Source organism: Serratia sp. TMDUHS_CL (genome assembly GCF_037137105.1).
GTDB classification, from domain to species: domain Bacteria; phylum Pseudomonadota; class Gammaproteobacteria; order Enterobacterales; family Enterobacteriaceae; genus Serratia; species Serratia nevei.
In genome coordinates, this window is record NZ_JBBBDV010000012.1 from 1 (window position 1) to 57671 (window position 57671).

At 59.6% G+C, this 57671-nt stretch carries 46 protein-coding genes and 1 pseudogene; 13 read left to right on the forward strand and 34 right to left on the reverse strand.

Features of this window, described 5'->3' with window-relative positions; genetic code table 11:
• Positions 1-118 precede the first annotated feature (118 nt).
• Positions 119-682: a D-glycero-beta-D-manno-heptose 1,7-bisphosphate 7-phosphatase gene (gmhB, locus tag WCL58_RS19620; RefSeq protein WP_038874480.1), complete on the reverse strand. Its 564-nt coding sequence runs from the start codon at positions 680-682 to the stop codon at positions 119-121.
• 188 nt (positions 683-870) lie between these two features.
• Here gmhB and metN point away from each other — a divergent pair, with 188 nt between their 5' ends.
• The 6 genes from metN to proS all read left to right on the forward strand — a co-directional run bounded on the left by metN (position 871) and on the right by proS (position 6465).
• Positions 871-1902, forward strand: a complete 1032-nt coding sequence (metN, locus tag WCL58_RS19625; protein WP_004932012.1) for a methionine ABC transporter ATP-binding protein MetN — start codon at positions 871-873, stop codon at positions 1900-1902.
• Entirely contained in the window at positions 1895-2548 is a 654-nt protein-coding gene (locus WCL58_RS19630) for a methionine ABC transporter permease MetI (protein WP_004932010.1), read from the forward strand. The genes metN and WCL58_RS19630 overlap by 8 nt, the downstream gene beginning before the upstream one ends.
• 39 nt (positions 2549-2587) lie before the next feature.
• Positions 2588-3403, forward strand: a complete 816-nt coding sequence (locus tag WCL58_RS19635) for a MetQ/NlpA family lipoprotein (protein ID WP_041036453.1) — start codon at positions 2588-2590, stop codon at positions 3401-3403.
• Positions 3404-3517: 114 nt separating this feature from the next.
• Positions 3518-3922 carry an Rcs stress response system protein RcsF gene (rcsF, locus tag WCL58_RS19640; RefSeq protein ID WP_033649823.1) on the forward strand — a complete coding sequence of 135 codons (405 nt, stop codon included), beginning with the start codon at positions 3518-3520 and terminating at the stop codon, positions 3920-3922.
• The gene (gene tsaA / locus WCL58_RS19645; RefSeq protein WP_033649822.1) at positions 3919-4626 is read left to right on the forward strand and encodes a tRNA (N6-threonylcarbamoyladenosine(37)-N6)-methyltransferase TrmO; all 708 of its coding nucleotides are present in this window, start codon (positions 3919-3921) and stop codon (positions 4624-4626) included. The genes rcsF and tsaA overlap by 4 nt, the downstream gene beginning before the upstream one ends.
• 120 nt (positions 4627-4746) lie before the next feature.
• Positions 4747-6465: a proline--tRNA ligase gene (gene proS / locus WCL58_RS19650; RefSeq protein WP_041036458.1), complete on the forward strand. Its 1719-nt coding sequence runs from the start codon at positions 4747-4749 to the stop codon at positions 6463-6465.
• 60 nt (positions 6466-6525) lie between these two features.
• On the opposite strand, the gene nlpE is transcribed toward proS, so the two are convergent.
• Genes nlpE through WCL58_RS19665 form a run of 3 tightly spaced genes read right to left on the reverse strand, consistent with a single transcriptional unit; the run spans position 6526 to position 8204 of the window.
• Complete coding sequence (gene nlpE / locus WCL58_RS19655; protein ID WP_187322708.1) at positions 6526-7209, reverse strand: envelope stress response activation lipoprotein NlpE; 684 nt, start codon at positions 7207-7209, stop codon at positions 6526-6528.
• Positions 7210-7238: 29 nt separating this feature from the next.
• The gene (gene arfB / locus WCL58_RS19660) at positions 7239-7652 is read right to left on the reverse strand and encodes an alternative ribosome rescue aminoacyl-tRNA hydrolase ArfB (RefSeq protein WP_336851509.1); all 414 of its coding nucleotides are present in this window, start codon (positions 7650-7652) and stop codon (positions 7239-7241) included.
• Positions 7653-7655: 3 nt separating this feature from the next.
• The gene (locus WCL58_RS19665) at positions 7656-8204 is read right to left on the reverse strand and encodes a YaeQ family protein (RefSeq protein ID WP_033649819.1); all 549 of its coding nucleotides are present in this window, start codon (positions 8202-8204) and stop codon (positions 7656-7658) included.
• Positions 8205-8417: 213 nt separating this feature from the next.
• Between WCL58_RS19665 and WCL58_RS19670 the strand changes: the two genes are divergently transcribed.
• Complete coding sequence (locus WCL58_RS19670) at positions 8418-8618, forward strand: YaeP family protein (protein ID WP_004931993.1); 201 nt, start codon at positions 8418-8420, stop codon at positions 8616-8618.
• Positions 8605-8868 carry a Rho-binding antiterminator gene (gene rof / locus WCL58_RS19675; RefSeq protein ID WP_004931991.1) on the forward strand — a complete coding sequence of 88 codons (264 nt, stop codon included), beginning with the start codon at positions 8605-8607 and terminating at the stop codon, positions 8866-8868. The genes WCL58_RS19670 and rof overlap by 14 nt, the downstream gene beginning before the upstream one ends.
• Positions 8869-8918: 50 nt before the next feature.
• Here the strand turns inward: rof and WCL58_RS19680 are convergent, their stop codons facing one another.
• The 25 genes and pseudogenes from WCL58_RS19680 to rpsB all read right to left on the reverse strand — a co-directional run bounded on the left by WCL58_RS19680 (position 8919) and on the right by rpsB (position 40197).
• On the reverse strand, positions 8919-9233 hold the full coding sequence (locus WCL58_RS19680) for a c-type cytochrome (protein WP_084827234.1): 315 nt from the start codon (positions 9231-9233) through the stop codon (positions 8919-8921).
• Positions 9233-10564 (reverse strand): tRNA lysidine(34) synthetase TilS, encoded by a 1332-nt coding sequence (gene tilS, locus WCL58_RS19685; RefSeq protein WP_033649817.1) that lies wholly within the window; start codon positions 10562-10564, stop codon positions 9233-9235. Before tilS ends, WCL58_RS19680 begins: the two co-directional genes overlap by 1 nt.
• Before the next feature lie 56 nt (positions 10565-10620).
• Positions 10621-12072: pseudogene (gene dtpD / locus WCL58_RS19690) on the reverse strand (dipeptide permease DtpD).
• Between the two features lie 68 nt (positions 12073-12140).
• Positions 12141-14279 (reverse strand): lysine decarboxylase CadA, encoded by a 2139-nt coding sequence (gene cadA, locus WCL58_RS19695; RefSeq protein ID WP_033649815.1) that lies wholly within the window; start codon positions 14277-14279, stop codon positions 12141-12143.
• Positions 14280-14374: 95 nt separating this feature from the next.
• The gene (gene cadB, locus WCL58_RS19700) at positions 14375-15718 is read right to left on the reverse strand and encodes a cadaverine/lysine antiporter (protein ID WP_033649814.1); all 1344 of its coding nucleotides are present in this window, start codon (positions 15716-15718) and stop codon (positions 14375-14377) included.
• Positions 15719-16087: 369 nt separating this feature from the next.
• Positions 16088-17641 (reverse strand): lysine decarboxylation/transport transcriptional activator CadC, encoded by a 1554-nt coding sequence (gene cadC, locus WCL58_RS19705; RefSeq protein ID WP_060429307.1) that lies wholly within the window; start codon positions 17639-17641, stop codon positions 16088-16090.
• Between the two features lie 88 nt (positions 17642-17729).
• Positions 17730-18119 (reverse strand): VOC family protein, encoded by a 390-nt coding sequence (locus WCL58_RS19710; protein WP_060388405.1) that lies wholly within the window; start codon positions 18117-18119, stop codon positions 17730-17732.
• Positions 18120-18224: 105 nt separating this feature from the next.
• The gene (locus WCL58_RS19715) at positions 18225-20369 is read right to left on the reverse strand and encodes a lysine decarboxylase LdcC (protein ID WP_089186407.1); all 2145 of its coding nucleotides are present in this window, start codon (positions 20367-20369) and stop codon (positions 18225-18227) included.
• A gap of 110 nt (positions 20370-20479) precedes the next feature.
• Complete coding sequence (gene accA / locus WCL58_RS19720) at positions 20480-21439, reverse strand: acetyl-CoA carboxylase carboxyl transferase subunit alpha (RefSeq protein WP_019455765.1); 960 nt, start codon at positions 21437-21439, stop codon at positions 20480-20482.
• A gap of 12 nt (positions 21440-21451) precedes the next feature.
• Complete coding sequence (dnaE, locus tag WCL58_RS19725; RefSeq protein WP_019455764.1) at positions 21452-24940, reverse strand: DNA polymerase III subunit alpha; 3489 nt, start codon at positions 24938-24940, stop codon at positions 21452-21454.
• A gap of 82 nt (positions 24941-25022) precedes the next feature.
• A complete protein-coding gene (rnhB, locus tag WCL58_RS19730) occupies positions 25023-25616 on the reverse strand; it encodes a ribonuclease HII (RefSeq protein ID WP_033654126.1) in 594 nt (197 codons plus the stop codon).
• Positions 25613-26761: a lipid-A-disaccharide synthase gene (gene lpxB / locus WCL58_RS19735; RefSeq protein ID WP_033635734.1), complete on the reverse strand. Its 1149-nt coding sequence runs from the start codon at positions 26759-26761 to the stop codon at positions 25613-25615. The genes rnhB and lpxB overlap by 4 nt, the downstream gene beginning before the upstream one ends.
• A gap of 3 nt (positions 26762-26764) precedes the next feature.
• Complete coding sequence (gene lpxA, locus WCL58_RS19740; protein ID WP_047729988.1) at positions 26765-27553, reverse strand: acyl-ACP--UDP-N-acetylglucosamine O-acyltransferase; 789 nt, start codon at positions 27551-27553, stop codon at positions 26765-26767.
• 3 nt (positions 27554-27556) lie between these two features.
• A complete protein-coding gene (gene fabZ / locus WCL58_RS19745) occupies positions 27557-28012 on the reverse strand; it encodes a 3-hydroxyacyl-ACP dehydratase FabZ (protein ID WP_004931962.1) in 456 nt (151 codons plus the stop codon).
• A 160-nt stretch (positions 28013-28172) separates the two neighbouring features.
• Positions 28173-29195: a UDP-3-O-(3-hydroxymyristoyl)glucosamine N-acyltransferase gene (lpxD, locus tag WCL58_RS19750; protein WP_048234602.1), complete on the reverse strand. Its 1023-nt coding sequence runs from the start codon at positions 29193-29195 to the stop codon at positions 28173-28175.
• 3 nt (positions 29196-29198) lie between these two features.
• Positions 29199-29696, reverse strand: a complete 498-nt coding sequence (gene skp / locus WCL58_RS19755; RefSeq protein ID WP_004931958.1) for a molecular chaperone Skp — start codon at positions 29694-29696, stop codon at positions 29199-29201.
• 156 nt (positions 29697-29852) lie between these two features.
• Positions 29853-32279 (reverse strand): outer membrane protein assembly factor BamA, encoded by a 2427-nt coding sequence (gene bamA / locus WCL58_RS19760; RefSeq protein ID WP_060441357.1) that lies wholly within the window; start codon positions 32277-32279, stop codon positions 29853-29855.
• Between the two features lie 35 nt (positions 32280-32314).
• Complete coding sequence (gene rseP, locus WCL58_RS19765) at positions 32315-33670, reverse strand: sigma E protease regulator RseP (protein ID WP_060423133.1); 1356 nt, start codon at positions 33668-33670, stop codon at positions 32315-32317.
• Positions 33671-33697: 27 nt separating this feature from the next.
• Complete coding sequence (cdsA, locus tag WCL58_RS19770) at positions 33698-34540, reverse strand: phosphatidate cytidylyltransferase (RefSeq protein WP_047729987.1); 843 nt, start codon at positions 34538-34540, stop codon at positions 33698-33700.
• A 9-nt stretch (positions 34541-34549) separates the two neighbouring features.
• Positions 34550-35308, reverse strand: a complete 759-nt coding sequence (gene ispU / locus WCL58_RS19775) for a (2E,6E)-farnesyl-diphosphate-specific ditrans,polycis-undecaprenyl-diphosphate synthase (RefSeq protein WP_049198255.1) — start codon at positions 35306-35308, stop codon at positions 34550-34552.
• Positions 35309-35585: 277 nt separating this feature from the next.
• Entirely contained in the window at positions 35586-36782 is a 1197-nt protein-coding gene (ispC, locus tag WCL58_RS19780) for a 1-deoxy-D-xylulose-5-phosphate reductoisomerase (protein ID WP_060423065.1), read from the reverse strand.
• 157 nt (positions 36783-36939) lie between these two features.
• Complete coding sequence (gene frr / locus WCL58_RS19785; RefSeq protein WP_004931943.1) at positions 36940-37497, reverse strand: ribosome recycling factor; 558 nt, start codon at positions 37495-37497, stop codon at positions 36940-36942.
• 119 nt (positions 37498-37616) lie between these two features.
• The gene (gene pyrH, locus WCL58_RS19790) at positions 37617-38342 is read right to left on the reverse strand and encodes a UMP kinase (protein WP_004931940.1); all 726 of its coding nucleotides are present in this window, start codon (positions 38340-38342) and stop codon (positions 37617-37619) included.
• Between the two features lie 148 nt (positions 38343-38490).
• Positions 38491-39342, reverse strand: coding sequence for a translation elongation factor Ts (gene tsf / locus WCL58_RS19795; RefSeq protein ID WP_033635739.1), 852 nt, complete (start codon positions 39340-39342; stop codon positions 38491-38493).
• 129 nt (positions 39343-39471) lie between these two features.
• Entirely contained in the window at positions 39472-40197 is a 726-nt protein-coding gene (gene rpsB, locus WCL58_RS19800) for a 30S ribosomal protein S2 (protein ID WP_016929891.1), read from the reverse strand.
• A 345-nt stretch (positions 40198-40542) separates the two neighbouring features.
• On the opposite strand from rpsB, the gene map reads away from it, so the two are divergent.
• The 4 genes from map (at position 40543) to WCL58_RS19820 (ending at position 45460) form a co-directional block, all read left to right on the forward strand.
• A complete protein-coding gene (gene map / locus WCL58_RS19805) occupies positions 40543-41337 on the forward strand; it encodes a type I methionyl aminopeptidase (protein ID WP_004931936.1) in 795 nt (264 codons plus the stop codon).
• 73 nt (positions 41338-41410) lie between these two features.
• Complete coding sequence (gene glnD, locus WCL58_RS19810) at positions 41411-44074, forward strand: bifunctional uridylyltransferase/uridylyl-removing protein GlnD (protein ID WP_047730854.1); 2664 nt, start codon at positions 41411-41413, stop codon at positions 44072-44074.
• A gap of 42 nt (positions 44075-44116) precedes the next feature.
• On the forward strand, positions 44117-44941 hold the full coding sequence (dapD, locus tag WCL58_RS19815; protein WP_004931932.1) for a 2,3,4,5-tetrahydropyridine-2,6-dicarboxylate N-succinyltransferase: 825 nt from the start codon (positions 44117-44119) through the stop codon (positions 44939-44941).
• Between the two features lie 129 nt (positions 44942-45070).
• Positions 45071-45460, forward strand: a complete 390-nt coding sequence (locus tag WCL58_RS19820) for a DUF3461 family protein (protein WP_004931929.1) — start codon at positions 45071-45073, stop codon at positions 45458-45460.
• 57 nt (positions 45461-45517) lie between these two features.
• Here WCL58_RS19820 and WCL58_RS19825 read toward each other — a convergent pair whose 3' ends face one another.
• The 5 genes from WCL58_RS19825 to WCL58_RS19845 form a co-directional block, all read right to left on the reverse strand.
• On the reverse strand, positions 45518-45970 hold the full coding sequence (locus tag WCL58_RS19825; RefSeq protein WP_033654121.1) for a flavodoxin: 453 nt from the start codon (positions 45968-45970) through the stop codon (positions 45518-45520).
• A 33-nt stretch (positions 45971-46003) separates the two neighbouring features.
• Positions 46004-46774: a tRNA pseudouridine(65) synthase TruC gene (gene truC, locus WCL58_RS19830; RefSeq protein WP_336851510.1), complete on the reverse strand. Its 771-nt coding sequence runs from the start codon at positions 46772-46774 to the stop codon at positions 46004-46006.
• A 60-nt stretch (positions 46775-46834) separates the two neighbouring features.
• Entirely contained in the window at positions 46835-49183 is a 2349-nt protein-coding gene (gene pbpC / locus WCL58_RS19835; protein ID WP_336851511.1) for a penicillin-binding protein 1C, read from the reverse strand.
• Between the two features lie 49 nt (positions 49184-49232).
• Positions 49233-55208, reverse strand: a complete 5976-nt coding sequence (locus WCL58_RS19840; RefSeq protein ID WP_336851512.1) for an alpha-2-macroglobulin — start codon at positions 55206-55208, stop codon at positions 49233-49235.
• A 146-nt stretch (positions 55209-55354) separates the two neighbouring features.
• Positions 55355-55681, reverse strand: coding sequence for a YqcC family protein (locus WCL58_RS19845; protein ID WP_033638567.1), 327 nt, complete (start codon positions 55679-55681; stop codon positions 55355-55357).
• A 178-nt stretch (positions 55682-55859) separates the two neighbouring features.
• Here WCL58_RS19845 and WCL58_RS19850 point away from each other — a divergent pair, with 178 nt between their 5' ends.
• The gene (locus tag WCL58_RS19850; protein ID WP_087763679.1) at positions 55860-57098 is read left to right on the forward strand and encodes an MFS transporter; all 1239 of its coding nucleotides are present in this window, start codon (positions 55860-55862) and stop codon (positions 57096-57098) included.
• The last annotated feature ends 573 nt before the right edge of the window (positions 57099-57671 follow it).

The following is a 57671-nucleotide window of genomic DNA, read 5'->3' on the forward strand; positions in this document are numbered from 1 at the left end:
CGTGAAGTGAATCACTTGCGCCGTGTCGATGGAGGCGCATTATAGGGAGCCGGTTCAGAATGACAAGCGATAATATGCATTTTTTATCTGACCGCTCACTATTCATTCGTAACGCCTATTAAACCCGCTTTTTGATGGCTGCCGGCAGGTCCGCCAGGCTATTTAGCACCCAATCGGCCAGCTGTTCGCCCTGCTCGGTCACCGGCTTGCCGGTGCGCACCAATACCTTGGTACCAACGCCGGCCGCGATCGCCGCCTGCATATCTTCCGGTTTATCGCCCACCATATAAGAAGCGGCCATATCGATGTTCAATTCCTGCTGCGCTTGCAGCAGCATGCCCGGCTGCGGTTTACGGCAGTCACACACCTGACGATACTCTTCTATTACTGCCTCCGGATGGTGCGGGCAGAAATAGATGCCGTCGAAGTCGACGTCGCGATCGGCCAGCGACCAGTCCATCCACTCGGTCAGGTACATAAACTGGTCTTCGCTGAACTTGCCGCGCGCAATGCCGGACTGGTTGGTCACCATCACCAACGCGAATCCCATCTTTTTGAGTTCGCGACAGGCGTCAATCACGCCGTCAATAAAGTGGAAGTTGTCGATTTCATGGACATAGCCATGGTCAACGTTAATCGTACCGTCACGATCGAGAAAAATTGCTGGAACGCTTTGTGTCACCGCTTTGCTCCTGAGGGCCTGTATACGCTGACAGTATCGCATGTTTTACCCCGCACTGAGAACGCCGGAGAACGTCGTTGGCCGTTGACTTGGACGTCTAGACGCCTTAACATCTGATCCATACCTTGGTTCCACGCCGAGGTTTACTTTTATCTAGCCACGGGCAACCACGCTAAAATAAGAAGAATATGATTAAACTTTCTAACATCACTAAAGTGTTCCAGCAGGGTTCGCGCACTATTACCGCGCTCTCTGACGTGACCCTTCACGTCCCTGCCGGGCAAATCTATGGCGTTATCGGGTCTTCCGGTGCCGGCAAAAGCACGCTGATCCGCTGCGCCAACATGCTGGAGCGCCCAACGTCCGGCCAGGTCCTGGTCGATGGTCAGGATCTGACTTCGCTGTCTGAAAGCGAACTGACGCGCGCCCGTCGCCAAATCGGCATGATCTTCCAGCACTTCAACCTGCTCTCTTCCCGCACGGTGTTCGGCAACGTGGCGCTGCCGCTGGAGCTGGACAATACGCCGCGCGCCGAGATCAAAAAGCGCGTGACCGAACTGCTGGAGCTGGTCGGCCTGGCGGACAAGCACGACGCCTACCCGGCCAACCTGTCCGGCGGCCAGAAACAGCGCGTGGCGATCGCCCGTGCGCTGGCCAGCAATCCCAAAGTGCTGCTGTGCGACGAAGCCACCAGCGCGTTGGATCCGGCCACCACCCGTTCCATCCTGGAACTGCTGAAAGACATCAACCGCCGTCTGGGCCTGACCATTCTGCTCATCACCCACGAAATGGACGTGGTGAAACGCATCTGCGACCAGGTCGCGGTCATCAGCCAGGGGCAACTGATCGAAAAAGACAGCGTCAGCGAAGTGTTCTCACACCCGAAAACCCCGCTGGCCCAACAGTTCATTCAGTCCACGCTGCATCTGGATATCCCGGACGACTACGCCGCACGCCTGTCGCCGGAACGTCAGGGCGACCGCCAGCCGCTGCTGCGCCTGGAATTCACCGGCCAGTCGGTCGATGCGCCGCTGCTGTCTGAAGCCGCTCGCCGCTTCAACGTGAACAACAACATTATCAGCGCCCAGATGGATTATGCCGGCGGCGTGAAATTCGGCGTGATGCTGGCGGAGCTGCACGGCAGCGACGAAGACGCGCTGGCGACGATTAAGTTCCTGCAAGAAAATCAGGTAAAAGTAGAGGTTCTGGGTTATGTCTGAGGCAATGATGTGGTTGATGGCGCGTGGCGTGTGGGAAACCGTCATGATGACCTTTGTCTCCGGCTTCTTCGGTTTCGTGCTCGGCCTGCCGGTCGGCGTGCTGCTGTATGTCACCCGCCCGGGGCAAATCATCGCCAACAACTCGCTGTATAAAATCCTGTCCGGGCTGGTGAACATCTTCCGTTCCATCCCGTTCATTATCCTGCTGGTTTGGATGATTCCGTTTACCCGCATGATCGTCGGCACCTCTATCGGTCTGCAGGCGGCCATCGTGCCGTTGACCGTTGGCGCCGCACCGTTCATCGCGCGCATGGTGGAAAACGCCCTGCTGGAGATCCCGTCCGGTCTGGTGGAAGCGGCGCGCGCCATGGGTGCCACGCCGATGCAGATCATCAAGAAAGTGTTGCTGCCGGAAGCCCTGCCGGGCCTGGTCAACGCCGCAACCATCACGCTGATCACCCTGGTGGGCTACTCCGCCATGGGCGGCGCGGTCGGCGCCGGTGGTCTGGGCCAAATCGGTTACCAATACGGTTATATCGGTTATAACGCCACAGTGATGAATACCGTATTAGTATTACTGGTAGTTTTGGTTTATCTGATCCAGTTCTGCGGCGATCGCATCGTCAAAGCCGTTACCCATAAATAGTTTCACAGCATGTTAATGCGAGTCTAATGAGGAAGGGATATGTCGTTAAAATTTAAATCCATCGCGGCAATTGGCGCACTGATCGGTACTCTGGCTCTGGCGGGCTGTGGCCAGGATGAAAAGAATCCAAACCACATCAAGGTCGGTGTGATCGTCGGCGCTGAGCAGCAAGTAGCTGAAGTCGCTCAGAAAGTGGCGAAAGAGAAATACGGTCTGGACGTTGAGCTGGTGACCTTCAACGACTACGTGTTGCCTAACGAAGCGCTGAGCAAAGGCGATATCGATCTGAACGCCTTCCAGCACAAGCCATACCTGGATCAGCAAATCAAAGATCGCGGTTACAAGCTGGTGCCGGTCGGCAGCACCTTTGTTTACCCGATTGCCGGTTACTCCAAGAAAATCAAATCGCTGGACGAACTGAAAGACGGCTCTCAGATCGCACTGCCTAACGATCCGACCAACCTGGGCCGTTCGCTGCTGCTGCTGCAGAAAGTCGGCCTGATCAAACTGAAAGACGGCGTTGGCCTGCTGCCGACCGTGCTGGACGTGACCGAGAACCCGAAAAACCTGAAGCTGGTTGAGCTGGAAGCGCCTCAGCTGCCACGTTCCCTGGATGATCAGCAGATCGCGCTGGCGGTAATCAACACCACTTACGCCAGCCAGATCGGCCTGACGCCGGCGAAAGACGGTCTGTTCGTGGAAGACAAAGACTCGCCTTACGTCAACCTGCTGGTTGCGCGCGAAGATAACAAAGATGCGGAAAACGTGAAGAAATTCGTGCAGGCCTATCAGTCTGACGAAGTCGACGCCGCCGCCAACAAAATCTTCAACGGCGGTGCGGTGAAAGGCTGGTAAGCGCTTATTCGCCAATTTTATTCCTATAATTGCAAGACGGGCCAAGGCCCGTCTTGTTATTTCCGCCATAGATTGCTTCAATAGCGCCACTTTCATTAAGGCAGAGGAATCTCAATGCGTGTTTTACCTCTCTGTTTGTTAGCGCTCGCGCTGGCCGGATGTTCATCGCAACGTATCGCGCCGTCCTCAACAAACAGCACCAGCAAGCCGACCACCACCAGCCCGGCCAAGACCACGCCGGCCGCCCGCCCTGCTCCGGTAAAACTGTACAAAAGTGCAGAAGAGCTCGTGGGTAAACCGTTCCGCGATCTGGGTGAAGTGTCCGGCGAATCGTGCCAAACCACCGTACAAGACTCCCCACCGAATCTGGCCACCGCCCGTAAGCGCATGCAAATCCGCGCGTCTTACATGAAGGCCAACGCCGTGCTGCTGCACGACTGCCAGATTGTCAGCGGCGTCGCCGGTTGTTACCAGCAGGCCGTCTGCCAGGGCTCGGCGCTTAACGTCTCGTCCAAATGACCGAATTCGTTTTCGAGCAGATCGGCGTGATCCGCTCGCCGTATAAAGAAAAATTCGCCGTTCCCCGCCAGCCGGGGCTGGTCGAAGACGGTGGCGGCGAACTGCTGCTGCTGCCGCCCTACAACCAGGCGGAGGCGGTACGCGGCCTCAGCGATTTCAGCCATCTGTGGGTGATGTTCATTTTCCATCAAACCCTGGAAGGCGGCTGGCGGCCGACGGTGCGCCCGCCGCGTTTAGGCGGCAATGCCCGCATGGGCGTGTTCGCCACCCGCTCCACCTTCCGCCCCAACCCGCTCGGCATGTCCCTGATCGAACTGAAAGGCGTGCGGGTAAAAAACGGCGACGTGGTGCTGGAGCTGGGCAGCCTCGATCTGGTCGACGGCACCCCGGTGGTGGACATCAAGCCTTATCTGCCGTTCGCCGAGAGCCAGCCGCAGGCCCGCGCCGGCTTTGCCCAGGCCGCGCCCGCCGGCGACATGCCGGTGCGCTTCGCGCCGCAGGCCGAGCAGCAGCTGCAGCAACATCAGGCGCGTTACCCGCAATTAAGGCGTTTTATCAGCCAGGTGCTGGCGCAAGACCCCCGTCCCGCCTATCGTAAAGGAGAGGACGTCGAACGGGATTACGCCGTCTGGCTGCTGGATTTCAACGTGCGCTGGCGCGTCGTGGACGGTCATACCGAAGTGTTGGCGCTCGACCCGCGTTAAAATTCCGCCGCCTCTCTTTTGGCGACCCGCTCGCGCTGGTAAACTAAACCACTTTTGTCACTTTTGGCCGCCACTCTGGCAGCCCGATGCAATTTGCAGTTCTAACGGAACCAAAACACCATGCGTACTAGCCAATATCTGCTCTCCACTCTGAAGGAGACACCTGCCGACGCCGAAGTGATCAGCCACCAGCTGATGCTGCGCGCCGGGATGATCCGCAAGCTGGCCTCCGGTCTTTACACCTGGCTGCCGACCGGCCTGCGCGTTCTGAAAAAGGTTGAAAACATCGTTCGCGAAGAAATGAACAATGCTAATGCGATCGAAGTGTCTATGCCGGTGGTTCAGCCTGCCGACCTGTGGCAGGAAAGCGGCCGTTGGGAGCAATACGGCCCCGAGCTGCTGCGCTTTGTCGACCGCGGCGACCGTCCGTTCGTGCTGGGCCCGACGCACGAAGAAGTGATCACCGATCTGATCCGCAACGAGATCAGCTCGTACAAACAGCTGCCGCTGAACTTCTTCCAGATCCAGACCAAGTTCCGCGATGAAGTGCGCCCGCGTTTCGGCGTGATGCGTTCCCGTGAGTTCCTGATGAAGGATGCCTACTCCTTCCATACCTCACAGGAGTCTCTGCAGGAGACTTACGACGCGATGTACGAAGCGTACAGCAAAATCTTCAGCCGCATGGGCCTGGATTTCCGCCCGGTGCAGGCCGATACCGGCTCGATCGGCGGCAGCGCCTCGCACGAATTCCAGGTGCTGGCAGACAGCGGTGAAGACGATATCGTATTCTCCACCGGTTCCGACTTCGCCGCCAACATCGAGCTGGCGGAAGCGGTCGCGCCGGCGGCTCCACGCGCGGCGGCCGGCGAAGAATTGCGACTGGTGGATACGCCAAACGCCAAAACCATCGTTGAGCTGGTCGAGCAGTTCCAGTTACCGGTGGAAAAAACCGTGAAGACGCTGATGGTGCGCGCCACCGAAGAGAGCGGCCACAAGCTGGTTGCCCTGCTGGTGCGCGGCGATCACGAGCTGAACGAAATCAAGGCCGAGAAGCTGGCGCAGGTTGCCGCGCCGCTGACCTTCGCCACCGAAGAAGAAATTCGCGCCATCGTCGGCGCCGGCCCGGGTTCACTCGGCCCGGTCAACCTGCCGATGCCGGTGGTTGCTGACCGCAGCGTAGCGGCGATGAGCGACTTTGGCGCCGGTGCCAACGTTGACGGCAAACACTACTTCGGCATCAACTGGGAGCGCGACTTGCCGCTGCCACAGGTGGCCGATATCCGTAACGTGGTGGAAGGCGACGCCAGCCCGGACGGTCAGGGCACGCTGCTGATCAAACGCGGCATCGAAGTGGGCCATATCTTCCAGCTCGGCACCAAGTACTCGGAAGCGATGAAAGCGACCGTGCAGGGCGAAGACGGCCGTAACCAGGTGCTGACCATGGGCTGCTACGGCATCGGGGTCACGCGCGTCGTGGCCGCCGCCATCGAGCAGAACCATGACGAACGCGGCATCATCTGGCCGGACGCCATCGCGCCGTTCCAGGTAGCGATCCTGCCGATGAACATGCACAAGTCGTTCCGCGTGCAGGCGCTGGCCGAAGAGCTGTACAACACCCTGCGCTCCCACGGCATCGACGTGATCCTCGATGACCGCAAAGAGCGTCCGGGCGTGATGTTCGCGGATATGGAGCTGATCGGCGTGCCGCACTCTATCGTTATCGGTGACCGCAACCTCGACAACGAAGAGATCGAGTACAAGAACCGCCGCGTCGGCGAGAAGCAAATGATCAAAACCGGCGAAATCGTTGATTTCCTGCTGGGCCAGATCAAACGCTAAGCGACGAACGCCAGAAAATAAAAAACCCGCTCAGGCGGGTTTTTATATATCCGAAATTGCTTATTTGCTGCTGCAGTTCTTGCTGCGGTCGAACGCGATTTTACCGTCCGGCACCAGCGCCTTTTCGGTCAGACCTTCCTCCATCGACGGCTGCACGCTGAAGTGCGCGCTGAACGTCAGGAATACCGGCTCGCCGGCGGCCTTATATGCTTTGGCGTAACCTTGCTCCAGCGCGATGTTGTTGTCCACCGGGAAGGTTTTGCCGGTAGCGCAGTCCTTGAAGACGGCCGCGTCCGCCATATAGGTGTAGCTGCCTTTCAACGTCATCGGCGTTTTAGGCAACGGCTTCTCAACCGGATCCAGGCGGTAATTCAGCTTGGACTCGATCGGCACGCCGCTGCGATCCAGCATTTCCAGGCTCTTGCCCACCGGGCGGAAGTAGCGTTTTTCGCCGTTGCTGTCGGTCAGCACCAGTTTATCCGCCGTGCGCGCCCATTTACCGTAATCGGCAAAGGTCTGATCGCCGTCTTTGGTGCCGCGATAGGTTTCCTGCAGCACGAAGGTGCCGTCCTCATCCAGGAACAGCGCCGTATCCAGACCGCCGCAATCGGCGCAAGGCAACACCCCTTGATAGCTCTGCGGCATCGGCTGCAGCGGTTGTTCCTTCGGTTGATAATGATTGTTGCATCCCAACAACGAGAGTGCGCCTGCCGCGAGGAACAGGGCTACCGTAATTTTTTTCACAGTTATTCTCCTACTGTGTTCATGTATTCCTAAGTGCGAACCTTGCCACGCAGCGCCTTGGTGGCGCCTTTACGCGCCTTGCCTTCCAGGCGACGCAGTTTGGCCCCTTTCGTGGGCTTGGTCGCCTTGCGCGTTTTTTCCACCACCATCGCCTGCCGAATCAGCTCGGCCAGCCTGGCCAACGCCGCTTCGCGATTCAATTCCTGGCTGCGATACTCTTGCGCCTTGATAATCACCACGCCATCAGCGGTAATAAGATGATGATTCAGCGCCAGCAGCCGTTCCTTATAATACTCTGGCAGGCTGGATGCCCGGATGTCAAAGCGCAAATGGATCGCCGTTGAGGTTTTGTTCACGTGCTGGCCGCCCGCGCCCTGCGCGCGGATCGCCGTCAATTCCAGCTCATTATCCGGTATGGCTACGTTTCTTGACAGTTCAAGCACCGGTCACACCTGTGCCTGCTGCCACTCGGCAAACTGGATTTCCAGACTATTCTGAGCATCGGACAGCCAAATAGTTCCCTCTTGCAACGTCGCCTGCAGCGTCATGGTGCGGCTGGCCAATGCCGTCAGGCGCGCCAGCTGTTCGTCGTCGAGAAAACGCACGCTCAGGTTCTTGTGGCCGGCCACCTTGCCCTGCATTCCCTGCCACCATACGTGCGCGGCGCGCTCGCCGTAAGCGTACAGCACCACGCGCGGCGACTGGTTGCAGGCCTTGCGAATGCGCTTCTCGTCGGGCAATCCCATCTCGATCCACATTTCCAGCCCATTGTGGTCGTTGCGCTGCCAGATCTCCGGCTCGTCGTCGGCGCTCAGCCCTTTGGTGAACACCAGCCGTTCGTCGGCATGGCAGATCCAGGCCAGCAGGCGCAGCATCATGCGCTGCTCGTTTTCGGACGGGTGTTGCGCCAGCGTCAGCGTGGCGTCGTGGTAGAAGTGACGATCCATATCAGCAATATTGACCGCGGCTTTATAAATGGTTGCTTTCAGCGCCATGGGTGACCTCGTTATTATCCGGCGACAGTGTACTTGATCAGGGCCAAACCCCGCCAGCGCGGCCAGGCCGCGGCAGTGCGAAAGGCGTGCCAGGGTGCTGATAACTCCATAACAGCTGTGCTATAGTCGTCTAGGATAGGATAAAACTCCGAGAGCCTGCGCCTCATCGCGAGAGCGGTCTTGATGATGCAGAGGTTCTTAAGGGAGGAAACTGTGCAACAATACTGTGAGTTAGTACGCCGTACTTACGCCGAGATTGGCAGTGGAGATCTTGGCTACGTGCCTGATGCGCTGGCTTGTGCGTTAAAGGCATTGGACGATGTCGCAGCGAACGACGCGCTACCGTCCTCCGTTAGGGAACAGGCGGCCTTTGCCGCCGCTAACTTATTGGTGAGCGACTATGTTGATGAATGATGAGTACCAACCCATCAATTGCGATGACTACGACAACCTGGAACTCGCCTGTCAGCATAAACTTATTCTGAAGCTGGAGTTACGCGACGGAGAAGTGATCGAGGCCAAGGCGATCGACCTGCTGCAAAAGAAACGCGTTGAGTATCTGACCATCGAACAGAACGGCCAACAGCGCGACCTGCGCCTTGACCATATCAGCAGTTTCAGTCATCCGGAAATCGGTACCGTGGTCGTCAGTCTGTCGGACTGAGCAGCGGTAACCCCATCCCAACAGGGCAGCCCAACGGCTGCCCTCGTCATTTAAGGCTTCAGGCTGGCGTAAAAGGCCGCCAGATCGGCGATATCGTCATCCGACAGCCCCGACACATAGGCCTTCATCACCTCAGCCTGGCCGCCGTTGCGCTCCCCTTTCTTATACGCCTGCAGCGCGTGCTGCAGGTACATGGCGTTCTGCCCGGCCAGATTCGGGTACATCGGCACCGTCACCTTGCCCTGCGCGCCGTGGCACGCCGCGCAGGCGGCGGCTTTCGCCTGGCCGGCGGCCGCATCCCCCGCCGCCAACGCCGGCAGGCTGAACAGGCCGGTGGCCAACAGCATGATCCCCACAAACTTCATCATTGCTCCTCGCTATTATGATTTTTTTCCCAGCGCAGCCGCCACGGGCGTTCGCCTTCCGGCACCTGCCCCGCTTCACAGACGAATACGCCCAGCGCGGCGATCAGCTGCTCATCATAATAAATCAACGGGATGCGTTCACGCTGCCAGGGCGGAATACCCAGCTCCTGCCACAGTTTTTTTATCGGCCGCGAATGGGCGCGCCCCACGATGCGCACCACACCCTGCACGCCGCCGAACCGAACGCTGACCTGTTGCGATGGCTGCGGTGCGCGCAGCACCAGCTCGCCCTCACCGGGAATCAACTGCCCCAGCCCGTCCGGCAATGTCAGCGGCTGGTCAGGCTGCCAGGGCAGATGCACATCGCGCAGCGCCGCCAGCGGCGGCAACAGGTGCAACCGGCCGCGGAAACGGCGAATCTGATAGGCGCCGAGCTGCAGCTGCGGTTCGGCATCCTCCCGGCTGAGCGCCACCTCTTCCCACAGGCGCTGAAGCTGCTCACGCGCCGGCATAGTGACGTTAAACAATGCGATCCAGCGCCGCAGCAAGGCGAAGCGCCGCACCGGCGAACAGTCTGTCAGGCCGTCAATCGCCAATGAGCGATCCGCCGCCAACAGGCTTTGCAGCGGTTCCGCCAGCAGTTCGTCCAGCAGTTGCTCCTGCTCGGCGCACAGGCCGGCGCTGCGCGACACCGCCGAGGCGAAGTGCGGCCAGCGTTGATTGAGCTGCGGCAGCACCTGCAACCGCAGGAAATTGCGATCGAAGCGCGTGTCCTGATTGCTGTCGTCATCGATCCAGGTTAAGGCGTGGCGTTGCGCGTAGCTTTCCAGCGTCTGACGCGAACAGCCCAACAGCGGCCGCAACAGCAGGTGCTCGCCCAACGCCGCGCGCGCCGCCATCGCCGACAGCCCCGCCGGCCCGCTGCCGCGCTTGAGCGCCAACAGGAAGGTTTCGCTTTGATCGTCAAGGTGTTGAGCGGTGAGCAGCGCTTCGCCCTCCGTCAGCGCGGCGCTGAAGGCGGCATAGCGCGCTGCACGCGCCGCCGCTTCGATACCGCCCTGGCGGGCGTCCACCTGCACGTGCGTCACCGTCAGCGGGATCTGCCAGTCGGCACAGCGGCTGCGGCAATGCTCAACCCAGCGGTCGGCAAAGGCGCTCAGGCCGTGATGCACGTGCAGCGCACGCAGCTGCAGCGCCGGACGCTGGCGGCGCAAGGCCGCCAGCACATGCAGCAGTACGCTGGAATCCAGGCCGCCGCTGAACGCCACCAGCAGCCGCTGCTGCGCGCCCAACTGGTCTGCCACCCGCGTCGTTAATTGATCAGTATTCATCGGTAGGCTTTGTCACTTCTACATAGCTGCACGTTAACCCCGCCTACCGTCATCAATCAAGCATTAACCGTCCGGGCCTGGCGCCGCGTCAGCAACCACCAGCCGCCCAGCACCGCGATCACCGCCAGCGCGCATCCGGCCGCTCCCCAGCCGATCTGAGCGAAAATGCGGCCATACGCCTGCATCACCGCTCCCTCGATATGATCCTCGGCGGTCTGATTGGCGATAATGCCCGCCAGGTAGTTGGCGATCGAGCCGGTCGCCAGCATATAGATACCGGTCAGCACGCCGGTGGCGCCGGGTATATTCAGCCGGGTGATCTGCGCCATCGCCACCGGATCGATAAACAGTTCGGCGAAGCCCATCACCGCCAGGCCGGCGATCATCAGCCCCATCGATCCCGGCCCATGCAACCGCGTATTGAGCGCCATCAGCGTAAAGCCGACGCCGATCAACAGCAGACCGAAGGCGAACTTGCACCAGATGCGCAGCGTGCGATCGCCCGTACCGTCGCCGCCCGCCAGCCATGCCAGCGCCACGCCGCCCAGCATCACCGCGCAGGCGTTAACCGACTGGAACAGCGCGGTCGGCACCGTCCAGCCGAACCAGCGCCGATCGACGAAGTGATCGATAAACAGGCTGATGGAGCTGCCGCCCTGCTGGGCGAAAGCCCAGAACAACGTGCCCAGCAGCATCAGCACAACGATCTGCAACAGCCCCCGGCGCTGGCCGGCGTCCGCACGCAGCATAATGCGCGCCACCAGCACCACCGCCGCCACGCATACCAGCCCGAGCAAATAGCCGGCCCAGTCGTGCACAAACAGCAGCGTGAAGAACAGCGGCGATGCCAGCAGCGCCGCCAACAGTCAACCCCAGTGCGGCAAACCCAGGCTTTTGGCGCGCATCAGCGGTGCATTCACGCCGCGGGTATGGCGGAAGTGGCGCCCGCCGAGCAGGAAGATCGCCAGGCCGGCGAACATGCCGATCCCGGCCAACGCAAAGCCAACGTGCCAGCCATAGCGCTCGGCCGCCAACCCGCAGGCGATCGGCGCCAAAATGGAACCGACGTTGCCGGCGGCGTACAGCAGCGAGAAGCCCCCTTCGCGGCGCGAGTCCTGCGCCGGATACAGCTCGCCCAGCAGGCAGCTGATATTAGATTTGAACAGGCCGTAGCCGCAGATGATGATGGCCAGCGCCAGATAGAGCGACTGGGCGGAGACCGCACTCAGGCCGAGCACGATATGCCCCAGCGTCATCAGCGCCGAGCCGGCAATCACCGCGACGCGATTGCCCAGCAGGCGGTCGGCGAGCCAGCCGCCCAAAATAGGAGTGACATAAACTAACGAAGCGTAAGCGCTGTAAAGATCGATGGCGTGGCTGTCGGTATAGCCGAGTTGGTGGGTCAGATAGAGAATCAGTAACGCACGCATGCCGTAAAAGCTGAAATATTCCCAAATTTGTATGGCTACGACATAGTAGATTGCGCGCGGCTGTGAGGGTGTTTTCATGGAGGTCTCCCATCAGTCGGTGAACGACAAAGGGGAAGCGCGAGCGCCTCCCCTGTTATTGGCTGCGGTTATTTCGCCTTCAGCACTTTCACCCGATAACGTCCGTCCGCCTGACGATAGGCGCCGTGAATGTCGGTTTCAAAGCCCGGATAATGCGCGCCGATTTCGCACAGCATCTGCAGGAACTCCAGCACCGGCCGGCTCTCCTCGGTCAGCATTTCGCCCGGCATCACCAGCGGCACGCCCGGTGGGTATGGGAGGATCATATTGGCATTGACCTTGCCGACCATCTCTTCCAGATAGACTTCTTCCACTTCGCCGTGCAGCTCTTTCTGGAACGCCTGGTACGGGTTCATCACCATGGTTGGCAGCACTTCGAACGCGCGATACATCAGGTCCGGCAGGTTGTGTTGCTCCACCAGGCGGTGAATGTTCTGCGCCAGATCCTGAATGCGCATGTTTTCATAGAAATCAGGCGCTTCCTGATACAGCGAAGGCAGCATGTTTTTCACCCGCAGGTTCAGATCGAACGAGCGTTTGAAGTCGGTCATCGCGCGCAGCAGGCTGAGCGCCTTGGTTTTGTCGATGCCGATGCTGAACAGGAACAGCAGGTTGTACGGCCCGGTTTTCTCGACGATGATGCCGCGTTCGTCGAGGTATTTCGCCACGATGCTGGCCGGGATACCGAACGGCTGCATCTCGCCCTCCTTGCTCATCCCCGGCGTCAGAATGGTGACCTTGATCGGGTCGAGATACATGTGTTCGTTATCGATGTTCTTGAAGCCGTGCCAGGCGCTGTCGGAGCGCAGCGGCCAGCATTCCGGCTCATCGATATGCTCCGGCTGCCAGACGTCGAAGAACCAGCCGTCGGATTCGACTTTCAGGCGTTTGATCTCTTTGCGGAACTTGATCGCGCGTTCGATAGAGCCGTTGATCAGGCGCTTGCCGGCGTTGCCTTTCATCATCGCCGCGGCGGTTTCGGTCGACGCCACGATGCCATAGTGCGGCGAAGTGGTGGTGTGCATCATGTAGGCTTCGTTAAAGGTCTCTTCGTTGATGTCACCCTTCACGTGAATCATCGAAGCCTGCGAGAAGGCCGCCAGCAGCTTGTGGGTAGACTGGGTTTCATAGATCACCTTGCCCTCCACACGGCCGCCGCTCATGCCGCACTTGCCTTTATAGATCGGGTGGAAGTTGGTGTAAGGCACCCAGGCGGAATCGAAGTGGATAGACTTCACGTCCAGGGTGTTCTTGATAAAGTCGGTGTTGTACAGCAGGCCGTCATAGGTGGAGTTGGTGATCACCGCGTGCACCGGCCAGGTGGCGTTCGGGGTCTCCTTCACGCGTTTGGCGATGGTGGCGCGCTGGAACTCGCTCTGCGGAATACCGCCGAGGATGCCATAGGCGTTGCGGGTCGGGCGGAAGTAGATCGGCGTGATGTCGCTCATCATCATCAGGTGAGTCAGCGACTTGTGGCAGTTACGGTCAATCAGTACCGTGCTGCCCGCCGGCGCCGAATACATGCCGACGATCTTGTTGGCGGTAGAGGTGCCATTGGTGACCATGTAGCTGCGTTCGGCGTTGAATACGCGGGAAATGTACTCTTCCGCCTCTTTGTGCGGGCCGGAGTGATCCAGCAACGATCCCAGTTCGGACACCGAAATCGAGATATCCGACTTCATGGTGTTCGGGCCAAAGAAATCGTAGAAGATACTGCCCACCGGACTTTTCTGGAACGCGGTACCGCCCATGTGGCCCGGCGTACAGAAGGTGTATTTGCCTTCGCGCACGTATTTGAACAGCGCCTTGGTCAACGGCGGCAGGATGGTGTCGATATACTCGTCGGTATTCTGTTTGATCTTGGCGGCGATGTCGGTCGCCGCGCCGAGCGCATATTCGAAGAAGCGCACCTGCATGCGCAGATCGTTCAGGCTGACGTCCAGCGTCGAATAGGTGTTGGCGAACGCGTACAGCGGCATGTACTCGTTCAGCTGGCTGATCTCTTCGCACAGCTCCAGGTTGTATTTGTCCCAGTCGAAGATCACCCCGCACAGACGGGCGTTGTTCTCGATCAGTTTCAGCAGGTCTTCGCGATCGTTAGGGTAAACGATGCGGAAATCCAGACTTTCCAGCGCCTGATGCAGTTCACGGATAGGCTCTTCTTTGAAGTAGACACCCATGTGATTCATGATGGCGATAACGTTCATATGCATTTCTCCTGGCAAAGCAAGCCCCTTCCCGTCGCGGCTGACAGGTCGGAAAGAAAGGGGCTGGGTAAATTCAGTCGGTCAGCGGACGCGAATCAGTGCGCTTTGGCCGTGGTGTTTTCATCGACCGCCGCTGCGTTGGCAGCCTGGCGGGTATTCATTTTCCGGGCGTAGAACATCAGGATAATCAGGCTGATGATAAAGGTGCCGGACAGTTCGAATGAGTTGGCGCCCATCAGTGCGATGAAGCAGAAGCCGCAGCCGCACACCGAAGCGATCAGGCTCAGCAGGTTGCGCACGTTGACCCCTTCGAAGCGGATCAGGTCTACGCAGGAGTAGAAGTAAGGCAGCATGGTCAGCAGCACCGCGATGCCGGTCAGTTCGCCGAACAGGTCGGACGCTTTGCCACCGGCGGAGCTCATCAGGGTGATCAGCACCATCAGCGCGGTCATTTTGCAACCGGCCAGCAGCAGGCCTTTCTTCGGAATGCCGTTTTTATCCAGCTCGCCGTACACTTTCGGGAAGTTGCCGTCGTTGGCGGCACGGACCCCGGCCTGGCCAACCAGCATCATCCACGAACCCAGAGACGTCAGGCAGGCGAAGGCGGTGAAGGCGGAAACCATCGGTGCGGCCCAGTTGCCCATAATCGCCGAGGCGCTGATGGCGAACGGCGCGCCGCTGGCGGCCATTTCAGACGCCGGGAACATACCGCTGATCACCTGGGTGGCAGCGATGTAGATAATGCCCGCCAGGCCGGTGCCGAGCATGGTTGCCAGCGGCACGGTGCGTTTCGGGTTTTTCACCATGCCGGTGCTGACCGCTGCGGATTCCACGCCGATAAACGCCCACAGGCACAGCAGGATACTTTTGATGACCGCATGGCTGTCGGTGGTGCCGGAGGTATTCCAGTTAGCCTGATAGGTGGCGGCGTCAAACCAGTGCCAGCCGACGGTGGCAGTCACGATCACCGGGATCAGCACCAGCACCAGGCCCAGGGTGGTCAAACGACTGACCCAGGTTCCGCCCAGCATGTTGACGAAGGTGAAGATCCACACGATAGCGATACAGGCGATGCCGGCAGGTACCGGGTTGTTCAGCGCCGGGAAGAAGGTGGAGAGATAAGAAACGGCGGTAATGCCGATGGCCAGGTTACCGATCCAGTTGGCATGGTAATAAAGCACGCCGGTCTGGAAACCGAAGGCCGGGGAAATTTCACCCGCGTAGGCGATAGGGCCGCCCTGCTGCGGGTTTTTGGTGGCGAGGCGGGCATACACATAGGCCAGCGACATCGCCCCGATAATCGAGATCACCCATCCCCAGATGGCGATAGATCCGAGACTCGCCAGGTTGGCGGGCAATAAGGCAATCCCGCTCCCCATCATATTACCGGCGACGACGCCGGTGCAGGCAATAAGCCCTATTTTCTTGGGTGAAGCCATGGTCAGTTTCTCCTGATTTACGTTTCTTATAAGCCACACCCATAAATAAAAGATTTTAATGAGCCGGCTTGATAGTCAGGATGCTAACCATCGGGGGGAATAAAGTCCTAAAGATAAAGTGAGATTACGCTCATGATCATACAAATGATAACCTGAGGTTTTTCATTAACACATCAAGATAAAAAGATAAGCTAAAGAAAAGATAAACATCATTTAAAAACAACAACATGACAAGGTTAATGACGCATAACAAACGGCAAAAAAGAAATAATATCGCGCAGCAAAATAATACATTCACGCAACATGCCTTCACCAATAAATAACGCCGCCATGATTCCCGGAGAATAATGGCGGCGTGATATCGGTTAATTATTGGCGCTGATAGTTATTTAAATAAGGCACCACGTTGGTCAATGACGTTTGGAATACGCCATTGGTGATCCAATGCAATGTGTCTTCGCCGGGGCGAAGATTGAATGCGGTAATATAAGAATCCGCCGCCAAATGGTTCTGCCCCTGCATTTCATACACCTTGCCCAGCAGCACATAATTCAGCCACGACATTTGCAATTCAATCCCCAGATCGATCGCCCGATGCGCCTCGTCAATGCGCCCCTGCGTCAATGCATCTACCGCCAGAACTTGCTGCATGATTGGCGTGTTTTTCAATTCGGGGATCGTCGCCAGATGGCTGATATCGGCGCGCAATTGCGCCAGGGCCTGGCTGTCGAACGGTTGATAAGAATTACGCAGCAGATCCACCAGCGCCTTTTCGGCCAGCAGGTAATGGAAGTTCGGCGCGCTTTTAATCAGCTCGCTCAGCTGGGCGCTGGCGCGGGTCAACGAATCGGCGTCGCCGTGGATCAGCAACTGGTGCGCCTGGTAGAAACGCTGCAGCAACGGCCCGTTGTCGGGCAGCAGCTGCGCCAGGCGCTGCTCCAGCTGTGGCGGCCAGGGCTGCTTCAGCGCAGCGGACAGGCTGGAGAGGAAGTCGGTCTGGATCTTCAGCTGGTTATCGGCGGTAATAAAGTAACGCTTGTCCAGCATGACTGAGCTGTCGGCGTTATCCACCAGCCGCACGGACAGGAAACACTGCTGGGCGCGGTAGTGGCGCTGATTGACGAACTCGATATACAGCGACTTGCCCGAGTTGCTGGGGCCGGAATAGTTGTAGTTGGTCTGGTCGTGTACCAGGAAGGTCGAGTAGGTGTTCAGCGAATCGGTGATCAGCTCGCTGACGCCCACCACATAAGAGAGCTGCGGCATCCAGTTGCTGCAGCTCTCGCCGCCCTGGATGCGAATATCGATATCGCGCGGGTTTAGCAGCACCGGCATGGTGGATACCGGCACGCGCTGCGACAGCGTGGCGATGCCGACAAACGCCACGCAGACGCTGAGCGCCGCCAGAAACGCCAACCACACCCAGAAGGTCGAGCGGCGATAAAAACGCGGCTTCTTTTCGCCGGGCGCGGCAGGCGGTGCGCTTGTCCGGCGCGGCGGCACATACGGCGTCTCGTCTTCCTCGCTGCCGTCTTCCGGCTCATGCATGATCACCGCGATCTGCGGCGCCTGTGCGGGAGCGGGTTGCGTCTCCCCTTCTTCACACCAGATCACCGACGTCGCCAGCTTATACCCGCGCTTGGGCACGGTGATAATGTATTCCGGGCTGTCGCTGTCACCGTCTTTCAGGTATTTGCGCAGCTCTGAAATACATTGGGTCACCACATGGTTGGTGACGATATTGCGCTTCCAGACGTTGTCGATCAGCTCGTCGCGGCTCAGCACCACGTCGGGATGCCGGGCGAAATAGCACAGCATGTCGATCAGGCGCGGTTCCAGCGTTTTTTGGCGTCCGTCGCGGCTGATGGTGTTGTCGGCAGGGGTAACCAGCCACTCCCCGACGCGAAAAGCAGGCTCTTGCATGGCGGAAATAACTCTGTAGGCATGTAGGGCAAGGGCGCGATCATAGCATAACCGCCCCGGCTGTGGCCGCCGGGAGGCGATTAAGCCGTTAACTCTCGTATAATTCTAACGGTAAACCATCGGGATCGCTGAAAAAGGTAAAACGGGATTGGGTATAAGGATCGACGCGTACCGGTTCGCAGGCGACGCCGGCCGCCTGCAGATGGGCGATGGCCTGGCCAATGTCGTCAACGCTGAACGCCAGATGGCGCAGGCCGCAGGCCTCCGGGCGGCTGACGCGGGCCGGCGGCGAAGGGAAAGAAAACAGCTCGATAGTGTATTGCCCGTTGAGCGCCAGATCGGCTTTCCAGGAGCCGCGCTCCTCGCGGTAGACTTCGCTCAGCAGGGTAAATCCGAGAATGTCGCAGTAAAAATGCTTACTGGCGGCGTAGTCCGCGCCAATGATCGCGATATGGTGTACCTGACGTAACGCCAGCATGGCGGCCTCTCCTGTTCGGTCTGATGAGGCAAGGTATCCGGCGGCGGCGATGCCGTCAATGAGAACGCCCGGCATATCTTTCCAAACCGCCGGGCGTGTAATGCATTACGGCAGCGGGGCTTTCAACACCTTGACCAGATAGCGTCCGTCCTCCGTCAGTTTGGCGCCGTGGATGTCGGTTTCAAAACCGGGGTAACGTTCGCCGATCGAGCACAGCATCAGCAGAAAGTCGAGCACTGCCCGGCTCTCTTCGGTGATCATTTCCCCCGGCATCACCAGCGGCACGCCCGGCGGATACGGCAGGATCATATTGGCCGCCACCTTGCCCACCAGCTGATCCAACTCACAGGTTTCCACGTTGCCGCGCACCTGCTCCTGGAACATCTGGTGCGGCGTCAGCTTCATTTCCGGCAGCACGTCGAACGCCCGCTGCATCAGGCGCGGCAGATCGTGTTGGCAGATCAGGCGATGAATGCCGGCGGCCAGATCCTGAATGCGCATGTTGCGGTAGAAATCCGGATCCTCGGCGTACAGATCCGGCAGCATGTTCTTCACCCGCAGGTTGAGATCGTAGGCGCGTTTGAAATCGGTCAGGCCGCGCAGCAGGCTCATCGCCTTGGTTTTATCGATGCCGATACTGAACAGGAACAGCAGGTTATACGGCCCGGTCTTCTCCACCACGATACCCCGCTCGTCGAGGTACTTCGCCACCAGCGCCGCCGGGATCCCCTCCTCCTCCAGCGTACCCAGCTCGTTCATGCCCGGCGTCAGGATCGTCACCTTGATCGGATCGAGGTACATGTGATCGCGATCGGTCTGGCCAAAACCGTGCCAGTTGTCGTCCGGATCCAATGGCCAGCATTGCGCCTCATCGATCTCTTCCGGCTGCCAAATGTCGAAGAACCAACTGTCGCTCTCCTCGCGCAGCCGCTGCACTTCACGGCGAAAATGCAGCGCACGCTCCACCGAACGGTTGATCAAGCGGCGCCCCGGGTTGCCGCGCAGCATGGCGGCGGCGGTCTCCATCGATGCCACGATGCCATAGTGCGGCGAGGTGGTGGTATGCATCATGTAGGCTTCGTTGAAGGTGCTCTCGTCGTAGTCGCCCTTGATATGAATCATCGAGGCCTGCGAGAAGGCTGCCAACAGCTTGTGCGTCGACTGGGTTTCGTAGAAAACCTTACCGGGCACCCGCTCGCCGCTCATGCCGCTTTTGCCGTCGTAAATCGGATGGAAGTTGGTGTAAGGCACCCAGGCGGAGTCGAAGTGGATCGATGGCACTTCCAGCGTCTGCTTGATGTAGTCGGTGTTGTACAGCAGGCCGTCATAGGTGGAATTGGTGATCACCGCGTGCACCGGCCAGGTGGCGTTCTCGGTCTCCTGCACCCGGGCGGCGATGCTTTCGCGGGTAAACTCGCGCTGCGGAATGCCGCCGAGGATGCCGTAGGCGTTGCGCAGCGGGCGCAGATAGATCGGCACGATATCGCTCATCATCAGCAGGTGACACAGCGATTTGTGGCAGTTGCGGTCGATCAGCACCGTGCTGCCGGCCGGCGCCGAATACATGCCGACGATCTTGTTGGCGGTGGAGGTGCCGTTGGTGACCAGATAGCTCTGCTCGGCGTTGAAGGTGCGCGCGATATACTCTTCGGCCTCCAGGTGCGGCCCGGTGTGATCCAGCAGCGAACCAAGCTCGGTAACCGAAATCGAGATGTCGGCCTTCAGGGTATTGGCGCCGAAGAAATCGTAGAACAGGCAGCCCACCGGGCTTTTTTGAAACGCGGTGCCGGCCATGTGGCCCGGCGTGCAGAAGGTGTACTTCCCTTCGCGCACATAGTTGAATAACGCCTTGGTCAGCGGCGGCGTAATGGTGTCGATGTATTCCGCGGTGTACTGCTGGATGCGCTGCGCGATATCGTCTGCCGCATTCAGGCCATACTCGAAGAAATAGAGCACCATGCGCATTTCATGCAGGCTGACGTCGAAGGTAGAGTGGGTATTGATAAAGGCATACAGCGGCAGGTATTCGTTCAGCTCGTTGATCTCGCTGCACAGCTCCAGGCTGTAGTCGTCCCAGTCGAAGATCACCCCGCAGATGCGGGCGTTGGCTTCGATCAGCTTCAGCAGATCACCGCTGTTTTTGGGGTACACCAGCTGGAATCCCATGGCGGCCAGCGCCGCGTGGAGCTCGCGGATCGGCTCATCTTTGTAGTAGACGCCCGTCGGGCCCATGATGGCGATGATATTCATCGGCAGCTCCTGTCAGTTAACGGCCAAGTCTCTATAACACCACGAAAATCCGGCGGTGTGTAGCCAAAAAAAAACCGCCCGGAGGCGGTTTCTTGCTGCGAGCGCAGAACTCAGCAGTAGCCGTAGTTCATCAGACGCTGGTAGCGACGGTTGAGCAACTCTTCGTCGTTCAGACCGTCCAGATCTTTCAGATCGGCCAGCAGCTGCGCTTTCAGCGCAGCTGCCATCGCCGGCACGTCGCGGTGCGCGGAACCCAGCGGCTCCGGGATCACCGAGTCGATCAGCTTCAGCTCTTTCAGGCGCGGCGCGGTGATGCCCATCGCTTCTGCGGCCAGCGGCGCCTTGTCGGCGCTCTTCCACAGGATGGAAGCACAGCCTTCCGGCGAAATCACCGAGTAGGTGCTGTACTGCAGCATGTTCACCTTATCGCCCACGCCGATCGCCAGCGCGCCGCCGGAGCCGCCTTCGCCGATGACGGTGCAGATGACCGGGATATTCAGACGCGACATCTCACGCAGGTTGCGTGCGATGGCTTCGGACTGGCCGCGCTCTTCCGCGCCCACGCCCGGATAAGCGCCCGGGGTATCGATAAAGGTGATGAGCGGCATCTTGAAGCGGGCGGCCATTTCCATCAGGCGCAGCGCTTTACGGTAGCCTTCCGGCGCCGGCATGCCGAAGTTGCGGCGGATCTTCTCTTTGGTTTCACGGCCTTTCTGGTGCCCGATGATCATCACCGGGCGGCCATCCAGGCGCGCAATACCACCGACGATCGCTTTGTCGTCGGCGTAAGCGCGATCGCCCGCCAACTCTTCGAAGTCGGTAAAGATGTGTTTGATATAATCCAGGGTATAAGGACGGCGCGGGTGGCGTGCCAATTGGGCAATCTGCCAAGCCCCAAGATCGGCAAAAATCTTGCGCGTCAGCTCAACGCTCTTTTCACGCAGGCGCTGAACCTCTTCGTCCAGATTAATATCCAATTTTTCGTCTTGACGGCTGACTGCAGTCAGCGAGTCAATTTTCGCTTCCAGCTCTGCAATCGGCTGTTCAAAATCAAGAAAATTCAGACTCATAGCATTCCTATTTTAGTCAAATTCCAAGTCCACCTGCTCATTGCCTACCAACGTCCGCAAGTCGATTAACAAGCGGTCGGTGGGCGTCACGCGCCAGGTTGCGCCAAAACGCAGCTTGGCTCGCGCATCTTCCCGTTGATAGTAGAGATGCACTGGAATCGTCCCCGATCGATGGGGTTCCAACGACTGACGGAGACGGTTCAAAAGCTGGTCATCAATTTGCCTGTCAGTCAGCGAGATAGCAAGCCCGCGAGCGTATTTTTCCCGGGCTTCACTGATGTCCATTACCTCGCGGGCCATCATTTTAAGCCCGCCGCTAAAGTCATCAAAGCTGACCTGTCCACTGGCGATAAGGATACGGTCTTTTTCCAACAAATGCTGGTATTTTTCTAACGCTTCGGTGAATAACATCACTTCCAGGCGGCCCGAACGGTCATCCAATGTACAGATACCGATGCGGTTGCCGCGCTTGGTCACCATCACCCGCGCGGCGACCACCAGCCCGACGGCGGTGGTCATTTTGCCCCGATCCGTCGGGTGCATGTCTTTCAAACGCTGGCCACCGGCGTAACGTTCGATCTCCTTCAGGTACTGGGTGATCGGGTGGCCGGTCAGGTACAGCCCCAGCGTCTCCCGTTCACCGTCCAGCACCACCTGCTCCGGCCAGGGGGCGATATTGGCGTAGGACTGCTCCACCTGCTCCGGCGCCTCCGCCAGCACGCCGAACATATCTACCTGGCCGATAGCTTCGGCTTTCGCATGCTGATCCGCCGCTTTCAACGCGTCGCCGAGCGAATTCATCAGCGCGGCGCGGTGCGGCCCGAGGCGATCGAACGCGCCGGACATGATCAGCTTTTCCAGAATGCGGCGGTTCAGTTTCTTGATGTCGGAGCGCGCGCAGAGATCGAACAGGTCTTTGAAGTAACCCTGTTCGCCGCTGTTGCGCGCCTCGATGATGGCCTCGATCGGCCCTTCCCCCACGCCTTTGATGGCGCCGATGCCGTAAACGATCTCGCCGTCGTCGTTGACGTGGAAGTGATACAGGCCACTGTTGATGTCCGGCGGCAGGATCTTCAGCCCCATGCGCCAGCATTCGTCCACCAGCCCCACCACTTTGTCGGTGTTGTCCATATCGGCGGTCATTACCGCCGCCATAAACTCGGCCGGATAGTGCGCCTTCAGCCACAGCGTCTGATACGACACCAGCGCATAGGCGGCGGAGTGCGATTTGTTGAAGCCGTAACCGGCGAATTTCTCCACCAGGTCGAAAATTTTCACCGACAGTTCGCCGTCGATGCCGCGTGATTTCGCGCCGTCTTCAAAGCCGCCGCGCTGCTTGGCCATTTCGACCGGGTTCTTTTTACCCATCGCACGGCGCAGCATGTCCGCGCCGCCCAGGGTATAGCCGGCCAGCACCTGGGCAATCTGCATCACCTGTTCCTGATACAGGATGATGCCGTAGGTCGGTTCCAGCACCGGCTTGAGCGACTCGTGCTGCCACTGGATATCCGGGTAGGAGATCTCTTCGCGGCCGTGCTTGCGGTCGATGAAGTTATCCACCATGCCCGACTGCAGCGGCCCCGGACGGAACAGCGCCACCAGTGCGATCATGTCTTCGAAGCAGTCGGGCTTCAGACGTTTGATCAGATCTTTCATGCCGCGCGATTCAAGCTGGAACACCGCCGTGGTTTCCGAGCGCTGCAGCATGTCGAAGCTTTTCTTGTCGTCGAGCGGAATGGCGGCGATATCGATCGGTTCCAGCCCGGTCTTGGCGCGCCGGGCGTTGATCATCTCCAACGCCCAGTCGATGATGGTCAGGGTACGCAGCCCGAGGAAGTCGAACTTCACCAGCCCGGCGTATTCCACATCGTTCTTGTCGAACTGGGTCACCGGATGGTGCCCTTCGGCGTCGCAGTACAGCGGCGCGAAGTCGGTGATTTTGGTCGGCGCGATCACCACGCCCCCGGCGTGTTTACCGGCGTTACGCGTCACCCCTTCCAGCTTGCGCGCCATGTCGATCAGCGCCTTGACCTCTTCGTCGGCCTCGTAAATTTCCGGCAGCTGCGGTTCGGCGGCGAAGGCTTTTTCCAGCGTCATGCCCGGATCCGGCGGCACCAGCTTGGAGATGCGATCAACGAAGCCGTACGGATGCCCCAGCACGCGGCCCACGTCGCGGATAACCGCTTTCGCCGCCATGGTACCGAAGGTGATGATCTGCGATACCGCTTCGCGGCCGTACATCTCCGCCACGTGCTCAATTACCTGGTCGCGCTTCTCCATGCAGAAATCGACGTCGAAGTCGGGCATCGAGACACGTTCCGGGTTCAGGAAGCGTTCGAACAGCAGGTCGAATTCCAACGGATCGAGGTCGGTGATTTTCAACGCATAGGCCACCAGCGAACCGGCACCGGAGCCGCGCCCCGGCCCCACCGGCACGTTGTTGTCCTTCGACCACTGAATAAACTCCATCACGATCAGGAAGTAGCCGGGGAACCCCATCTGGTTGATCACCTTCAGCTCGACGTCCAGACGCTCGTCGTATTCCGGGCGGCGCTGCGCGCGCACTTCAGGATCGGGGAACAGGAACTCGAGACGCTCTTCCAGCCCCTCTTTCGATTTGAGTACCAGGAAGTCCTCGGTGCTCATGTCGCCGGTCGGGAACTGCGGCAGGAAGTATTCGCCGAGGCGAATGGTGACGTTGCAGCGCTTGGCGATCTCGACGCTGTTCAGCAGCGCTTCGGGGATGTCGGCGAACAGCTCGCACATCTCGTCTTCGCTGCGCATGTATTGCTGCGGGCTGTAGTTGCGCGGCCGCTTGGGATCGTCCAGCGTAAAACCGTCGTGGATGGCGACGCGAATCTCATGGGCGTCGAAGTCGTCTTCCACCAGGAAGCGTACGTCGTTGGTGGCCACCACCGGCAAACCGCGTTCGGTGGCCAGCGCCACCGCCGCATGCAGGTAGTTCTCTTCGTCCGGGCGGCCGGTGCGGATCAGTTCCAGGTAGTAACAGTCCGGGAAGTGCTGCTGGTAGAAGTCCAGACACTGATCCACCTGCGCCTGGTTGCCGCGCAGCAGAAACTTGCCGACGTCGCCCTGACGCGCGCCGGAGAGCAGAATCAGCCCTTCACGATGTTCAATCAGCCAGTCGCGATCGATGGTCGGGCCGGCGGCCCCGTAGCCACGCTGATAGGCGCGGGAAATCAGCAGCGTCAGGTTCTGGTAGCCTTCGTTGTTGCTGGCCAGCACCGTCAGCTGAGCCAGCTCGTCGCCCAGCTCTTCGCTTTGCACATGAAAATCCGCGCCGATGATCGGTTTGATCCCGGCGCCGTGCGCGCTGCCGTAGAACTTCACCAGCCCGCACAGGTTGGTGAAATCGGTGATTGCCAGAGCAGGCATGGCTAACGCGGCGGCTCTTTTCACCAGCGGCGCCGTCTTGGCCAATCCATCAATCATGGAGTAGTCACTGTGGACGCGCAGGTGAATAAAACGAGGTTCGGCCATCTCCAGATACCTGATTGAAGGGGCTCAGCAGGCTGAGCCCGGGTTAATGCTATCGTCGAGCCTGGTCAACCAGGCCCGCAGACTACAGCGCCAGCGCCCTTTTCACCGGCGCGAAGCTGCGGCGGTGATGCTCGGTGGCACCCAGCGCGGCCAGCCGCTCCAGGTGGAGGGCGGTCGGGTAGCCTTTATGCTGCGCGAAACCGTAGTCCGGGAACTCGCTGTCCAGCTCGGCCATTTCACGATCGCGCGTGACCTTTGCCAGAATGGAGGCCGCGCTGATCTCCGCCACGCGGCTGTCGCCCTTCACCACCGCCTGCGAACGCATCGGCAGCTTCGGGCAACGGTTACCGTCGATTAAAACCATGTCCGGCGCGATATGCAACCCGGCCACCGCGCGCTGCATCGCCAGCATGGTGGCGTGCAAAATGTTCAGCTGGTCGATTTCCGCCGGCTCGGCGCGCCCCAGGCTCCAGGAAAGCGCCTTGGCGACGATTTCGTCATACAGCGCCAGGCGGCGTTTTTCACTGAGTTTCTTGGAGTCCGCCAGCCCGACGATCGGCTGCGCCGGATCGAGGATCACGGCGGCGGTAACCACCGCGCCAACCAACGGGCCGCGGCCCACTTCGTCCACACCGGCAATCAGCGTGGCAGCGGGATAGATAAAGGGTTCAATCATGCTTTCGCCAGCTCCAACACAGCCTGAGCGGCCTGTTCGTCCGCACCGCAACGGATGCTTTGGTGCAAGGTAAGGAAAGTCTGTTTCAGCGCCTCGGTTTGCGGGCTCTCTTCAAGCAGCGGCATCACGGCGGCGGCCAGTTTGTCCGGCACGCAGTCATGCTGCAGCAGCTCGGTGACGATCTCGCGCCCCGCCAGCAGATTCGGCAGCGAAACGTAAGGCGTTTTCACCAGCTTCTGCGCCAACCAGAAAGTGAACGGCTTCATGCGATAGCCCACCACCATCGGGCACTTGGCCAGCATGCACTCCAGCGCCGCCGTGCCGGACGCCAGCAGCGCCGCGTCGCTGGCGATCATCGCCTCGCGCCCCTGGCCGTTCAGCAGGTGTACGGTCAGGTCCGGCGCCACTTCCGCCTTGATGCGCTCAAACTGCTCGCGCCGTTTGGCGTTAACCAGCGGCACCACCACTTCAAGCTCGGGATAACGCGTGCGCAGCAGCTGCGCTGTTTTGAGGAAGTCGGCGCTCAGCATCTCGACTTCGGCGCCGCGGCTGCCCGGCAGCAAGGCCAGGCAGCGCGCCTGCGGATCGATGCCAAGCTGAGCGCGCGCCGCCAGCCGATCGGGTTGCAGCGGCATGGCATCTGCCATGGTATGGCCGATAAACCGGCAAGGCACGTTGAAGCGATCGTAAAACGCTTTTTCGAAAGGGAGAAAGGCCAGCACCAGATCGGTGGCTTTGCCAATTTTGAAAACGCGCTTTTGCCGCCAGGCCCACACGGAAGGGCTGACGTAGTGAATGGTGCGGATGCCGCGCTGCTTGAGGCGGCCTTCCAGCGTGATGTTGAAGTCCGGCGCGTCGATGCCGACAAACACGTCCGGCCGCAGCTCGCCGAAGCGGCGGGTGAGATCCTTACGGATCTTCAACAGGCGTGGCAAGCGCTCAAGCACTTCCACCACGCCCATGACCGCCAGCTCTTCCATTTCGTACCAGGCTTCGCAGCCTTCTGCCTGCATCAGCGGGCCGGCGACGCCAACGAAACGCGCGTCGGGGATCTGCGCCTTGAGCGCGCGGATCAAACCGGCGCCGAGAATGTCACCGGAGGTTTCTCCGGCGACCAATCCGATAGTCAATGGACGATTCGACATAACTCAGCGAATGATGCCGCGGGTGGAACGGGTGAAGAAATCGAGGTACAGCTGCACCACCGGTTGCTCTTTAGCCAGGGCTTCGATTTCCGCTTTCGCTTCATCCAGCGTTTTCTCGCTGCGATACAGGATCTTGTAGGCGTTACGAATCGCCTGCATTTCATCCTTGTCAAAACCGCGACGCTTCAGGCCAATCGCATTGACGCCGAACGGTGTCGCGTGGTTGCCCTGAGCGATGACGAAAGGAGGCACGTCCTGAGCGACGCCGGAACAACCGCCTACCATCACATGCGCACCGATAACGCAGAATTGGTGGATCGCCGTCATGCCGCCGATGATGGCGTGATCGTCGATTTCCACGTGTCCGCCGAGCGTAGCGTTGTTGGCCAGCACACAGAAATTACCGACCACGCAGTCATGCCCGATATGCGTATTGACCATCAGCAGGTTATCGTTGCCCACTTTGGTCAGGCCAGTGCCCTGCGCGGTGCCGCGGTGAATGGTGACGCTTTCGCGGATGCGGTTGCGATCGCCCACTTCAACGCGCGTCGGTTCGCCCGCGTATTTCAGATCCTGATTCACTTCACCGATGGAGGCGAACTGATAAATCTGGTTATCGCAGCCGATCTTGGTAATGCCGTTCACCACCACGTGGGATTTCAGCACCGTGCCGGCGCCGATTTCCACCTGGGAGCCGACGTAGCAGAAAGGGCCGATATGCACGTTGGCGCCGATCACTGCGCCTTCTTCGACTATCGCGCTAGGATGGATAAAGGCGGTTTGGTCAATCACGGATTAAGCCTCCCGGCTGCGGGCACACATCATGGTTGCTTCGCAGACAATTTTACCGTCAACGGTCGCCACGCCTTTGAAGCGAGTCAGGCCGCGGCGAGTTTTCTCGAAGGTGACTTCCATGACCATCTGATCCCCTGGCACCACAGGACGCTTGAAGCGTGCTTCGTCGATACCGGCGAAGTAATACAGCTCGCCCGGCTCCAGTTTGCCGACGCTTTTAAACGCCAGGATACCGGTGGCCTGCGCCATGGCTTCCAGGATCAATACGCCTGGGAAAATCGGTTTGCCAGGGAAGTGGCCCTGGAAAAACGGTTCGTTCACCGATACGTTCTTCACCGCACGCAGATATTTGTGCTCTTCAAACTCGAGGACGCGGTCGACCAGCAAGAACGGGTAACGGTGAGGAAGCAGATCCAAAATTTCTGCAATATCCAGAGTATGAGTGTCAGTAGTCAAAATACTCTTCCTGTCTCTAAAAACTGATGGCATCAACAACACGGCCTGCGCTGACCCCAAAAGGAGATCATCATGCAGGCCGCAAATTAACATCTCTTTGCGCTTTTGGTCTCACGACCAACGCGTTTCGTTTTGTCCCCGCCAGGGCGGGCGGCAATGATTAGTCTTTTCCGACTTTACGTTCGACAGCTTTCAAGCGCTTGCTGATCTCATCGATATTCATCACCAACGCAGCGGTTTTACGCCAAACCTTGTTAGGCTGCAACGGAATGCCCGAAGAGTATACCCCAGGTTCGGTGATTGGTCGCATAACCATTCCCATTCCGGTAACAACAACCTTGTCGGCAATCTCCATGTGACCGTTGATCACGCTGGCACCGCCGATCTGGCAGTAGCGGCCGATTTTCAGGCTGCCGGCCATGATCACGCCGCCGGCGACGGCGGTATTGTCGCCAATCACGACGTTATGTGCAATCTGGCATTGGTTGTCGATGATAACACCATTCCCGATTTGGGTGTTATCCAAAGCGCCGCGGTCAATGGTGGTGCAAGCGCCGATTTCGACGCGATCGCCGATAATCACCGTGCCCAACTGAGGGATTTTGATCCACTCGCCGCGCTCGTTCGCATAGCCGAAACCGTCCGCGCCGATCACGGTGCCGGACTGGATCAGGCAGCGCTGGCCGATTTCAACCGCATGATAAATCGTGACGTTCGCCCACAGACGCGTTCCCGCGCCGATGCGTGCGTGTTTGCCAATGAAGCAGCCCGGGCCGATAACCACGTTATCGCCCAGCACCGCACCCGACTCGATCACCGCGTTCGCCCCAATGGCGACGTTGTGCCCCAGCTGCGCCTCAGGCGAGATCACCGCGCTTGGCGCGATATCCTGCGCCGGTGCCGGCGTGGTGTCCATCAGCTGCGCCATGCGCGCGTAGGTCAGGTAAGGGTTCTTAACCACCAGCGCCGCAGCACGGCAGTGTGGTAAATCCGCTTCGGTAAGCACCACGGCGCTTGCCTGGCAGGAAGACAGCTGCTCTTGATAGCGGCTGTTTGACAAAAACGTGATTTGGCCAGGCTGTGCCGAATGCATAGAAGCAATGCCGGTGATGACGAGATCGCCATCACCGTGCAATTGTGCATCCAACTGCTGCGCTAAATCAGCCAGTCGAATTGAAAGCATGTGTTATTTAACCTGTTTCAGCACGTCAGCAGTGATATCTTTGGAAGAGTCTGCATAGGCAACGGCGTTGGCGTCGATCACCACGTCATAACCGCCTTTGCTGGCAACAGATTTCACAGCGTCCTGGATACGGCTCAGGATCTTGTTACGCTCTTCCATCTGGCGACGACGGTTGTCCTGCTCGAAAGCCTGCGCTTTCTGAGAGAACTGCTCGCGCTGTGCCATCACGTCTTTTTCCAACTTGCTGCGGTCGCTGGCTTTCATGGTAGCGCCGTCACGCTGCAGACGTTGCATTTTGGTCTGCAGGCTACGTTCCATGTTCTGGAGTTCGCTTGCACGGCCTTTAAACTCGTTTTCCAGCTGTTTAGCGACCGCTTCGCGGGCCGGCAGCTGTTGGAAAATGCTGGAGACGTTAACGACAGCGATCTTATCTGCTGCCTGAACGCCAGCTGAAGCAGCCATTGCTAAACCGAGGCCTGCGGCACACAACCACTTTTTCACTATAAACTCCTTACCATCACCCATTTGTGTCATATGACACTGAAGTACACAATTTGCCAGACTTATCCCACCAAACAATGAGAATCATCTCCCTCTGCCGGCGGGCGCCTGGCCATTGCGATTCTTAATAACTGTTATGCCCAGAGGCGAGACCCGTTACCAGGTCTTACCGATGTTAAACTGGAACTGTTCGGACTTGTCGCCTTCGTATTTCTTGATCGGGTTGGCGTAAGAGAACACCAACGGCCCCAGCGGCGACATCCACTGCAGCGCGATACCGGCGGAGGAACGAATATTGCCCGCTTTACTGTAGTCAGGCACGCCGTACATCAGCGTTTCGTCGGTATTCTTCCACTTGGTATCCCACACGGTACCGGCATCGATGAACAGCGACGTCCGCACGGAGTTGGCGTATTTCTCGCTGATGAACGGCGTCGGAGTGATCAGCTCCAGGCTGGCCACCGCCATGGCGTTACCGCCCACCGCGTCATCCGAGCTACAGATGCTTTGACGCGTGGTGGTGCTGCCGGCATTGAACTGGCACTGGTACGAGTTGGAGTTGTAATACACCGCCTTCGGACCGATGGTGTTGGACTGGAAGCCACGCACGGTGCTTGAACCACCGGCATAGAAGTTCTCATAGAACGGCATTTCCTTGCCGCCCAGCCCATCCGCGTAACCCAGACGGCCACGGCCCAACAGCACCCAGGTGCGATCGTCATTGATCGGCACGTACTGAACGCTGTCCAGCGTCACCTTGTAGTATTCGTTGTCCGAGCCCGGAATGGTGACCTTGCCGTTCAACGTGGTGCGGTTACCCGACGTCGGGAAGTAGCCGCGGTCCAGGTTGTTGTAGGTCCAGCCCAGGTTCAGGGTAAAGTCGTCCGTCGAGTAGCTGGCGCGGTCAGTCTTGTTCGCATCCACGCCCATCGAGTCGAGATAACGCCACATGGCGATCTGCGGCTGCATGTTCGACAGACCGTTGTGGACGTAGCCCAGGCCGGTACGCAACGAGTTGTTTTCGTTGATCGGGAAGCCCAGCGTGCCGTCGACACCGTAACTCTTGTTGGTGTAGTCCGACAGATCCGCGTTATCCGCTTTAAAGTCGTTGTAGAACACGCGGCCGCCCAGGCTCACACCGTCAACGGTGAAGTACGGGTTAGTGACCGAGAATTCGGTATAGGTTTGGTAGTCGTTTTTGGTGCCGCTGATGCCGACCGAGTAGCCGGTACCCAACCAGTTGTCCTGCTGCACGCCGGCCTGGAAGCTGACGCCGCTCTCGGTGCCGTAACCGACGCCGAAGTTAAAGGTACCGGTGTTGCGCTCTTTCACCTTGTAGGTCACGTCGACCTGATCGGCGGTGCCCGGCACGCGCTGGGTTTCCACGTCAACCGTTTCGAAGTAGCCCAAGCGGTTCAAGCGTTCTTTGCCCTGCTCGACCTGCTCGTTACCCAGCCAGGCGCCTTCCATCTGGCGCATTTCGCGACGCAGTACGGAATCCTTGCTGGTGTCGTTGCCTTCGAACTTGATGCGACGCACGTAGAAGCGGTTGCCCGCGTCGACGTTGACGTGCAGCTTGACGGTTTTATCCGCGTCGTTGATCTCCGGCTGAGTGCCGACGCGCGGGTAGGCGTAACCATAACGGCCCAACATCGTTTTGATGTTGTCTTCCATTTTGGTCACCTTGCTGCCGTTATACAGCTCGCCCGGTTCGATCTTGGTGATCTGAGCAACTTCCGCCGAGTGGCCGGCCAGGTTGCCGTTCACGACAACATCGGAAAGCTTGTATTGATCGCCTTCGGTGATGTTGATGGTGATGTAGATGCCTTTTTTATCCGGCGTCAGACTCACCTGGGTAGAATCGATGTTGAAGCGGGCATAGCCGCGATCCAGATAGAAGCTGCGCAGGGTTTCGAGATCGCCCGCCAGTTTTTGCTTCTGGTATTTGCGATCGCCGACCAGGTTCCACCACGGCACCTCATCACGCAGCTGGAAGCGCGAGATCAGTTCGTCGTTGGTGAAGGCATGGTTGCCGACGATGTTGATTTGTTGAATCTTGGCGGAGACCCCTTCCGTGAACACCAGCTTCAGGTCGACACGGTTGCGCGGCAGCGGCGTAACCACGGCTTTCACCGAGGCGCTGTATTTACCGACGCTGTAGTAGAAGTCTTCCAGCCCTTTTTCAATGCTGGAGATCGTGGTGCGGTCGAGCGCCTCGCCCACCCGGACGCCGGAGGCTTCCAGGTTCTGCTTAAGCATGTCATCCTTCACCGACTTGTTGCCGGAGAAAGTGATGCTGGCGATGGTAGGACGTTCCTTCACCTGCACGATCAACGTATTACCATCGCGCAGTACGCGCACGTCCTCGAAGTTGCCGGTGGCAAACAAGGCTCGGATGGTATTACTGATGTCATCGTCAGTGACGGTATCGCCGACGCGAACCGGCATGTTGAGTAACGCCGCACCGACGGCGACTCGCTGCAGGCCTTCGAAATGAATATCTTTCACTACGAACCCGTCTGCACCGTATACGGTGGCGCTGCCAAACAGCAGCGACGCTATGAGCAACTTTTTCATCGCCATCGTTGTTATGCGTTCTTCCTAACCTATCCCCGCCCCTAGAGGCGGGAAAAATCATTGAAAAGTGCAAGACCCATCAACAACACCAGCACGATCGAACCTATGCGGTAGCTGTAGTCCTGTACTCGCTCGGAAACCGGCCCACCCTTCAGCTTTTCTATCGCCAGGAAGAGGAGATGCCCACCATCTAACACCGGTAATGGGAACAGGTTGATGATCCCCAGGTTGACGCTAATCAACGCCAGGAACATCAGATAATACACGAACCCGACTCCGGCTGACGCCCCTGCTCCCTGTGCAATCGAGATCGGGCCACTCAGGTTGTTCAGCTTTACATCACCGGTTATTAATTTGCCCAGCATGTTAACCGTCAGCCGCATCAGCTGCCAGGTCTTGTCGCCGGCCTGATACAGCGCCGGGAACGGTCCATACTGGCGAATCGTCTTATACTCGTCCGGCAGCGGCAGCACCTTTGGAATGATGCCTGCAAAACCCACCGATTTGTCTTTTCCCACCGGCTTTGTATCCGGTATCAGCGTCAAAGACAAGGGGGCGCCGTTTCTTTCAATCTCCAAAACCAGCGGTTGCCCCGGGCCATCGTGGATACGCTTCACCAGCGTCTGCCAACGACCCAACGGCTGACCATCGACTTTAACGATCCTGTCCCCCGCTTGTAAACCCGCCTTTTGCGCCGCCGAGTCAGGCTGCACTTCCGCCAACACGGATTCAATCTGCGGGCCGCGCGGCATAATGCCCAGCGCGACAACGGGATCCTGCTTGTCCGGCTCAAAGTTCCACTGGCGCAAATCCAGGGTTTTGGTCACTACCTGCGAAGAGCCGAATGGCGCAACGCCGACTTCGGTTTGTGCATCGCCAATCTTCGCCACCAGCGCCAGACGAACTGACTCCCAATCAGGCGTTTCGATGCCGTCAACCGACTTTAGTTCCATGCCAGACGAAATTTCGGCCTTGGCGGCGATGGATTGCGGCGCGATTTCGCCGATCACCGGGCGGAAACTCGGCACGCCGATGATGAACACCAGCCAGTAGGCAAGGATAGCAAACAGGAAGTTGGCGATGGGGCCGGCGCTGATGATGGCCGCGCGCTGCCAGACGGTTTTGTTGTTGAAGGCCTGATGGCGCATTTCCGGCGCCACCGACTCCACGCGCTCGTCCAGCATCTTCACGTAGCCGCCGAGCGGAATCAAGGCAATGACGTACTCGGTGCCCTGGCGATCGGTGCGGCGCCACAGCGCGCGACCGAAGCCGATGGAGAAACGTTCAACGCGCACGCCGCAACGGCGGGCAACCCAAAAGTGTCCGAACTCGTGCACGGTTATCAAGATACCGAGCGCAATCAGAAACGCCACCAGGTTCCAAAGCACGCTGACCATCATCCCTCACTTTCCGTCATCGACGGATTAAAACACCAACAGCATCAGGCAGGCAAACACCGGCACCGCCGCGGTCAGGCTGTCGATACGATCCAGTATGCCGCCATGACCGGGGATCAAATGACCGCTGTCCTTGATGCCCGCTTCGCGTTTGAACATGCTTTCGGTCAAATCGCCCAGTACCGAAGCCAGCGCGGCGAGCACCGAACAGGCCAACAGGGTGGTCGGCACCACATTCAGTGGCGCATAGCGGCCGAACAGCCAGGAGATTACCGCCGACGTCAACAACCCGCCGATCAGCCCTTCCCAGGTTTTGCCCGGTGAGACCTTCGGCGCCAACTTATGCTTGCCGAACAGCTTGCCGAACATGTAGGCGCCGGAATCCGCGCCCCACACCAGCAGCATCACGTACAGCAGCCACCAGGCGCCAGTAAACGGGTTTTGCTCGTAGCCGTACTGGCGCAGCGCCAGCATGCCCCAGAAGAACGGCACGATGGTCAGCAGGCCGAACAGCAGGCGCAGCGGGCGCGAGTTGCGCCAGATAGCGGCCGAGCCGGGGTAGAACAGCACCAGCAGCAGCGCCGCCAGCCACCAGACCAGCGACAGCCACAGCGAGCCGCTCACCTGCGGCACGGATTGATGGTACGCGGGAACGCTGAGCATCATCAGCGCCAGCAGAAAACCGCACAGTATCGCCAGCCAGATGCGCTGCGAACGGGAGGTAAAACCGGCCAGTTGGCCCCACTCCCAGGCTGCTAACATGCACACGACGAGCGTTACCAGAGCAAAGGCCAGCGGCGGCAACAGGAACAGCGCCGCGATAACGATCGGGATTAAAATCAGAGCAGTTATGAGGCGATACTTCAGCAAAAGTTCTCCCTAGGACGCATCGGCGCCGATAGGTGTTGTTCCCCCGAAGCGGCGCTCACGTTGTGCAAATGCATTCAGCGCACCTTCAAAGACAAGTTCATCGAAATCAGGCCAGAGCACATCCGTAAAGTAAAGTTCAGCATAGGCGATTTGCCACAGCAGGAAGTTACTGATGCGATGCTCGCCACCGGTGCGGATAACCAGATCCACCGGCGCCAGGTCGCTCATGCAAACCCGCTCGCTCAATAATTCCTCGCTGATCTGATCCGGGTGCAACTCTCCCACCCGTACCCGTTCGGCCAGCTCCCTTACTCCCTGAATGATATCCCAACGGCCGCCGTAGTTGGCAGCGATATTGAGCGTCAGGCCATCGTTATTTTCCGTCAGCGCTTCAGAGCGGCGGATCCGCTCCTGCAAACGCGAGCTGAACCGGCTGATATCGCCGATCACCCGCAACCTGACGTTATGTTTATGCAGGCTTTTTACTTCACTATCCAGAGCACGGACAAAAAGCTCCATCAGGGCGGAGACTTCCTGCACCGGACGGTTCCAGTTTTCGCTGCTGAAGGCATAAAGCGTGAGCGCATCTAAATGGTGGCTGGCGGCAAAACTGACCGCGCGGCGAACCGATTTCACCCCTGCTTTATGACCGAAGACACGTAACTTGCCCTGACGTTTGGCCCAGCGTCCGTTACCGTCCATGATGATGGCGACATGGCGCGGCCCCGGGGAAGATGGATTAGCCTCTTGTTGGTTTGCGGACGACATAACTCGTACTTATTTCCTCAATAGAAATATAACTGCCTTTCCGGAACATCAGGCCCTTACGCGCAAAAAAAGCCGTGTGCCCGACACGGCTTTCAGCCTGCCCTCGCGATGCCCGGCGCAGCCGGGTCGCCATTGACGCACAGGGCGCCAATCGGGCCATAATTCAACGGTATAACCGCTGACAGGTGGCGCAGACTATACCACCTCAGCGGAGCATGAACAAACGGCCCCGCTGCGGCATACGCGAATTACGAGCAAAATCGGATAATCGCCGTGCTCAACCGCGCAACGCGCGAACGCGCTCCTCGGCGGCGGCGCGCGCCTGGCGGTCAATGTCTAAGACCGCTTCGATGCACGTCGGTTCCTGCAGCGCGAGGCGCTCGACGACCTGCCGGTTGACCGCGGCAATGTCGGTAAAGCGAATCTGCTGCTGCAAAAATGCCGCCACGGCGATTTCATTCGCCGCGTTCAGTGCGGTGGTCGCCGCCTGGCCGGCGTCGAACGCTTCGATCGCCAAATACAGGCAAGGATAGCGCTCGCGCTCCGGTTCGGCGAAGGTCAGCGAACCGATGCGGCAGAAGTCCAGCGCTTCCACGCCGGAGTTTACGCGCTGCGGATACGCCATCGCATGGGCGATCGGCGTGCGCATATCCGGCGTACCCAGCTGCGCCAGCACGCTGCCGTCGGCATAGCGCACCATCGAGTGAATCACCGACTGCGGGTGCAGGATCACTTCCATTTGCTCGGCCGAGGCGTTAAACAGCCAGCGGGCCTCAATGTATTCCAGACCTTTGTTCATCATGGTGGCGGAGTCCACCGAGATCTTGCGGCCCATCGACCAGTTCGGGTGGGCACAGGCTTGATCCGGGGTCATCGCGGCGAACTGCTCCAGCGGCGTGGTGCGGAACGGGCCGCCTGAGCCGGTAAGCACGATGCGCGAAACGCCATGACTGTCCAGGGAAGAGTATCCCAACTGACGCTGAATGCTCTCAGGCAAACTCTGAAAAATCGCATTGTGCTCGCTGTCGAGCGGCAGCAGCTGCGCCTGGCTTTGCCGAACCGCGTCCATAAACAGACGGCCGCAGGTGACCAGCGACTCTTTGTTGGCCAGCAACACCTGCTTGCCTGCGCGGATCGCCGCCAGCGTCGGCAATAGCCCTGCGGCGCCGACGATGGCCGCCGTCACTTGATCGACGTCATCCAACGCCGCCAGTTCGCAGGCCGCTTGTTCCCCGGCTAAGACCTCGGTAGCGACGCCGTTTTCCGCCAGAATGGCGCGCAGCTCGCGAGCGGCGCTTTCCTCAGCCATCGCGGCGAAGGCGGGCCGGAATTCCATGCATTGCTGCGCCATGACCGCGACGTTGCGGCCGGCCACCAGTGCTTTGATCGCAAAACGGTCGGGATTCGCCCTGACCACGGCCAGGGTGCTGGTCCCTACCGAGCCGGTCGAGCCAAGAATGGTCAGTTGCTTCATGAGTTCACTCTGAATAACTGTCTGATGAGATCGGAGGTGCTCCAGTGTGGAACCTTGGACACCGCTTGTCCATGATCTTTCAGTACGATGAAACGGGATCTGCGCCACAAAAAACAAAGCGCCGCCCAGGCGACGCTTTTTTTCTGCGCGATGCTGATTAGAAATCCATCAGCTCTTTTTCTTTCTCTGCCAGCGCGGCATCGACCAGCTTGATGTAAGCGTCGGTCATTTTCTGAATCTCGTCTTGTGAACGACGTTCTTCGTCTTCGCTGATCTCTTTGTCTTTCAGCAGCGCCTTGACCTTGTCGTTAGCGTCGCGACGCACGTTACGCACCGCTACGCGGCCCTGCTCGGCTTCGCCGCGTACGATCTTGATCAGATCCTTACGACGTTCTTCGGTTAGCGGAGGCAGCGGAACGCGAATGTCAGAGCCGGCGGAAGACGGGTTGAGGCCCAGATCGGAGCTCATGATCGCTTTCTCAACGGCCTGGCTCAGGCTGCGGTCGAACACGTTGATTTTCAGCGTGCGGGAGTCTTCCACGGTCACGTTGGCCAGCTGGCGCAGCGGCGTAGCGGCGCCGTAGTATTCCACCATGATGCCGTCCAGAATGCTTGGAGAAGCGCGGCCGGTGCGGATCTTGCTGATTTGGTTTTTGAATGCTTCTACGCTTTTTTCCATGCGTGAATCAGCATCTTTTCTGATTTCATTAGTCACGTTGCAAACCCTTGGAAGCTGGTTACTTGGCAGGCGATACTCAAGTATAGCCCGTAATCGTACTCGGAGAGCGCGCGGCGCCTGGCGTCACGCGCACCGAAAAAGGGGTGTGAACAGCCTTATTTGCTGATCAGCGTACCTTCGTTCTCACCCATCACCACGCGGCGCAGCGCGCCAGGCTTGTTCATGTTGAACACGCGGATCGGCAAGCCGTGATCGCGGGCCAGCGTAAACGCCGCCAGATCCATCACTTTCAGCTCGCGCTCCAGCACGTCCTGATAGGTTAATTGTTCATACAGCGTCGCATCCGGGTTTTTCACCGGATCGGCGGAGTATACGCCATCCACTTTGGTGGCTTTCAGCACCACGTCCGCTTCGATCTCGATACCGCGCAGGCAAGCGGCGGAATCGGTGGTGAAGAACGGGTTGCCGGTACCGGCGGAGAAGATCACCACGCGGTTGTTGCGCAGCAGGCTGATAGCCTCTGCCCAGCTGTAATTGTCACATACGCCGTTCAGCGGGATCGCCGACATCAGGCGGGCGTTCACATAGGCACGGTGCAGTGCATCACGCATAGCCAGGCCGTTCATCACGGTAGCCAGCATTCCCATGTGGTCGCCCACTACGCGGTTCATGCCGGCTTGCGCCAGGCCCGCGCCGCGGAACAGGTTCCCGCCGCCAATAACTACACCGACCTGAATTCCCAGTTCGACCAGCTCTTTCACTTCCTGAGCCATGCGATCCAAAACGCTGGCGTCGATACCAAAACCTTCTGCACCTTGCAGGGCTTCGCCACTCAGTTTAAGCAGAATACGCTGATATACGGGTTTTGCATTGGTTGCCATGGTGTTCTGTCCTAAGAAGCAGTATTAGTATTGGGGATTTCAGCCGATGAAACGCGCCTGAGGTGAGAATCACGCTGCAGGGCCTGCCACCGGTGTAATTCTGGCTGGATAGTATGGAACCGCCAGACGGCGGTTCCATCGACAGTCATTAAGACTGTTTGCTCATCGCGGCAACTTCAGCAGCGAAGTCGGTTTCGACTTTCTCGATGCCTTCGCCCACTTCGAAGCGAATGAAGTTGGTCACGTCAGCGTTGTGCTCTTTCAGCACCTGAGCAACGGATTTGCTCGGATCCATAACGAAAGGCTGACCGGTCAGAGAAACTTCGCCGGTGAATTTCTTCATGCGGCCTTCAACCATTTTCTCTGCGATTTCTTTCGGCTTGCCGGACTGCATGGCGATGTCCAGCTGAACCTGGTACTCTTTTTCTACCACTTCAGCAGACACGTCTTCTGGCTTCACGAACTCTGGCTTGCTTGCCGCAATGTGCATTGCGATTTGCTTAACCAGCTCTTCGTCAGCGCCTTTAGCCGCAACCAGTACGCCGATACGCGCGCCGTGCAGGTAGCTGCCCAGCACTTCGCCTTCCAGGGAAGCAACGCGACGAATGTTGATGTTTTCGCCGATTTTTGCCACCAGCGCTACGCGCTCTTCTTCGAACTGTGCTTTCAGCACGTCAACGTCAGTGATTTTGCCGGCCATAGCGGCATCCAGCACTTTGTCGGCGAACGCCTGGAAACCGGCGTCTTTTGCTACGAAGTCAGTCTGGCAGTTAACTTCCAGAATGATGCCGTAGTTGCCTTCGATCTTGGTTTTGATCACGCCGTCAGCAGCCACGTTGCCTGCTTTTTTAGCGGCTTTGATCGCACCGGACTTACGCATGTTTTCGATTGCCAGTTCGATGTCGCCGTTGGATTCAACCAGCGCCTTCTTGCAATCCATCATGCCAGCGCCGGTACGCTCGCGCAGTTCTTTTACCAGGGCAGCGGTAATATCAGCCATTTATTTTTCCTCGGTTATCTCGCGTGGAGACAGTTCTCATTCAGATAAGCAAAGGGGGCCTTTACAGGCCCCCCTAACCAACATATGTCAATACCTGGTTAATAAGGGCTCAGTGACGAGCTTGCCTTATTATTCAGCTTCTACGAAGCCTTCTTCCGCCTGAACGGCCAGATCTTGAGAACGACCTTCACGCACAGCGGCAGCAACGGCAGTCAGGTACAGGTTTACTGCACGGATTGCGTCGTCGTTACCAGGGATGATGAAGTCAACGCCGTCTGGGTTGGAGTTGGTATCAACGATAGAGAATACCGGGATACCCAGGTTGTTGGCTTCTTTGATCGCGATGTGCTCGTGATCGGCATCGATAACGAACAGTGCGTCTGGCAGACCGCCCATATCTTTGATACCGCCCAGGGAGTTTTCCAGCTTGGCCAGTTCACGAGTGCGCATCAGCGCTTCTTTCTTGGTCAGCTTGTCCAGGGTGCCGTCTTGAGACTGGATTTCCAGATCTTTCAAACGCTTGATGGACTGACGAACGGTTTTCCAGTTAGTCAGCATGCCGCCCAACCAGCGGTGGTTCACGAAGAACTGGTCACAGCTGTTAGCAGCGTCTTTTACCGCTTCGCTTGCTGCGCGCTTGGTACCAACGAACAGGATCTTGCCTTTACGGGAAGAGATCTTGCTCAGTTCAGCCAGAGCGGCGTTGAACATTGGTACAGTCTGCTCCAGGTTGATGATGTGAACCTTGTTACGAGCGCCGAAGATGAAAGGCTTCATCTTCGGGTTCCAGTAACGGGTCTGGTGACCGAAGTGAACACCAGCCTTGAGCATGTCGCGCATGGAAACAGTTGCCATGATTAAACCTCTATAGATTAATTGGGGTTATGCCTCCACGTATCCCATAGCGCCGACCCTGGCGGCGACAAGTCACCTCAGGGCACCCCGGCGGATGTGCCGATACGTGTGTGTTATTTACACAAAATGAGTGCAGTTAAAGTATTTTCGGCCAATTCCTGCCAGGTCACAAGAACCAAGTCGCGGATCGCCGGCGCGCTTTATACCATAAACCCGCTGCAGACACCAACTTTTGTTGCTTTGCGCCGGGCATCGGGAAATGAAATTTGGCAGCCTCCGGCCGGGCTGATACCATAAGTCACTGCTTCTTATTGTCGACGATAACGACACCTGCGGACGAATTTCATGGCAATCTCAATTAAAACACCTGATGACATCCAAAAAATGCGCGTGGCCGGCCGCCTGGCCGCCGAAGTGCTGGAAATCATCGAGCCGCACGTCAAACCTGGCGTGACCACCGGCGAACTGGACCGTATCTGTCACGAGTACATCACCAACGAGCAGCAGGCCATTTCCGCCTGCCTCGGCTACCACGGCTTCCCGAAATCCGTGTGCATCTCGGTGAACGAAGTGGTGTGCCACGGCATCCCGAGCGATGACAAAACGCTGAAGGACGGCGACATCGTCAACATCGACGTGACCGTAATTAAAGACGGTTTCCACGGTGACACCTCGAAGATGTTCATCGTCGGCAAACCGACCATTCTGGGCGAGCGCCTGTGCCGCGTCACTCAGGAAAGCCTGTATCTGGCGCTGAAGATGGTCAAGCCGGGCATCCGCCTGCGCACCCTGGGCAAGGCTATCCAGCAATTCGTCGAGGCCGAGAAGTTCTCCGTGGTGCGCGAGTACTGCGGCCACGGCATCGGCGAAGTGTTCCACGAAGAGCCGCAGGTGCTGCACTATGATGCCGATGACGGCGGCGTGGTCCTGCAGGCGGGCATGGCCTTCACCATCGAACCGATGGTCAACGCCGGTGACTACCGCATCCGCACCATGAAAGACGGCTGGACGGTAAAAACCAAAGATCGCAGCTTGTCGGCGCAGTATGAGCATACTATTGTGGTCACTGATAACGGCTGCGAGATAATGACGTTGCGCAAGGATGACACCATCCCCAACATCATTACGCACGAGATGTAAGCACCGCGGCGAACGCCGCGTGCAGAATATCACCAGGCCGGCTTTTGCCGGCCTTTTTTATGGGCTGCGCACTATGTCTGACAATCTCCTTCAACAAGCGGCCCCGGCCGTGCCGATGCCGCCCGCTTCCCCTAGCACCTACGGCAACGACGAGCTCACCTGTCCGGTGCTGAAACAGCGGCTGGAGCAGTTCCAGCTGTGGCTGGCGGCAGCGTTCGACGCCGGTGCCAGCGCCGAAAGCCTGGTGGCGGCGCGCAGCGACTTCATCGATCGCCTGCTGCGCCGGCTGTGGACCTTCTACGGCTTCGAAGATATCCCGGAAACTGCGCTGGTGGCGGTCGGCGGCTACGGCCGCGGCGAGTTGCACCCGCTGTCGGACATCGACGTGTTGGTGCTCAGCCAGCGCCGGCTGACGGAACAACAGTCGCAGCGAGTCGGCGAATTCATCACCCTGCTGTGGGATCTCAAGCTGGAAGTGGGCCACAGCGTGCGCACCCTGGAAGAATGTCTGCTGGAGGGATTGGCGGATCTGACCGTGGCCACCAACCTGATCGAATCGCGCATGATCTGCGGCGACGTCGCGCTGTTCCTGCAGATGCAAAAACATATCTTCAGCGACGGCTTCTGGCCCTCGCCGCAGTTTTTCCACGCCAAGGTCAACGAACAGCAGGAGCGCCACCAGCGCTACCACGGCACCAGCTATAACCTGGAGCCGGATATCAAAAGCAGCCCTGGCGGCCTGCGCGACATCCACACCCTGCTGTGGGTGGCGCGGCGCCACTTCGGCGCCACCTCGCTGGACGAAATGGTCGGCTTCGGTTTCCTCACCCAGGCCGAGCGCAACGAGCTGAACGAGTGCCAGAGCTTCCTGTGGCGCATCCGTTTCGCATTGCATCTGGTGCTGCCGCGTTACGACAACCGCCTGCTGTTCGATCGCCAGCTCAGCGTGGCGCAGCTGCTGCGCTATGAAGGCGAAGGCAACGAGCCGGTCGAACGCATGATGAAAGACTTCTACCGCATGACGCGGCGCGTCAGCGAGCTGAACCACATGCTGCTGCAGCTGTTCGACGAAGCCATCCTGGCGCTGGACGCCACCGAGAAGCCGCGCCCGCTGAACGACGATTTCCAGCTGCGCGGCGATCTGATCGATCTGCGCGACGAGACGCTGTTTATCCGCGAGCCGCAGGCCATCATGCGCATGTTCTACCTGATGGTGCGCAACCGCGAGATCAAGGGCATTTATTCCACCACCGTGCGCCAGCTGCGCCACGCACGCCGCCATCTGAAACAGCCGCTGTGCACCATTCCGGAAGCGCGCGATCTGTTTATGGCCATTCTGCGCCATCCCGGCGCGGTCTCGCGCGCGCTGGTGCCGATGCACCGTCACAGCGTGCTGTGGGCCTATATGCCGCAGTGGGGCAAGATCGTCGGCCAGATGCAGTTCGACCTGTTCCACGCCTATACCGTCGATGAACACACCATCCGCGTGCTGCAAAAGCTGGAGAGCTTCGCCGATGCGCAAACCCGGCCACGCCATCCGCTGTGCGTAGAGCTGTACCCTCGCCTGCCGCACCCGGAATTATTACTGTTAGCGGCGCTGTTCCACGATATCGCCAAAGGGCGCGGCGGCGATCACTCGATCCTCGGCGCGGAAGACGTGGTGGAGTTCGCCGAACTGCACGGCCTTAACTCGCGCGAAACCCAACTGGTGGCCTGGCTGGTTCGCTGGCACCTGCTGATGTCGGTCACCGCGCAGCGCCGCGATATCCAGGATCCGACGGTGATCCAGCAGTTCAGCAGCGAAGTGCAGAGCGAAACCCGCCTGCGTTACCTGGTGTGCCTGACGGTGGCGGATATCTGCGCCACCAACGAAACCCTGTGGAACAGCTGGAAGCAGAGCCTGTTGCGCGAGCTGTACTTCGCCACCGAGAAGCAGCTGCGCCGCGGCATGCAGAACAGCCCGGATCTGCGCGAACGCGTACGCCATCACCGCCTGCAGGCGCTGGCGCTGCTGCGCATGGACAACATCGACGAAGAGGCGCTGCACCGCATCTGGAGCCGCTGCCGCGCCGACTATTTCCTGCGCCACTCGCCGAACCAGCTGGCCTGGCACGCCCGTCACCTGCTGGCCCACGACTCCACCCAGCCGCTGGTGCTGGTCAGCCGCCAGGCGACGCGCGGCGGCACCGAGATCTTTATCTGGAGCCCGGATCGCCCCTACCTGTTCGCCGCCGTCGCCGGCGAGATGGATCGCCGCAACCTGAGCGTGCACGACGCGCAGATCTTCACCAACCGCGACGGCATGGCGATGGACACCTTTATCGTGCTGGAGCCGGACGGCAGCCCGCTGGCGCAGGATCGCCACGCGGCGATCCGCCAGGCCTTGCTGCAGGCCATCACCCAGCGGGAGTACCAGCCGCCGCGCGTGCGCCGGCCTTCTTCCAAGCTGCGTCATTTCAGCGTGCCGACCGAGGTGACCTTCCTGCCGACCCACACCGATCGCCGCAGCTACCTGGAGCTGATCGCACTTGACCAGCCCGGCCTGCTGGCGCGGGTGGGCGAAGTGTTCGCCGACCTGGGGCTGTCGCTGCACGGCGCGCGCATTACCACCATCGGCGAGCGGGTCGAGGACTTGTTTATCCTGGCCGACGGCGAGCGACGCGCGCTCGATCAGGAAACGCGCAGAAAGTTGGAGCAACGGTTGACAGAGGCCCTCACCCCAAACGATAAAATGTGATACAAGTAACTTTTTACCGACAACATCAGGAAAGAGAACAGCATGCAGCAATTACAGAACGTTATTGAAAGCGCCTTCGAGCGCCGTGCGGACATCACCCCGGCGAACGTAGACACCGTAACGCGCGAAGCGGTAAACCAGGTGATCGGCCTGCTGGACAGCGGCGCCTTGCGCGTCGCCGAGAAGATCGACGGTCAATGGGTCACCCATCAGTGGCTGAAGAAAGCCGTGCTGCTCTCTTTCCGCATCAACGACAACAAGGTGATGGACGGCGCGGAAACCCGCTACTACGACAAGGTGCCGATGAAGTTCGCCGACTACGACGAAGCGCGCTTCCAGAAGGAAGGTTTCCGCGTCGTGCCGCCGGCCACCGTGCGCCAGGGCGCGTTCATCGCGCGCAACACCGTGCTGATGCCGTCTTACGTTAACATCGGCGCCTACGTCGACGAAGGCACCATGGTCGACACCTGGGCCACCGTCGGTTCTTGCGCGCAGATCGGCAAAAACGTTCACCTGTCCGGCGGCGTCGGCATCGGCGGCGTGCTGGAGCCGCTGCAGGCCAACCCGACCATCATCGAAGACAACTGCTTCATCGGCGCGCGCTCCGAAGTGGTGGAAGGCGTGATCGTGGAAGAGGGCTCGGTGATTTCGATGGGCGTATACCTCGGCCAGAGCACCCGTATCTATGACCGCGAGACCGGCGAAATCCATTACGGCCGCGTGCCGGCGGGTTCGGTGGTGGTTTCCGGTAACCTGCCGTCGAAAGACGGTTCTTACAGCCTGTACTGCGCGGTGATCGTCAAGAAAGTCGACGCCAAAACGCGCGGTAAAGTCGGCATTAATGAGTTATTGCGCACTATCGACTAAATTGAAATAGCGGGTGATTCACCCGCTATTTTTTTGTCTGCGTTTCGCTGGCAGTCACAGTCGCAGATCTCGCTTTCCGCCATAATTGCAGTCGTGGAATATAACGATCACATCTAAAGAGGGCGCAGTATGTACGATAACTTGAAGAGTTTGGGCATCAATCAACCGGAAGACGTCGATCGCTATAGCCTGCGTCAAGAGGCCAACAACGACATCCTCAAGATCTATTTCCGCAAGGACAAAGGCGAGTTCTTCGCCAAGAGCGTGAAGTTCAAGTACCCGCGCCAGCGTAAAACCGTGGTGGCGGACAACGCCGGCCAGGGCTACAAGGAAATTCACGAGATCAACCCGAACCTGCGCTACGTGATCGACGAACTGGATCAGCTGTGCCAGCGCGATCAGGTGGAAGTGGATCTGAAGCGTAAAATCCTCGACGACCTGCGCCATCTCGAAGGCGTGGTGTCGCACAAGATTGCCGAGATCGAAGCCGATCTGGAAAAACTCACCCGCGGCAAATAATGCGGATCGGTTGACCCGCATCATCGCCAAGGCGCCCTTTCGCGGCGCCTTTTTACTTTACGATTGCAGCAGCGTACCCCACTGCTCGACCCACGGGCAGGCGGCCACTTCCGGCTCCGGCTGTTCCATCGCATCGATCTCCAGCACTTCGCTGACGCGGGTGGCACCCTGCTCTTGCAGCAGCGCGTCGAACGCGCGCCCGGCGCCGCAGAAGTTGTCATAGCTGCTGTCGCCGAGGGCGATCAGCCCATAGCGCAGCTCCGGCTGGTAGCCGACCTGATCGCGAATGGCGTGGAACAGCGGCGCGATGCTGTCCGGCAGATCGCCCTGCCCGGTGGTGGAGGTGATCACCAGCGCGTAGTGCTGACGATAAAACTGCCAGGCCTCCAGCGTGCCCTCTTCGAACAGTTTGACCTCATGGCCCTGCTCGCTGAGGATGTTTTGCGCCTCTTCCGCCACCAGCAGCGAATTGCCGTAGACCGTTCCCACGAAGATACCAACCTGAGCCATGGCTCCTACTCCCTTCATTACCTTTAAAAATTGTCAGCTATCCTGACCGTTAGCCGCGCTAAACTCAACCCCGGCAAGTTCAGGGAATACCCCCGCCCAGCCGAACTGCGCCATCACCCCTTGCCAGTCTTCGTCCCAGCGCGCCGTCACCCGCAGCGGCTCGCCGGTCACCGGGTGCGTCAGCTGCAGATGACTGGCGTGCAGCATCAGACGCGGGCAGCCGAAATGCAGCGCCATACCGCGGTTCTGCCGCAGATCGCCGTGCTTGCTGTCACCGATGATCGGATGGCGAAGATGCGCCATGTGGCGCCGCAGCTGGTGCTTGCGGCCGGTTTCCGGCTGCAGCTCCACCAGGCTGTAGCGCGCGCTGTCGTAGCGGCCGACGGCCACCGGCATCTCTACCTGCGCCAGCGGCCGGTAGTGCGTCACCGCCGGCTGCGGTCCCTTATCGGCATCGGCATGTTTATCGGCGATTTTGTCCAGCTCCGCCGTCAGCGGGTAGTCGAGGGTCGCCCCCTCCTGCACATAGCCGCGCACCACCGCATGGTAGGTTTTCTGCACCTGATGCTGCTCGAACTGCTGCGAGAGCAGGCGCGCCACCTCGCTGGAGAGCGCCATCAGCAGCACGCCGGAAGTCGGGCGATCGAGACGGTGCACGGTAAAGACGTGCTGCCCGAGCTGATCGCGCACCGTCTGCATCATAAAGCGAGTTTCATGACGGTCCAGCCAACTGCGGTGCACCAACCAGCCCGACGGCTTGTTCACCGCCACCAGGTGTTCATCCTGATACAAAATCTCAATCACATCGCTTTCCCAGGTAAATAGCCGTTTCGGGCGCGAGTATAACAGGCGTGCGGCTCAGCGCTAGTTCACCCATTCGATGGTCACCAGGCGCGTATCGGCGCGGCCGCGATCGTCCACCGCCCGAATACGGTAGCGCCCGTTGTTGATCGGCCGCCAGTCGATCGGCTTTTTGCTGGCGCTGCTGCCGAGATAGATATCGTCGACGAACCAGTACACCGTCTTGCTGTCGGCGTCCGTCACCGCGTTGAAGGCTATTTTATCTCGCCCCTGCTGCGACTGGCGCAGGGTATAGGTGGTGTTTTTCAGCGGCGAAGTGATGCGCGGCGCGTTGCCGCCGACGGCGACGCCGTTGTCCTTGCAGCGATTGACCGGCGGCGCCCGTTTCGGCAGCCCGGCCTGGGCGAACACGTTGGCCAAATCGGAAGGCCAGAACTCAAAGATTTCGGTGCGGGTCTGCGCCGCGTCATACGGCGGGCAGACGACCTCGCCGCTGTGAATATCCAGCACCACCGGCCGATAGACGCTGTCGACCTTGATCGGCGACTTGCCGGGAATGAACCAGGTCTTGCCCTTCTGCTGGCACCATGGCGTGGGCAGATCGCCGCTGGCGAGACAGATCTCCACCCGCCGCAGCCGTTGGGGGAACGGGTGCTTCGGTTCACGCAGGCCAGGATAGCTGGCGTTGACGCTGTCGATGATGTTGAAGAACAGCGGCGCTGCCGCCTCGGCGCCGACCAACGCATTGTTGCCGCGCCCGTCGAAATTGCCCTCCCACACCACCAGCACGTAAGGGCCGAAAATCCCGACGCTCCAGGCGTCGCGAAAGCCCCACGAGGTGCCGGTCTTCCAGTACACCGGCAGCGAAGAAGAACGCTGTGCCAGCGTATCGCCCGGCCGCCGGTGCTGGCGCAGCATATCCAGCGTAATGAAACTGGCCTCCTCGCTCAACAGCCGAACCGGCGTCGATTCGGCCTCGTTCAGCTGCATGCGCAGCGGCCGCAGCTCGCCGCGGTTCGCCAGCAGCGCATACAGCTTCGCCAATTCCTGCGCCGTCACCTCGCCACCGCCCAGCACCAGCGACAGCCCGTAGTGGCTCTCACTGGCCATATTGGCCACGCCGGTCAGACGCAAAAACTGATAAAAGGTCGGCTGGCGCAGCTGCGAGGCGACATACACTGCCGGAATGTTGCGGCTGAAATTCAGCGCATCGGTGGCGGTCACCGGGCCGAGAAAGCGCCGGTCGAAGTTTTCCGGCGCATAGGCGCCGAACGACGAAGGCACGTCTTTCAGGATGGTCATCGGATGCAGCACGCCCTGCTCCATGCCCAGCGCGTAGATAAACGGCTTCAGCGTCGAACCCGGCGAGCGCTTGGCGTTGGTACCGTTTACCTGCCCCTGGATCGGCCGATTGTAATAGTCCGCCGATCCCACCAGCGCACGCACCCCCATATCGCGGCTGTCCACCAGCAGCACCGCGGCGTTTTGGATGCCGCGGCTGCGGTTGCGGGCGATAAACGCGTTGACCTGCCGCTCGACCAGCCGCTGCAACCCGGCGTCCAGCGTGGTATCGACGCGCGTATCGCGCTGCACCAGTTGCTGCGTCTGCAGCCGTAGCTGCTCGATAAAGTGCGGCGCAATATAGGGCACTTGCTCAGGCTGCCGCAGCGCCAGCGGCAGGCGGAACAGCGTTTGCTGGCTGGCGTCGGTGGGGTAAACCCGCTGCCAGCGCTGGAGCAGACGGTTGCGCGCCTGCGTCAATGCAGCGCCGAGCACGCCGGTTTTCGGCTCCAGACGGTAGCTGGGCGACTGCGGCAGCACCGCCAGCGTCAGCGCCTCCGGCAGGGTCAAATCCTTCGGCGACTTGGCGAAATAGATCAGGCTGGCAGCGCCGATGCTTTCGATGTTGCGGCCATAGGGGGCATAATTCAGGTAGGCTTCCAGAATATCGTGCTTGGAGTAGCTGAGCTCCAGCTGCACCGCGCGCAGCACCTGCAGCAGCTTGCCGCCCGGCGTGCGGGTGTTGAGATGCCAGCGCATGCGCGCCAGCTGCATGCTGATGGTCGACCCGCCCTGCATTTTGCCGCCGGCGACATAGCTGCGCCAGAAGCCACGCATCAGACTAACGGGGTTAAAGCCGGGGTTGTAGTAGAACCAGCGGTCTTCGTGCAGCAGCAGCCCACGCACCGCCAGCGGCGACACCTGCTCCAGCGGGGTCCACAGCCGGTAGCGGTCGTCGTTGGCCAACGTGATACGCAGCAGCGCGCCGTGCCTGTCGTAATAGACGGAAGACTGCGGCAGCCCCTGCCACAGGGGCGGATGCGGCCACAGCCGAATCGCGGTCAGCAGCAGCGCCAGTAAAAACGCCGCCATCAAGCCGTTTTGCAGCACGCGCCCGGTCAGGATCTTCATACGTTATCACCGCCCCGGCGCCAGACGCTGGCCTGGCGCCGGATCCGGCCTAGTCGTTGCCCGCCGGCACCACCACCAGCTTGCCACCGCCGGCCGACATGGCCTGCACTTCTCGGTCATACATGGCTTCGCCATAGGCCGGTGGAATAATAAAGCTGCCGGTATTGGTGGCCTTGATCTGATAGACGAACTCCTGCACCTCGGTGCCGGCGCTGCCGTAGATAATCACCCGATCTTCACGGATATCGCTGTAATCCGGCGCCCAGGTGGAGCCGGTAGCGGCCAGCGGCGACTGCCAACCGCCGCGGCCTTCGCTCTCCTCGCCGGCGTCGGCCGGTTCCGGCGGCGTCTGCTGCACCACTTCGAACCCGCCCGGCAGCAGATCGACGATCGCCAGGTTGCTCTGCCCCTCTTTCGAGTTGGCGCGCACCTTCAGATGGACGTTGATCTTCTGCCCCAGCGTCACCTGCGTTACCGGTTTGCCCTGTTCGTCGGTGTAATCGCGAACGATCTCAATCCCGCGCGACAGCGCTTTTTGCGGCGCATTCAGGTCGTAACCGGCCTGCGTCACCACATACCAGGCCGGCGCATTGCCGCCGTTGGTGAAGCGCACAGCGGTAGCATCGGCGTTGAACTGCCCCTGCACGAACACCCCCTGCAGCTCACTGATGCGCTGCGGCTCGCCGCCGGCTTTGCCTACCTGCACGACGCCCAAGGCATCCGCATTGGCGGATTGCGCCGCCACCTGGGCCGAATAGCTTTCCAGCGCCAGAATGCTCATCGCGGAAGAGTAGGTGGTGTAACGCTCTTCTTTCAGCGCCTTGACCATATTCTCCAGCACCTGCGGCGGGATCGACGCCACTTTCTCCGGGAAGTGACGGGTAATCAGATACAGCCGAGTCGCATCCTGCACCAGCGGATCGAAATAATTCTGCGTCCACCAGGCACTGTCATACGCCTTGCTCAGCTGCTGCCAGCTCGGTTGCAGCAACGCGGCGGCTTCGTCGTCCATCTTCAACAAGCGGTAAGAAGAAGCCAGATACAGCGCACTCAGATCGGTTTTCCACCCTTCGCCATAGCGTTTTTGCAGCGTATCCTGCACCGCCGCCAGCGAGTTGGTGGTCACTTCGCCCTGCAGCGTCAGCAGGTAAACCGCCCAGCTGCGCAGGCGCAGCAGATACAGATCGTCGAATCCGCTGGCCGCCAGCTCGCGCAATGCGCCGTTGGCCTCGTCCAGCATGCCTTCCGGCAGGGCGTAGCCCGCCGCTTTGGCTTCGAGCAGATACTGCACCACATAAGGCGTGACGAAAGGATCGGCATCCGGCGACGAACGCCAGGCGCCGATCGCCCCGCTGTCGTTCTGGCGCGCGCGCAGCACGCCAAGCAGGTTGCGCAGCTGCTTGCTGACTTCCGCCTGGCTCAGGCTGCTTTTCATCTCTGGGTGGCGGCTCTGCAGCATCAGCGGAATGGAGCGGCTAACGATCTGCTCGGAACAGTAATACGGGTAATCCGCCAGGTATTGCGCCAGCCCGCTGGTCAGCACCAGCGGCGAATTCGACACCGCCGCCCGGCGCTGCGCGAAAGCGTCGAACATCTGGCGCAGGCCATCGACGTTCTGGCTGCTGCCGCTCATGCGCCCCATCACCGACTGGGTGCGGTACGGCGCCGCCGGCCGCACCGAGGTGCTGACGGTGCGGCGGCTGGCCTGATCGCCGTAACGGGCGTCGAACACCAGCGGCGCATCGCCCAACGCGGATTTGGCGCGCAGACGGAAAGTGATCACACCCTCGCGTTTTTCCGCCAGCGTCAGGCTTTGCGTCGCGTTGCCCACCACCTCCAACTGCGGCGGCGGCGTCAACAGAACGTTGATGGCCACCGACTGGCCGTTCAGCCCTTCGAGGTTGTTGCTGACGCCCACGCTGACGTCGAACTCGTCGCCCGGCGCCACCATCGCCGGCACGTTCGGCGTCATGATGAAGTTGTCGCGCACCGTGGCGGCGGTTTGCGCCTTGCCGATTTTCTCCGGCGTCACCGAAATCGCCATCACGCGGATCTTGCCGTTAAAGTAGTCCGGCACCGGGTAGACGAACTGCTTCTCGCCGCTGACCTCGGTAATGCCGGACCAATAGGCCACCGGCTTGTCGCGTTTGCGCTTGAACGGGTTGAGGTTGAGATCCAGCCCTTCGCCCGCGTCGCCGCCCGGCGCCGCGGTCAGCGCCATCAGCTTGCTGAACTCCGGCAGGATCAGGTCGAGGATCTGCGAGCTGCTCACGTTCAGTTCACGCTTGCTGAAGAAGAACTCCAGCGGATCCTTCAGGCGGTAGCGCGCCACCTGCAGAATGCCCTCATCGACGGCAAACAGCGCCACCTGCTGCGGCGCGTCGGTCTTGACCGTCATCGTCAGGTTTTCACCCGGCTTGATGACTTCCGGCGCCGTCACCTCGAGGCTGTTTTGCCGCGCCTGGGTACTGATCTTGAACGGCATCACGCCATAGCTCAGCGGGCTCATGAAGATTTCACTGGAGTTGATGTCGCGCACGAACTGCACGTTGATGTAGCCGTTGCCCTCCATGCCGGCCGGCACGCGGATCTTCTGCACCGAGCTGGTGGTATCGGTGTGGAACCACTGCCAGGCGTAAACCTTGTCCTTCTCGATGGTGATCAAGCCGCTACCGGTATAAGGCGCGTTGATCGCCACCTCAATCTCCTCGCCCGGCTGATATTCCGCCTGGTTCAGTTTCAGCTTCAGTTCGGCGTTGCGATCCAGCGAACGGCTCAGGTTGGCGTTGCCGGCCACGCTGTAGGCGACTCGGTTGAGCGTTTTGCCCTGCGCATCTTCAATCACCAGCACGAAGTCGCCCGGCTTATCGGTCGCCAGCCGCAGATCCGCGCCCTGCTCGCTCAGCGCCAGCGGCTGTTCCGACAGCTGCACTTCCTTCATCTTCGACTGGTATTTGTAAACGCCCGAATCCTGTTTGGTCAGCACCGAAATGTATTTCTGTTCGATCAGCACCTGTTTCAGGTTCGGCATGGCGATCTGCTGCAGATTCGGATCGATGGCGATCACGTTCAGATGCCGCTCCGCGTCGCGGTTGATGTAGCCCAGATCGCCGTCCGCCTTCACCCCAATCAGGTAATCGTAAGGCGAAACCAGCGTGCGGGCGGTAGCCGCCACCGAGCGCCCGCCGCCGGCGACGAACGCCTCCGACAGCAGCTGCAGCTGATAGGTGGCGTCGGCGTAGGATTTCAGATCGAGCGGGATTTCGGCCGCGCCGTGCTCATCGGTGGTGCGATCTTCCAGCTCGGTTTCGAACCCGTCGCTGTTTTGCCGGTTTTCATAGAACGCATAATCCGGGAAGCGATCGAAGCTCGGATACATCGGCCGCAGCGTCAGCCTGGTGGTCACGCGGCGATCCTGCGCCGGGGTACCGAACAGGTTCTGCACATCGATGCTGGCCTTCAGCTCGGACGGTTTGACCCAGCCTTGCTGGCGATTCGGCGTCAGCGCCAGCTTCACTTTCAGCTGATCCGGCTCGAACTCCTTCACATTGACCGCGGTATGGCCGAGCAGCGTGGAGGTATCGTTGTTTTTGCCGATCAGATACAGATAGACGTTCCACTCGCCGGTGGGCGAGTTTTCATCGGTGGTATAGCTCAGCTCGTTGAAACCGCTGGCGCCCAGCGTCAGCGGCACGGTGGTCATCAGCTTGTCGCGCGGATCGCGGACTTCGGCGCGCACCGGCACGCCGGCCAGGCCAACGCGCCAGTCGGCGGCGCGGGTGATCAGGCCAATATTGAAAGTATCCCCCGGTCGATAAACGCCGCGATCGGAGAACAGGTAGCTGCCGAGCGTGCGCGGATCGGTCGGCGTTTGCTCCCCGGCGACGTCGAAGCGCGAGAAGTCCAGCCCGCGATCGTTATAGCTGCCGGTCGGCAGGAAGGAGACATCCCCTTCCTTTTCCACCAGGAACATCACCGGCTGGCGCTCGTTGGTGTACACGTCGAGCGCCGGGAAACGCACGTGGCCGTCGGCCCCGGTGGTTTGGCTGAGCAGCGTCACGCCGTTTTTGGCCACTACCGACACGTTGGCGCCGCTGACCGGCGCGCCGCTTTGAATCGACTGCACGAAGACGTCGCGCGTCTTATCCTGCGAGCTCTTGGCGACGATGCCCAGATCGGTCACCACCACAAAGCGCGAATCGCCGACGTCGGGCTGATCATCTCCGGTGCTCTCGTCCGGTTCCTGTTCTGGCTCGGCACCCGCCTCTTCCGCCGCCGGTTTCCGGTTCGGCTGCCATTCAGACAGCGTCAGCAGGAACACCCCGCGATGCGAACTGGCGTTGGTGGAGAGATAACGGGAGAGATCGATGCCCTGATAGTTCACTTCCCCCGGTCGCTCGTTATTGAGCGCCGTCTGGTATTTGAAATGCTCGGTGAAATACTCATCATTGAGCCGGTTGAATTCCGTGGACGAATATTCCCGGCTTTTGAAGGAGACGATGTGCTGCAGCTGGCTCGGGATCACCCGCTTGATGTCCAGCCGCAGGCCCGCCACGTTGCGCGCCGCCACGCTGATCTGTTTGTCGCCGTTGACCGACAGCAGCGAGCCTGCGGACATGAACTGCAGCGATTTCGGGAACTCCGGCACTTCGACCACCCGATAAACCTTCTTCGGCATTTTGTAACCGCCGACGGAGACCAGTTGGTTGTCTATCTCGATCAGCACGAAGCGGTGCGCCGGAGCTTCAAAGCGGAAGCTGAACTGCGGCTGGTAGGCCTCTTCCGCCTCGTTAAGCGTCAATGGCAATGCCGTCGCCTGCGCCAGCACGTTTTTACCGACGCTGTCGACCGTCCATTGATAGAAATCTTCGGCATCGTTGGCGGCCTCGGCATCGTTCGGATCGTGCTGCGGCAGCAGCCAGGCTTTGGTGGCCCGCGCCAGCTCTTTATCCTTCACCGCATCGCTGAAACCGACCACCAGCGCACGCTGCCCTTGGCCGCCGTCGGTATCCACGACCTGGGCACTGGCGTCGCTCAGCGCTAGACTGTACAGCGTCGGGACTTTGACCCAGTTGCTTTTCGCCTCTTCGACCGCATTGCCGGCCGCCGTCGATTTGACGCCCTTGCCGACGGTCAGATGCACAGCGCCGCCCTGATCCAGCGCCTGCAGCGGCTCGGAATGCACCCAGGCGTTCAGTTTTTTCTCGTCATAGACCAGAGAGAAGTTCAACTTTTTCTCGGAGGAAGTGCTGCCTTCTTTCAACCCCAGCGAAATCTGTTTTTCAAAGCTGGCGACGTCGACCGGCGCGTTGAACTTCAGATTGAAAATCGCGCTGCGTTTCTGCGCATCTTGCGGATCGCGGTAATACTCAGCCTGCCCCAGGCGGTAATCGAACGCGGGCACGGTGAAGGCATAGCGGGTTTTGGCCAGTTTGATCTGCGGTGCCAGCAGGGTGGCGGGCTCAAGGGTCACGTCATACTTCGCGCCCATCGGCAGCGGCTTTTTCGGCGTGAACAGCAGCGTCGACTCATTGCTCCATGCCCACTGCCCTTCCGCCGTCGGCTTCAGAGTGATGCCGGCGCTCACGGTTTTACCCACTGCGGCGATCGGCGCGACCGACCCGCTGAAGGTCAGGCTCACCGTTTGCGGCACCTGCCGGGCGGCGGCGTAATCTATTGGCTCGGGGTTGGCAAGCGATGCGCTGACCTCCTGAACCACCATCGGTGCAGGTTCGATAGGCTGAGGCCGGTTTTGCCACCAGTGCCAGCCGTAAAATGCGCCGCCTGCGGCGCCAGCCAACAGCAACAGGCCTAAACCGATCGCTTTCGGGTGTTTATCCACGCCGCTTTCGAGCCGCAAGAAACCGCGCGGCAGCGCAGCCCACCAGGCCGGCGCACGCCAGCTGAGGTTGCCGACCAGCGGTCTCAGCAACCGCCCCAACAGCGACAACACCCCACCCAGCAGGCGACAAACGCCCTTAACCAGGGTAAAAGGCAAACGCAGGATAAACCTTAATAAATCCATTATTGCAGCACCTCATCATCCTAATGCAGCCCCCGGTCAACCGCCGCGGTTCAACCGAGCCGAAAGACACCGTCGGCTCTCCTGCCCGGCATCCGCGCGAGTACTCTACACTGCCGGGCGGCAAAAATCTGCGCGCCGCCGGCGAATTACGGCTCTTTATTCAACATCAAATCCAGCTGTTGCAGCAGCACCAGCAGCGGCAGGCTGCTCGGTTCACGATCTTTCAACGCCTCTTCGAAATAAGGCGTGATGGCGAAGCGCGTCGGCAGCGGCGCTTCGGCGTCCAGCAACGCATACATGCGCGGCAAGAACACCCACTGCAGCCAGGCTTCGGCCGACATGCTATCGATGCAGAACGGCTCGGTGCTGGAGAAAGCCTCATGATCAGGCGGCGCGGCCTGCCACAGCGCCAGATCGCGCATGGATTGTTCAATCGCCTGCAAACTGCGGCGCACCTGGTTATGTATACTCATCTGCATTCCCGATCTCTTGTCATCATGGTATTCAGCGCGCTGGCTGAAAGGCGGCAAAGCATAGCATTTTTATAGCCCAAATTCGGCGCGCCTGAGACAGCTCACCGTTTTTATCTGGTGGCGTTCGCCGCCGCGCGGCACAATAGGCCCACCGAATTCACCACACAGATAAAGATTCATGTCCGTAATAACAGAGAAAAAAAACCACGCGACGCCCGGTAAGGCCATGCTGGCTTCGGTCACCGGTTATGCCATGGACGGGTTTGACCTGCTGATCCTCGGCTTTATGCTGCCGGCCATCAGCATCGAATTGGGATTAACCTCATCGGCCGCCGGTTCACTGGTCACCTGGACGCTGATCGGCGCGGTGCTGGGCGGCGTGATTTTCGGCCACCTCAGCGATCGTTTCGGCCGTATCCGGGTGCTCACGATCACCATCCTGATGTTTTCCCTGTTCACCGGCCTGTGTGCCGTGGCGCAAGGGTATTGGGATCTGCTGGCCTATCGCACCCTGGCGGGCATCGGGCTGGGCGGCGAATTCGGCATCGGCATGGCGCTGATCGCCGAAGCCTGGCCGGCGGAGAAGCGCAACCGCGCTTCGGCTTACGTCGGCATGGGCTGGCAATTGGGCGTGCTGGCGGCCGCCTTCCTGACGCCGCTGCTGCTGGAGCATATCGGCTGGCGCGGCATGTTTTTGGTCGGCCTGCTGCCGGCGCTGGCGTCATTCCTGATCCGCCGTACCCTGGGCGAGCCGGAAGCATTCGTGCGGCAGAAAGATGCCGGGCAACCGCTCTCCTTCCTGCAGCGTTTGCGCCTGCTGTTTAAGGATCGCGCCACCAGCAGGGCCAGCATCGGCATCTTCATTCTCTGTTCGGTGCAGAACTTCGGTTACTACGGCCTGATGATCTGGATGCCGACTTACCTGGCGAAAAACTTTGGCTTCTCGCTCACCAAATCCGGCCTGTGGACGGCGGTGACGGTGGTCGGCATGACGTTCGGCATCTGGCTGTTTGGCATGCTGGCCGACCGCTTCGCCCGCTGGAAGATCTTCGTGCTTTATCAGATTGGCGCCGTGGTGATGGTGATCGGTTACGCCCAGTTGAGCGACCCGACGCTGATGCTGTTCGCCGGCGCCGTGATGGGCATGTTCGTCAACGGCATGATCGGCGGCTACGGCGCGTTGATTTCCGATACCTATCCGGTGCAGGCGCGCGCCACCGCGCAGAACATCCTGTTCAATCTGGGGCGCGGCGTCGGCGGCCTGGGGCCATTGGTGATCGGTGCGCTGGTGACGCAGGTGTCGTTTACCGCGGCCATCAGCCTGCTGGCGGCAATTTACCTGCTGGATATCTACGCCACGCTGTTCCTGCTGCCGAAAAAACAGGGCGCAGGCGATACGCTGGGCGCGATTGGTTAACGCTGAAGAGGGATTAAGGCGGGGCGCACGCGCAGCGGGATAAAACAAAAAGTTGGGGGCACTGCGTTAACAGTGCCCCCGGTTCGTTTTATAGCTATCCCGCTACACAGCGTGCTCCCTGCTCAATCCTTGAAAACTTTTCCTGCGGCCATCCTGACCAAGTGGTCCTTGCATCATCCTGCAGCATCGTCCTGACGCGGTTCCTCAGCCTTCCTGACCCGCCGACAGTCCTGTGCCGGCTCTCAATCTCCGTCCTGGAGGTGTCCCTGGTTTCTATCCTGAAACATCCTGGGCATCTCCTGACGCCATCCTTCGCTCTTGCCTGAGCGCATCCCTTTCTTCTTCCTGAAGCTGCATCATCCTGATGCTTTCCTGCTCCGCCGGTTCCGTTCCGGTAACGATAAGATCGCTTAAATTCCCCGGAATCACAAGGGTTTGGGAGGTGTCTCACACTAAATTAAGACTAAGAGTTATCCTAAAGAAATTCTAACCAATTGATCTGGATAACAATAATCTCATAGCCTGGAGAAAGGCGGGAAAAATTAAGAGCGATCTCTCACAGGCCGTGTGAGA

What these genes read in the sequence shown, in the direction of transcription:
- metN (WP_004932012.1), top strand. Translation starts at nt 871, where the DNA reads ATGATTAAACTTTCTAACATCACTAAAGTGTTCCAGCAGGGTTCGCGC.
- WCL58_RS19630 (WP_004932010.1), top strand. Translation starts at nt 1,895, where the DNA reads ATGTCTGAGGCAATGATGTGGTTGATGGCGCGTGGCGTGTGGGAAACC.
- WCL58_RS19635 (WP_041036453.1), top strand. Translation starts at nt 2,588, where the DNA reads ATGTCGTTAAAATTTAAATCCATCGCGGCAATTGGCGCACTGATCGGT.
- rcsF (WP_033649823.1), top strand. Translation starts at nt 3,518, where the DNA reads ATGCGTGTTTTACCTCTCTGTTTGTTAGCGCTCGCGCTGGCCGGATGT.
- tsaA (WP_033649822.1), top strand. Translation starts at nt 3,919, where the DNA reads ATGACCGAATTCGTTTTCGAGCAGATCGGCGTGATCCGCTCGCCGTAT.
- proS (WP_041036458.1), top strand. Translation starts at nt 4,747, where the DNA reads ATGCGTACTAGCCAATATCTGCTCTCCACTCTGAAGGAGACACCTGCC.
- WCL58_RS19665 (WP_033649819.1), bottom strand. Translation starts at nt 8,204, where the DNA reads ATGGCGCTGAAAGCAACCATTTATAAAGCCGCGGTCAATATTGCTGAT.
- rof (WP_004931991.1), top strand. Translation starts at nt 8,605, where the DNA reads ATGTTGATGAATGATGAGTACCAACCCATCAATTGCGATGACTACGAC.
- WCL58_RS19680 (WP_084827234.1), bottom strand. Translation starts at nt 9,233, where the DNA reads ATGAAGTTTGTGGGGATCATGCTGTTGGCCACCGGCCTGTTCAGCCTG.
- tilS (WP_033649817.1), bottom strand. Translation starts at nt 10,564, where the DNA reads ATGAATACTGATCAATTAACGACGCGGGTGGCAGACCAGTTGGGCGCG.
- cadA (WP_033649815.1), bottom strand. Translation starts at nt 14,279, where the DNA reads ATGAACGTTATCGCCATCATGAATCACATGGGTGTCTACTTCAAAGAA.
- cadB (WP_033649814.1), bottom strand. Translation starts at nt 15,718, where the DNA reads ATGGCTTCACCCAAGAAAATAGGGCTTATTGCCTGCACCGGCGTCGTC.
- cadC (WP_060429307.1), bottom strand. Translation starts at nt 17,641, where the DNA reads ATGCAAGAGCCTGCTTTTCGCGTCGGGGAGTGGCTGGTTACCCCTGCC.
- WCL58_RS19710 (WP_060388405.1), bottom strand. Translation starts at nt 18,119, where the DNA reads ATGCTGGCGTTACGTCAGGTACACCATATCGCGATCATTGGCGCGGAC.
- WCL58_RS19715 (WP_089186407.1), bottom strand. Translation starts at nt 20,369, where the DNA reads ATGAATATCATCGCCATCATGGGCCCGACGGGCGTCTACTACAAAGAT.
- accA (WP_019455765.1), bottom strand. Translation starts at nt 21,439, where the DNA reads ATGAGTCTGAATTTTCTTGATTTTGAACAGCCGATTGCAGAGCTGGAA.
- dnaE (WP_019455764.1), bottom strand. Translation starts at nt 24,940, where the DNA reads ATGGCCGAACCTCGTTTTATTCACCTGCGCGTCCACAGTGACTACTCC.
- rnhB (WP_033654126.1), bottom strand. Translation starts at nt 25,616, where the DNA reads ATGATTGAACCCTTTATCTATCCCGCTGCCACGCTGATTGCCGGTGTG.
- lpxB (WP_033635734.1), bottom strand. Translation starts at nt 26,761, where the DNA reads ATGTCGAATCGTCCATTGACTATCGGATTGGTCGCCGGAGAAACCTCC.
- lpxD (WP_048234602.1), bottom strand. Translation starts at nt 29,195, where the DNA reads ATGCTTTCAATTCGACTGGCTGATTTAGCGCAGCAGTTGGATGCACAA.
- bamA (WP_060441357.1), bottom strand. Translation starts at nt 32,279, where the DNA reads ATGGCGATGAAAAAGTTGCTCATAGCGTCGCTGCTGTTTGGCAGCGCC.
- rseP (WP_060423133.1), bottom strand. Translation starts at nt 33,670, where the DNA reads ATGGTCAGCGTGCTTTGGAACCTGGTGGCGTTTCTGATTGCGCTCGGT.
- ispU (WP_049198255.1), bottom strand. Translation starts at nt 35,308, where the DNA reads ATGTCGTCCGCAAACCAACAAGAGGCTAATCCATCTTCCCCGGGGCCG.
- ispC (WP_060423065.1), bottom strand. Translation starts at nt 36,782, where the DNA reads ATGAAGCAACTGACCATTCTTGGCTCGACCGGCTCGGTAGGGACCAGC.
- pyrH (WP_004931940.1), bottom strand. Translation starts at nt 38,342, where the DNA reads ATGGCAACCAATGCAAAACCCGTATATCAGCGTATTCTGCTTAAACTG.
- tsf (WP_033635739.1), bottom strand. Translation starts at nt 39,342, where the DNA reads ATGGCTGATATTACCGCTGCCCTGGTAAAAGAACTGCGCGAGCGTACC.
- rpsB (WP_016929891.1), bottom strand. Translation starts at nt 40,197, where the DNA reads ATGGCAACTGTTTCCATGCGCGACATGCTCAAGGCTGGTGTTCACTTC.
- map (WP_004931936.1), top strand. Translation starts at nt 40,543, where the DNA reads ATGGCAATCTCAATTAAAACACCTGATGACATCCAAAAAATGCGCGTG.
- glnD (WP_047730854.1), top strand. Translation starts at nt 41,411, where the DNA reads ATGTCTGACAATCTCCTTCAACAAGCGGCCCCGGCCGTGCCGATGCCG.
- dapD (WP_004931932.1), top strand. Translation starts at nt 44,117, where the DNA reads ATGCAGCAATTACAGAACGTTATTGAAAGCGCCTTCGAGCGCCGTGCG.
- WCL58_RS19820 (WP_004931929.1), top strand. Translation starts at nt 45,071, where the DNA reads ATGTACGATAACTTGAAGAGTTTGGGCATCAATCAACCGGAAGACGTC.
- WCL58_RS19825 (WP_033654121.1), bottom strand. Translation starts at nt 45,970, where the DNA reads ATGGCTCAGGTTGGTATCTTCGTGGGAACGGTCTACGGCAATTCGCTG.
- pbpC (WP_336851511.1), bottom strand. Translation starts at nt 49,183, where the DNA reads ATGAAGATCCTGACCGGGCGCGTGCTGCAAAACGGCTTGATGGCGGCG.
- WCL58_RS19840 (WP_336851512.1), bottom strand. Translation starts at nt 55,208, where the DNA reads ATGGATTTATTAAGGTTTATCCTGCGTTTGCCTTTTACCCTGGTTAAG.
- WCL58_RS19845 (WP_033638567.1), bottom strand. Translation starts at nt 55,681, where the DNA reads ATGAGTATACATAACCAGGTGCGCCGCAGTTTGCAGGCGATTGAACAA.
- WCL58_RS19850 (WP_087763679.1), top strand. Translation starts at nt 55,860, where the DNA reads ATGTCCGTAATAACAGAGAAAAAAAACCACGCGACGCCCGGTAAGGCC.